At 63.2% G+C, this 55,404-nt stretch carries 56 protein-coding genes and 1 pseudogene (2 of these 57 only partly in view); 29 read left to right on the plus strand and 28 right to left on the minus strand.

Annotation, left to right across the window (positions count from 1 at the left end; all coding sequences use genetic code 11):
• Positions 1-712, plus strand: partial view of a hypothetical protein gene (locus tag V8P86_RS06105; RefSeq protein WP_336326365.1) — the 3' portion only. Its footprint begins 473 nt before the window's first position; only the last 712 of its 1,185 coding nucleotides appear in the window; its start codon lies beyond the left edge, outside the window; the stop codon is at positions 710-712.
• A gap of 42 nt (positions 713-754) precedes the next feature.
• On the opposite strand, the gene V8P86_RS06110 is transcribed toward V8P86_RS06105, so the two are convergent.
• Genes V8P86_RS06110 through dipA form a run of 3 tightly spaced genes read right to left on the minus strand, consistent with a single transcriptional unit; the run spans position 755 to position 2,616 of the window.
• The gene (locus V8P86_RS06110; protein ID WP_336326366.1) at positions 755-1,585 is read right to left on the minus strand and encodes an OapC/ArvC family zinc-ribbon domain-containing protein; all 831 of its coding nucleotides are present in this window, start codon (positions 1,583-1,585) and stop codon (positions 755-757) included.
• A gap of 4 nt (positions 1,586-1,589) precedes the next feature.
• Positions 1,590-1,976, minus strand: a complete 387-nt coding sequence (gene dipB, locus V8P86_RS06115; RefSeq protein ID WP_336326367.1) for a divisome-positioning protein B — start codon at positions 1,974-1,976, stop codon at positions 1,590-1,592.
• Positions 1,977-1,980: 4 nt separating this feature from the next.
• Complete coding sequence (gene dipA / locus V8P86_RS06120) at positions 1,981-2,616, minus strand: divisome-positioning GTPase DipA (RefSeq protein ID WP_336326368.1); 636 nt, start codon at positions 2,614-2,616, stop codon at positions 1,981-1,983.
• A gap of 859 nt (positions 2,617-3,475) precedes the next feature.
• Between dipA and V8P86_RS06125 the strand changes: the two genes are divergently transcribed.
• Positions 3,476-5,143 carry a Cdc6/Cdc18 family protein gene (locus tag V8P86_RS06125; protein ID WP_336326369.1) on the plus strand — a complete coding sequence of 556 codons (1,668 nt, stop codon included), beginning with the start codon at positions 3,476-3,478 and terminating at the stop codon, positions 5,141-5,143.
• Positions 5,144-5,204: 61 nt separating this feature from the next.
• Here the strand turns inward: V8P86_RS06125 and V8P86_RS06130 are convergent, their stop codons facing one another.
• Positions 5,205-6,014: a DUF7839 domain-containing protein gene (locus tag V8P86_RS06130; protein ID WP_336326370.1), complete on the minus strand. Its 810-nt coding sequence runs from the start codon at positions 6,012-6,014 to the stop codon at positions 5,205-5,207.
• Positions 6,015-6,161: 147 nt separating this feature from the next.
• On the opposite strand from V8P86_RS06130, the gene cbiT reads away from it, so the two are divergent.
• The 13 genes from cbiT to V8P86_RS06195 are packed head-to-tail and all read left to right on the plus strand — an operon-like array spanning position 6,162 to position 16,255.
• The gene (gene cbiT, locus V8P86_RS06135) at positions 6,162-6,725 is read left to right on the plus strand and encodes a precorrin-6Y C5,15-methyltransferase (decarboxylating) subunit CbiT (protein ID WP_336326371.1); all 564 of its coding nucleotides are present in this window, start codon (positions 6,162-6,164) and stop codon (positions 6,723-6,725) included.
• Complete coding sequence (locus tag V8P86_RS06140; RefSeq protein ID WP_336326372.1) at positions 6,722-7,624, plus strand: cobalt-factor II C(20)-methyltransferase; 903 nt, start codon at positions 6,722-6,724, stop codon at positions 7,622-7,624. The genes cbiT and V8P86_RS06140 overlap by 4 nt, the downstream gene beginning before the upstream one ends.
• A complete protein-coding gene (locus V8P86_RS06145; protein WP_336326373.1) occupies positions 7,621-8,481 on the plus strand; it encodes a cobalt-precorrin-4/precorrin-4 C(11)-methyltransferase in 861 nt (286 codons plus the stop codon). Before V8P86_RS06140 ends, V8P86_RS06145 begins: the two co-directional genes overlap by 4 nt.
• A 1-nt stretch (position 8,482) precedes the next feature.
• Entirely contained in the window at positions 8,483-9,499 is a 1,017-nt protein-coding gene (cbiG, locus tag V8P86_RS06150; protein WP_336326374.1) for a cobalt-precorrin 5A hydrolase, read from the plus strand.
• A 1-nt stretch (position 9,500) separates the two neighbouring features.
• Positions 9,501-10,424 carry a precorrin-3B C(17)-methyltransferase gene (locus tag V8P86_RS06155; RefSeq protein ID WP_336326375.1) on the plus strand — a complete coding sequence of 308 codons (924 nt, stop codon included), beginning with the start codon at positions 9,501-9,503 and terminating at the stop codon, positions 10,422-10,424.
• A complete protein-coding gene (gene cobJ, locus V8P86_RS06160) occupies positions 10,424-11,479 on the plus strand; it encodes a precorrin-3B C(17)-methyltransferase (RefSeq protein WP_336326376.1) in 1,056 nt (351 codons plus the stop codon). Before V8P86_RS06155 ends, cobJ begins: the two co-directional genes overlap by 1 nt.
• The gene (locus tag V8P86_RS06165) at positions 11,479-11,769 is read left to right on the plus strand and encodes a ferredoxin (RefSeq protein WP_336326377.1); all 291 of its coding nucleotides are present in this window, start codon (positions 11,479-11,481) and stop codon (positions 11,767-11,769) included. Before cobJ ends, V8P86_RS06165 begins: the two co-directional genes overlap by 1 nt.
• The gene (locus tag V8P86_RS06170; protein WP_336326378.1) at positions 11,762-12,463 is read left to right on the plus strand and encodes a cobalamin biosynthesis protein; all 702 of its coding nucleotides are present in this window, start codon (positions 11,762-11,764) and stop codon (positions 12,461-12,463) included. Before V8P86_RS06165 ends, V8P86_RS06170 begins: the two co-directional genes overlap by 8 nt.
• Positions 12,460-13,686 carry a CbiX/SirB N-terminal domain-containing protein gene (locus V8P86_RS06175; protein WP_336326379.1) on the plus strand — a complete coding sequence of 409 codons (1,227 nt, stop codon included), beginning with the start codon at positions 12,460-12,462 and terminating at the stop codon, positions 13,684-13,686. Before V8P86_RS06170 ends, V8P86_RS06175 begins: the two co-directional genes overlap by 4 nt.
• Position 13,687: 1 nt before the next feature.
• Positions 13,688-14,059, plus strand: coding sequence for a DUF3209 family protein (locus V8P86_RS06180; RefSeq protein WP_336326380.1), 372 nt, complete (start codon positions 13,688-13,690; stop codon positions 14,057-14,059).
• A complete protein-coding gene (locus V8P86_RS06185) occupies positions 14,052-15,284 on the plus strand; it encodes an outer membrane protein assembly factor BamB family protein (RefSeq protein WP_336326381.1) in 1,233 nt (410 codons plus the stop codon). Before V8P86_RS06180 ends, V8P86_RS06185 begins: the two co-directional genes overlap by 8 nt.
• A 49-nt stretch (positions 15,285-15,333) precedes the next feature.
• Positions 15,334-15,969 (plus strand): phosphoserine phosphatase SerB, encoded by a 636-nt coding sequence (gene serB / locus V8P86_RS06190; protein WP_336326382.1) that lies wholly within the window; start codon positions 15,334-15,336, stop codon positions 15,967-15,969.
• Positions 15,953-16,255, plus strand: a complete 303-nt coding sequence (locus V8P86_RS06195; protein WP_442909375.1) for a GIY-YIG nuclease family protein — start codon at positions 15,953-15,955, stop codon at positions 16,253-16,255. Before serB ends, V8P86_RS06195 begins: the two co-directional genes overlap by 17 nt.
• A 1-nt stretch (position 16,256) precedes the next feature.
• Here V8P86_RS06195 and V8P86_RS06200 read toward each other — a convergent pair whose 3' ends face one another.
• Together V8P86_RS06200 and V8P86_RS06205 are read right to left on the minus strand one after the other, a co-directional pair.
• A complete protein-coding gene (locus tag V8P86_RS06200; protein WP_336326384.1) occupies positions 16,257-18,020 on the minus strand; it encodes a DNA-directed DNA polymerase II small subunit in 1,764 nt (587 codons plus the stop codon).
• Between the two features lie 58 nt (positions 18,021-18,078).
• Positions 18,079-18,504 (minus strand): CBS domain-containing protein, encoded by a 426-nt coding sequence (locus tag V8P86_RS06205; protein ID WP_336326385.1) that lies wholly within the window; start codon positions 18,502-18,504, stop codon positions 18,079-18,081.
• A gap of 104 nt (positions 18,505-18,608) precedes the next feature.
• Between V8P86_RS06205 and V8P86_RS06210 the strand changes: the two genes are divergently transcribed.
• The gene (locus V8P86_RS06210) at positions 18,609-18,773 is read left to right on the plus strand and encodes a hypothetical protein (RefSeq protein ID WP_336326386.1); all 165 of its coding nucleotides are present in this window, start codon (positions 18,609-18,611) and stop codon (positions 18,771-18,773) included.
• On the opposite strand, the gene carB is transcribed toward V8P86_RS06210, so the two are convergent.
• On the minus strand, positions 18,735-22,499 hold the full coding sequence (gene carB / locus V8P86_RS06215; protein ID WP_442909370.1) for a carbamoyl-phosphate synthase large subunit: 3,765 nt from the start codon (positions 22,497-22,499) through the stop codon (positions 18,735-18,737). The genes V8P86_RS06210 and carB overlap by 39 nt on opposite strands.
• A gap of 183 nt (positions 22,500-22,682) precedes the next feature.
• Between carB and V8P86_RS06220 the strand changes: the two genes are divergently transcribed.
• The gene (locus V8P86_RS06220) at positions 22,683-23,066 is read left to right on the plus strand and encodes an FAS1-like dehydratase domain-containing protein (RefSeq protein WP_336326387.1); all 384 of its coding nucleotides are present in this window, start codon (positions 22,683-22,685) and stop codon (positions 23,064-23,066) included.
• 52 nt (positions 23,067-23,118) lie between these two features.
• Here the strand turns inward: V8P86_RS06220 and V8P86_RS06225 are convergent, their stop codons facing one another.
• From V8P86_RS06225 to V8P86_RS06275, 11 genes and pseudogenes are all read right to left on the minus strand, one after another.
• Positions 23,119-24,621 (minus strand): cobyric acid synthase, encoded by a 1,503-nt coding sequence (locus tag V8P86_RS06225; protein ID WP_336326388.1) that lies wholly within the window; start codon positions 24,619-24,621, stop codon positions 23,119-23,121.
• A gap of 19 nt (positions 24,622-24,640) precedes the next feature.
• Complete coding sequence (locus V8P86_RS06230; RefSeq protein ID WP_336326389.1) at positions 24,641-25,321, minus strand: cob(I)yrinic acid a,c-diamide adenosyltransferase; 681 nt, start codon at positions 25,319-25,321, stop codon at positions 24,641-24,643.
• Entirely contained in the window at positions 25,318-26,031 is a 714-nt protein-coding gene (locus V8P86_RS06235; RefSeq protein ID WP_336326390.1) for an adenosylcobinamide amidohydrolase, read from the minus strand. Before V8P86_RS06235 ends, V8P86_RS06230 begins: the two co-directional genes overlap by 4 nt.
• Positions 26,024-27,028, minus strand: a complete 1,005-nt coding sequence (gene cobD / locus V8P86_RS06240) for a threonine-phosphate decarboxylase CobD (protein ID WP_336326859.1) — start codon at positions 27,026-27,028, stop codon at positions 26,024-26,026. The genes V8P86_RS06235 and cobD overlap by 8 nt, the downstream gene beginning before the upstream one ends.
• Before the next feature lie 270 nt (positions 27,029-27,298).
• Positions 27,299-27,619, minus strand: a pseudogene (locus tag V8P86_RS18900) (NTP transferase domain-containing protein); the annotation flags it as partial.
• Positions 27,619-28,365, minus strand: a complete 747-nt coding sequence (gene cobS / locus V8P86_RS06250; RefSeq protein ID WP_336326391.1) for an adenosylcobinamide-GDP ribazoletransferase — start codon at positions 28,363-28,365, stop codon at positions 27,619-27,621. The pseudogene V8P86_RS18900 and the gene cobS, both read right to left, overlap by 1 nt.
• Positions 28,362-29,279 carry an adenosylcobinamide-phosphate synthase CbiB gene (gene cbiB, locus V8P86_RS06255; protein ID WP_336326392.1) on the minus strand — a complete coding sequence of 306 codons (918 nt, stop codon included), beginning with the start codon at positions 29,277-29,279 and terminating at the stop codon, positions 28,362-28,364. Before cbiB ends, cobS begins: the two co-directional genes overlap by 4 nt.
• Positions 29,270-29,944 carry an HAD family hydrolase gene (locus tag V8P86_RS06260; RefSeq protein ID WP_336326393.1) on the minus strand — a complete coding sequence of 225 codons (675 nt, stop codon included), beginning with the start codon at positions 29,942-29,944 and terminating at the stop codon, positions 29,270-29,272. The genes cbiB and V8P86_RS06260 overlap by 10 nt, the downstream gene beginning before the upstream one ends.
• A complete protein-coding gene (locus V8P86_RS06265) occupies positions 29,931-31,247 on the minus strand; it encodes a cobyrinic acid a,c-diamide synthase (protein ID WP_336326394.1) in 1,317 nt (438 codons plus the stop codon). The genes V8P86_RS06260 and V8P86_RS06265 overlap by 14 nt, the downstream gene beginning before the upstream one ends.
• A complete protein-coding gene (gene cobT / locus V8P86_RS06270; RefSeq protein WP_336326395.1) occupies positions 31,244-32,242 on the minus strand; it encodes a nicotinate mononucleotide-dependent phosphoribosyltransferase CobT in 999 nt (332 codons plus the stop codon). Before cobT ends, V8P86_RS06265 begins: the two co-directional genes overlap by 4 nt.
• A gap of 3 nt (positions 32,243-32,245) precedes the next feature.
• Positions 32,246-33,028, minus strand: coding sequence for a CbiX/SirB N-terminal domain-containing protein (locus V8P86_RS06275; RefSeq protein ID WP_336326396.1), 783 nt, complete (start codon positions 33,026-33,028; stop codon positions 32,246-32,248).
• 205 nt (positions 33,029-33,233) lie between these two features.
• Here V8P86_RS06275 and V8P86_RS06280 point away from each other — a divergent pair, with 205 nt between their 5' ends.
• Positions 33,234-33,482, plus strand: coding sequence for a DUF7861 family protein (locus V8P86_RS06280; RefSeq protein WP_442909376.1), 249 nt, complete (start codon positions 33,234-33,236; stop codon positions 33,480-33,482).
• Positions 33,483-33,488: 6 nt separating this feature from the next.
• Here the strand turns inward: V8P86_RS06280 and V8P86_RS06285 are convergent, their stop codons facing one another.
• From V8P86_RS06285 to V8P86_RS06295, 3 genes are read right to left on the minus strand one after another with little or no spacing between them, the layout of a single operon-like run.
• Positions 33,489-34,241 (minus strand): cobalt-precorrin-7 (C(5))-methyltransferase, encoded by a 753-nt coding sequence (locus V8P86_RS06285; protein WP_336326398.1) that lies wholly within the window; start codon positions 34,239-34,241, stop codon positions 33,489-33,491.
• The gene (locus V8P86_RS06290) at positions 34,234-34,974 is read right to left on the minus strand and encodes a precorrin-8X methylmutase (RefSeq protein ID WP_336326399.1); all 741 of its coding nucleotides are present in this window, start codon (positions 34,972-34,974) and stop codon (positions 34,234-34,236) included. Before V8P86_RS06290 ends, V8P86_RS06285 begins: the two co-directional genes overlap by 8 nt.
• A complete protein-coding gene (locus V8P86_RS06295; protein WP_336326400.1) occupies positions 34,964-38,902 on the minus strand; it encodes a cobaltochelatase subunit CobN in 3,939 nt (1,312 codons plus the stop codon). The genes V8P86_RS06290 and V8P86_RS06295 overlap by 11 nt, the downstream gene beginning before the upstream one ends.
• A 33-nt stretch (positions 38,903-38,935) precedes the next feature.
• Between V8P86_RS06295 and V8P86_RS06300 the strand changes: the two genes are divergently transcribed.
• The 4 genes from V8P86_RS06300 to V8P86_RS06315 are packed head-to-tail and all read left to right on the plus strand — an operon-like array spanning position 38,936 to position 42,392.
• The gene (locus V8P86_RS06300; RefSeq protein WP_336326401.1) at positions 38,936-41,101 is read left to right on the plus strand and encodes a VWA domain-containing protein; all 2,166 of its coding nucleotides are present in this window, start codon (positions 38,936-38,938) and stop codon (positions 41,099-41,101) included.
• Positions 41,102-41,159: 58 nt separating this feature from the next.
• Positions 41,160-41,345: a CbtB domain-containing protein gene (locus tag V8P86_RS06305; protein ID WP_336326402.1), complete on the plus strand. Its 186-nt coding sequence runs from the start codon at positions 41,160-41,162 to the stop codon at positions 41,343-41,345.
• On the plus strand, positions 41,345-42,061 hold the full coding sequence (locus V8P86_RS06310) for a CbtA family protein (protein ID WP_336326403.1): 717 nt from the start codon (positions 41,345-41,347) through the stop codon (positions 42,059-42,061). The genes V8P86_RS06305 and V8P86_RS06310 overlap by 1 nt, the downstream gene beginning before the upstream one ends.
• Positions 42,045-42,392, plus strand: a complete 348-nt coding sequence (locus V8P86_RS06315; RefSeq protein WP_336326404.1) for a (2Fe-2S) ferredoxin domain-containing protein — start codon at positions 42,045-42,047, stop codon at positions 42,390-42,392. The genes V8P86_RS06310 and V8P86_RS06315 overlap by 17 nt, the downstream gene beginning before the upstream one ends.
• 23 nt (positions 42,393-42,415) lie before the next feature.
• Here the strand turns inward: V8P86_RS06315 and V8P86_RS06320 are convergent, their stop codons facing one another.
• Together V8P86_RS06320 and V8P86_RS06325 are read right to left on the minus strand one after the other, a co-directional pair.
• Entirely contained in the window at positions 42,416-44,656 is a 2,241-nt protein-coding gene (locus V8P86_RS06320) for an ATP-dependent DNA helicase (RefSeq protein ID WP_336326405.1), read from the minus strand.
• A 47-nt stretch (positions 44,657-44,703) separates the two neighbouring features.
• Positions 44,704-45,189 carry a flavin reductase family protein gene (locus V8P86_RS06325; protein ID WP_336326406.1) on the minus strand — a complete coding sequence of 162 codons (486 nt, stop codon included), beginning with the start codon at positions 45,187-45,189 and terminating at the stop codon, positions 44,704-44,706.
• A gap of 107 nt (positions 45,190-45,296) precedes the next feature.
• On the opposite strand from V8P86_RS06325, the gene V8P86_RS06330 reads away from it, so the two are divergent.
• The 4 genes from V8P86_RS06330 (at position 45,297) to V8P86_RS06345 (ending at position 49,274) form a co-directional block, all read left to right on the plus strand.
• Positions 45,297-46,607, plus strand: a complete 1,311-nt coding sequence (locus V8P86_RS06330) for a methyl-accepting chemotaxis protein (protein ID WP_336326407.1) — start codon at positions 45,297-45,299, stop codon at positions 46,605-46,607.
• Positions 46,608-46,817: 210 nt separating this feature from the next.
• Entirely contained in the window at positions 46,818-47,690 is an 873-nt protein-coding gene (locus tag V8P86_RS06335) for a sulfurtransferase (protein ID WP_336326408.1), read from the plus strand.
• A complete protein-coding gene (locus V8P86_RS06340; protein WP_336326409.1) occupies positions 47,687-48,208 on the plus strand; it encodes a hypothetical protein in 522 nt (173 codons plus the stop codon). Before V8P86_RS06335 ends, V8P86_RS06340 begins: the two co-directional genes overlap by 4 nt.
• Before the next feature lie 58 nt (positions 48,209-48,266).
• On the plus strand, positions 48,267-49,274 hold the full coding sequence (locus tag V8P86_RS06345) for an AAA family ATPase (protein ID WP_336326410.1): 1,008 nt from the start codon (positions 48,267-48,269) through the stop codon (positions 49,272-49,274).
• A gap of 4 nt (positions 49,275-49,278) precedes the next feature.
• On the opposite strand, the gene V8P86_RS06350 is transcribed toward V8P86_RS06345, so the two are convergent.
• The 3 genes from V8P86_RS06350 to V8P86_RS06360 are packed head-to-tail and all read right to left on the minus strand — an operon-like array spanning position 49,279 to position 52,216.
• Positions 49,279-49,968: a MucR family transcriptional regulator gene (locus tag V8P86_RS06350; RefSeq protein WP_336326411.1), complete on the minus strand. Its 690-nt coding sequence runs from the start codon at positions 49,966-49,968 to the stop codon at positions 49,279-49,281.
• 55 nt (positions 49,969-50,023) lie between these two features.
• Positions 50,024-51,160, minus strand: a complete 1,137-nt coding sequence (locus V8P86_RS06355) for a site-2 protease family protein (RefSeq protein ID WP_336326412.1) — start codon at positions 51,158-51,160, stop codon at positions 50,024-50,026.
• A gap of 42 nt (positions 51,161-51,202) precedes the next feature.
• A complete protein-coding gene (locus V8P86_RS06360; protein ID WP_336326413.1) occupies positions 51,203-52,216 on the minus strand; it encodes a TIGR04024 family LLM class F420-dependent oxidoreductase in 1,014 nt (337 codons plus the stop codon).
• Between the two features lie 112 nt (positions 52,217-52,328).
• Here V8P86_RS06360 and V8P86_RS06365 point away from each other — a divergent pair, with 112 nt between their 5' ends.
• The 3 genes from V8P86_RS06365 to V8P86_RS06375 all read left to right on the plus strand — a co-directional run bounded on the left by V8P86_RS06365 (position 52,329) and on the right by V8P86_RS06375 (position 54,404).
• Positions 52,329-53,186: an MBL fold metallo-hydrolase gene (locus tag V8P86_RS06365; RefSeq protein ID WP_336326414.1), complete on the plus strand. Its 858-nt coding sequence runs from the start codon at positions 52,329-52,331 to the stop codon at positions 53,184-53,186.
• On the plus strand, positions 53,186-53,605 hold the full coding sequence (locus tag V8P86_RS06370) for an SRPBCC family protein (RefSeq protein WP_336326415.1): 420 nt from the start codon (positions 53,186-53,188) through the stop codon (positions 53,603-53,605). The genes V8P86_RS06365 and V8P86_RS06370 overlap by 1 nt, the downstream gene beginning before the upstream one ends.
• A 190-nt stretch (positions 53,606-53,795) precedes the next feature.
• Complete coding sequence (locus V8P86_RS06375; RefSeq protein WP_336326416.1) at positions 53,796-54,404, plus strand: hypothetical protein; 609 nt, start codon at positions 53,796-53,798, stop codon at positions 54,402-54,404.
• Between the two features lie 52 nt (positions 54,405-54,456).
• Here the strand turns inward: V8P86_RS06375 and V8P86_RS06380 are convergent, their stop codons facing one another.
• Positions 54,457-54,765 carry a putative quinol monooxygenase gene (locus V8P86_RS06380; RefSeq protein WP_336326417.1) on the minus strand — a complete coding sequence of 103 codons (309 nt, stop codon included), beginning with the start codon at positions 54,763-54,765 and terminating at the stop codon, positions 54,457-54,459.
• Positions 54,766-54,806: 41 nt separating this feature from the next.
• Positions 54,807-55,404, minus strand: partial view of an MFS transporter gene (locus V8P86_RS06385; protein WP_336326418.1) — the 3' portion only. 596 nt of this gene lie beyond the right edge of the window; only the last 598 of its 1,194 coding nucleotides appear in the window; its start codon lies off the right edge, out of view — the gene reads right to left on this strand; its stop codon occupies positions 54,807-54,809.

Genomic DNA, 55,404 nt, shown 5'->3' on the forward strand with positions numbered 1-55,404 from the left:
AATGGGGGAGGTGAGCGCGTTCGGTGGGATGCCGACCGAGTCGGGAACTTACGCCGGGCTCATCTTCGAGTCCGACACGGACCCACAGACGGTTCGGGACCGTTTGGCCGAACGCGGGCATCTACTCGACACTGTTGAGTATCGCGAACAGACGATGTGGGTGACCAGCAGCGATCGACTCTCGTGGGAGCTCCTGCTCTGTCATCTCGGCGGGAATCGATACGCACTCGGGTCGAGAACGGAACTCGAAGCAATCGTCGACCTGCGGGCTGGAGATGGACGCCGGATCGGCGGCGGCGCAATCGACGGCTTCGACGAGGCTGAGGAGGGGATGCTTCGCGGCGGGTTCGTCGTTCCACCCGAAACGTTCGCCAGTCTCGAACTCTCGTTCGCGACGGGGCTGGCCGATGCCATCGAATACGGCTCCGCCAGTCTGTCGGCTGACGGCGTCCTGACGGTGACACTCGTTGCACCGAACGATTCGATGGCCCAGGATCTCGATCAGACGCTCAATGCGCTTGGCCAACTCGACAGAGAAGATATCTCCGCACAGGTCGGCGGCGACTCGGCGGTCGTCGAGGTAATTCTGACGATTCTCGAGGATATCGACACCGAGGTCGACGGATCGTCGGTACGGGTAACTGTCGCCGACGGATTTCGGGTGCCGGCGGTCGTACTCGGCGTGTTGCTCGAACGTGGAGTTAGTGGCTGAGTTGGCCTTCGCGGAATAGCACCGAGTTCGTCGTCGAGGAGGTCAATCCTGCCAGTGTTCCGGAACCTGCACGGTGTACTTGCCGTCTTCCTGCAGGGCAATGATATACTCCTCGCGGTCGAATAGCTCCATCAGATTGAGTTCGTACTGACCGGGTTCCAGCACTTTGATCGACTCAAACTGCTGGTTGAGTTCGGCACGGAGCTCCGAGAGATCCGGCCGTTCGGTCTGCTCCGGTTCGTCTGGTTCTGGCTCGGTCTGAGGACCGGGTGTTGTCTGCTCCCAGCCGGATTGCTCGGGTTTCGGTGGGAGTTCTTCCGGTGAGATTACCTCACTCCGGGCGCTGGCCTGGGCGTCGTTTTCGGAGTCGGCCGTTTGCATCGAGGCCGACTCGGATTCGCGCAGGCTGTCCGCGCTGGTGGCTGTCTCCGGCCCACCTGTCGACGGCGACGCAGGTTCGGAACGACGCTCGGTCGTGCCAGGGCTCGATGTCGCAGTCCCCTCGGACCGTTCCGCTGTAGTCGACAGCTCCGACCCCTTCGGTTCCGCTGGAGTGGACAGCTCCGAACGCTGTGACTGTGCTCCCGAACTCGATTCCGGCGTCGGTGGGCGTTCCGTCGACGCCGGCGAATTCGACTCCGGAGCCGAACTCCCGACGAAATCCCGGACTGCAGTCGCGGCGCTACCGACTTTCCGAGCGACTGAAGAACCCGGCTCTTCGACCGACGGTGGCTCCTCCGGTGTTGGCTCCTGGTCGGCGTGTCCGTCCGGGAGAAACTGGAATTTCGTCCCGCCGCAGCTCGGACAGCCCGACAACATCTCTTTCGAACCGTCGTCGAACTGCCGGCCGCAGTCTGTACACTGGTGTGGCATTGGCCTATTTCCGTGAAACGAGCGTCTGGATGATCGTCTCGTCTTTGTGCAGCGTCTCGATCTGGTTTGCCGGGCCGATAACCGTGAGCTTGTTCGTCGATTCCCGACCCATGAGCCGGTCGAGGAAACTCGCGTCCGCCGTCTCCGACCGGGGGTAGGTCTCGATTTCGATCCCGTTGAACTCGTCGGGGCTGATCTCCGTCATCGTCACTTCGATCAGGCGAGACTCTTCGTCCGGGGTGAGTCCTTCTTCGAGGATGACGATGTTTCCGTCACGGACGCCATCGAGGATGAGCCGGATCTTCTCCATACTCGCCAATCCGTCCATCCGTGCCGCGCTGATAAGATCGATCTGAACGCCCTCGCCGTCTGGTTGTGGTGTCGTCGACATGATATCACCCGAAGTACTCCGCGATTTTGTCGTACACTTCGTCCATGTTGTCGCCTTCGAGTGCCGACAGCGGAATGGTTTCGTGTTGTGGGAAGGCGTTTCTGATTCGCTGGACGCTCGAATCTTCGAGATCGATCTTGTTGGCCAGGATTAGTACTGGAAGATCCTGGCTCTCGATGATCCCGATCAACATCGTGTTGACCTGCGTGAACGGATCGGTCGTCGAATCGAGGACGTAAATCACGCCGTCGACGTCCTCCCGAAGCCAGTGCATGGCCTCGGCGACTCCCTCTGTCGCTTCGCGGGAGCGACGAACGGCGTCGTCTTTCTCCATGTCGTGTTCGAGGAACTCGGTGTAATCGACCTTCGTCGCGACACCCGGCGTGTCGACGACATCGATGGTAACGGTCTTGCCGTCACGCTCGATTTCGACGTTTTCCTTCCTGCGTGCGCGTCGCGTCTCGTGTGGCACGTGGCTCTCCGGACCGATGGCGTCACCGTGCTCGGTCCAGTCCCGCGCGATGCGGTTTGCGAGGGTCGTCTTCCCAGCGTTCGGCGGACCGTAGATGCCGATCCGCTTGGGCTCCTCGTCGGAGAACAACGTTGCGATACTTGATCTGAGGCTTGTTAGCAGTCCCATCCTTTCCTCCTGACCCCACAAATGGGGCTTGACTCAACAAGCCGACGCTACTTACTTAAGAGTATGTCAGACATACATCAAACTAGTATCACGAATCGAACAGAACCACCGGACTGAAGCGGGATAGACGCTCGAATCAGATGAAGAGAGTGTCTAACGCTGCGACACATCGAGATCGGCTCCCGAAGCAGCGACACCTGCTCGCCCTTGTTCCAAGAAGTATCTCGGGAGGTGTTTCTGTCCGGAAACCCCTCCCCCCCACCCCTTCGTTTCAACTGGAACGACGTGAGCCACCATCCTGTGCGTGGGGGAGTTCGGGAGAGTGTTCGATTTCGTATCTATTCGAATCACCAGACTTCGGCCAAACTCTCGACTTCGTCTAGATAAATACACTAGGAATACTAGTAAAATAACGTCGACTAGCTAGCGTATTCTATTTCTTTCTAGTACGGGTTTGGTTAACGTACACTCAATATAAAACTTTCCTAGTCTAGAGCGAAACGATTCGATCACCCCCCGGTCCCTGTTCTAGCCGTTCCACCCGAAACGAAGGGGTGGGGGGGTCAGTGGGGAAAGCGTTACTCATAGTTCCAATTCATTTCGAGGCGGTTCTCGTTCGTCTCGTTCTCACTTGGTAACACTTTCTCACACTTCCTCAGAGAGAAGGCGTACGAACAATCGAAATCTTTAATATAGTCTCAACCGGGGTTTCTTGTGGTTCATTTGGACGCGACGGATATCCGAGACTCCCGATTTCGACACGTCTGAGGTCTGGTAACCGGGTCTTCCGTTTGCGTCCCGCGGTTTCCACTCGAAACGAAGGGGTAGGCTGGAACCGAGCGACGTACACAAACGACGCATGACAGACACGAACGAACACTCTCACGAGGAGACAGGCTCAGTTGATTCCGGGACAGAAGACGAAAGCGTCGGCTACGAGGAGGACGACGCCACGGCAGCTGAGGACCACCTTCGTGGTGAGAGTTCTCCGTCGGGGCTCTCTGACACCGATCAGAATGCGACGCAAGACACCGAAGTCGACCCGACCCTCTCAGATTCGGACGACCAGGCTTCGGACGACGACATCCCCGAAACGCGAATCGACGAGATGCTTCGCGACGAGACACCCGACGAAGAGGGTCCCTCTCGCGGTCTGTTCGACGACCTTCTCTCGGGGGAGCCGATTTTCGAGAAGAAGGAAGTCCTTCGCCCCTCGTACACTCCTCGGAAACTCCCGCATCGCGAGGATCAGATCAACAACATGGCGACGATTCTCGTCTCCGCGCTGCGCGGTGACACACCGTCGAACATTCTGATCTACGGGAAGACAGGGACCGGCAAGACTGCGAGCGCGAAATTCGTCAGCGAGGAACTCGAATCCACCTCGAAGAAGTACGAGGTCCCCTGTGAGGTCGAGTACATCAACTGTGAGGTGACCGACACACAGTACCGGGTGCTCGCGCAGTTGGCCAACAAGTTTATCGACAAGAACCGCACGCGGATCGACGAGAGCATCGACGAGTACGAATCGTTGATCGAACGCGCGCGCGAGAACCCAGCGGCACTCTCCGACGTCGAGTTCGACTCCATCGAGGCCGTCGAGGACGAAATCGAGACACTCGAATCCGAGAAAGACTCGTTCAGCGAGGTCCCGATGACTGGCTGGCCGACCGACCGCGTCTACAACTCCTTTTTCGACGCGGTCGATTACCGCGAGCGCGTGGTCGTGATCATGCTCGACGAAATCGACAAACTCGTCGAGAAGTCCGGTGACGACACACTGTACAATCTCTCCCGGATGAATTCCGAACTCGAACGCTCCCGCGTCTCGATCATGGGCATCTCCAACGATCTGAAGTTCACAGACTTCCTCGACCCCCGCGTCAACTCCAGTCTCGGTGAGGAAGAGATTGTCTTCCCACCCTACGACGCCAACCAACTCCGGGACATCCTCGAAGCCCGCGCCGAGATTGCGTTCAAAGACGGCGCGTTGACCGACGAGGTCATCCCGCTCTGTGCGGCCTTCGCTGCACAGGAACACGGCGACGCCCGCCGGGCGCTGGATCTGCTCCGAACCGCGGGCGAACTCGCCGAGCGAGACGACACCAACCACGTCGAGGAGGATCACGTCCGGGAGGCCCAGGAGAAAATCGAAATCGACCGCGTCGTCGAAGTCGTCCGCACGCTCCCGCAGCAGTCGAAACTCGTCCTCTTCGCGATCATCCTTCTCGAAAAGCAGGGTGTGCACAACATCAACACCGGCGAGGTCTACAATATCTACAAACGGCTCTGTGAGGAACTCGACACCGACGTACTCACTCAGCGCCGTGTCACCGACCTCATCAGCGAACTCGATATGCTCGGCATCGTCAACGCCGTCGTCGTCTCGAAAGGACGGTACGGTCGCACCAAGGAAATCAGCCTCTCGGTTCCACTCGAAGAGACGGAAGCAGTCTTACTCTCCGATTCCAGACTCGGGGATATCGAGGACGTACAACCGTTCGTCCAGGCTAGATTCGATAACTGAGACCGATCATTTCCCAAAATCTATCCCCTTTGTTTCGACTGGAGTAGCCAGTTCCTACGATTCAGTCGGCACCGTCGACGACTTCGTAGCTCACGTTTTGCTCTCTGAGTTTGTCGGTGTGCCGTGATAGCGCGTCTGTTGCGGCGAGCAGGAGCACGTCGAGTCCCTTCGCTGCGGCCTCCTGAACCGCCTCGGGACTCCCGAACCGAATATCTGGATCGAGTCCGGTTCGATCTGCGAGTGCGACGGCCTCGGCACCGGCGACGGCGATCAGATCGTATTCGTCGGCCAGTTCGGTGACTCGCTCACCGTCGACCGCTCTGCTCCCGCCGTTTTGGACCTGCGGGATCGAGACGACCGCGACCGTGCCGAGTTCGTAATCGACGACGCCCTCGAAGTTCGTGATCCCCACGTCGTCTCCCGGCTCTGCCGCTGTCACTGCGACGGCAGTTGCACCCCCGGTGTCGCCAGCCATCGCTCGCAACACCCCGTCCTGCATAGTCATCGTCACCGTTTCGCCTTCGCTGATCTCCGTGGAGGCAATTGCGGTCTCGGTCTCGACCTGTCCGATCACGTCCTCGGAGACGTGATCGACGAATTCCCGGAGGTCGTCGGTCTGTGAGATGAGCCAGTCGACGCCCTCTTTCGTCACCTCGTACCGCCCTCGACCGTGTTTGTTTACGTAGCTCTGCTCGACGAGATCTTGCAGATAGTCGCTGACTGCCTGTGCGGTGATCCCGATGGCGTCCGCAATCTCCTGTTGGTTCACTGCTGGCTGGCGCTCTGCGATCTCGACCAGAATCTGGTATCTGGTCGCGTTCCGTTTGCTTCGGAGCACCCCAAACTCCCCCGGATCCGTCTCGTTGGCCATTACCGGATCTCAGTGCCGAAAGCGCAAGTAAGTTTTCACTAGCAACCTCTCGATTGTGGAATTCCTGCGTTTCTGCCCACTTTAGACAATTTTATTTACTCTAAAACAACCAAAATTGTTTTACGTCCTACGCAAGTTGTGTATCCCATGGCACAGCCACTGCTTCCACACGACGCGAAAGCCGGCCCGACCAAAGCGGAGGTCAGGGCAGTGTTACTTCGCAAACTCGATTTGGGGCCGACCGACCACTTCGTGGAGGTCGGCTCTTGCACCGGGGCCGTCACCATCGAGGCGGCCCGACGGGCGGGTCGGGTCACAGCGCTCGAACGGAAGCCCGAGCGACTGGAGACGACCCGCAAGAACCTCGCGGCCAACGACGTCGAGGCCGAAATCGAACTCCGCCGGGCGGAGGCACCCGAGGGGCTACCGGACGACGCCGATGCGCTCTTTCTCGGGGGGAGCCGCAACTATCCGGAAATCCTGGATCACGCAGTCGAAACCGGGGTGTCTCGGGTGGTGATGAACGTCTCCAGACTCGAAGTCGCGGGCGAGGCGACTGCGGCATTTCGCGACAGGGATCTTCTGGACGAGGTCGTCCAGTTCCAGGTCAGCCACGGCTACGAACTCGCGGGCGCGACGAGTTTCAACTCGGACAACCCGGTGTACATGCTTGTCGGCGGGACTGGTAGCGATTCGGAGGGGGAGCAATGACGCTGTACGGTGTCGGACTCGGTCCCGGTGACTCCGGGCTAGTTACCGTTCGCGGTCGGGAAGTACTGGAGTCTGCCGATGTCGTCTACACTCCCGGCAGACTCTCCCGGTCGGTCGCGACCGAGTACGTCTCCGAACAGCGACTCGGTGATCTGGACTTCCCGATGACCCGCGACGAGGACGAACTGCGGCGGGCGTGGAAAGACGCCGCAAGCGAAATTGCTCCGCGCGCACGCGAAGACACTGCTGCCTTCGTCACGCTCGGCGACCCAAACGTCTACTCGACCTTCGGCCATCTCCGCCGAACACTCGCGGCGTTCCATCCCGAGGTCGACCTTGATCTCGTCCCCGGCGTGAGCGCCGTGACGGCGTTTACTACCGCGCTCGGCGTCGAAATCGCCGCCGGAGCGAGTCTCACGCTCCACGAAGCATCCCGCGGCGCGGCCCCGACCGGGCCGGATCGGATGATTCTCTTCAAGGTGACCGATGCCCCGGCGACCCACGAGCAACTGACCGAGGCGGGCTACGAGGTGACCTTCGGCCGGCGGCTGTACATGGACGACGGCGAGACGGTCGTCACCGACGACCCCGACGAACTGGCCGAGCGGGATTACTACACGCTCGCGTACGCGGAGAAGGAGGGGATCGATTCGACGCCAGCCACAGCGACGTTCGGGACGGCCGACGACTCCCGATCGACCGGAACAACAGTAGATTCGACACAGCCGAAACCCCGGACGGACGGCAACGGACTCTCGACGCAACCGGGTCGTGATCCGACCAACTGCGGCGACCAGCCCGAAAGCTACCTCCAGCGGTCCCAGCGCGAGATCATCGAGATGGAGCGAGCAATCGGAGAAGCTTGTGGCGACGAACTTCCGGAGGTGCCGCCGCGATGACCGACCCACAACGAGCAATCGACGAACGGGGCCGACAACCCGCCGCCGAACGTGACGACAGAATCACCGAACATAGCGCTGGCGACCGACAGGAAGGAATCCCCTTTATCGGCGCTGGGCCGGGCGACCCCGGCCTGCTGACGGTCACGGGCAAGGAACTCATCGAGGAGGCGGATCTGGTCGTCCACGCCGGATCCTTAGTCAACAGCGACCTGCTCGAACGGTACTGCGCAGACGCCGAGCAGGTGACGAGCATCGGCAAGGATCTCGAAGAACTGGTCCCGCTGATGCGAGACGCCTACGAAGAAGGCCGCACGGTCGTCCGACTGCACAGCGGCGATCCAGCCATCTACGGCGCTGCCGTCGAGCAGATGGACGCACTCGAACACGAGGGCGTGCCGACCTACATTGTTCCCGGTGTGACCTCTGCGTTCGCCGCCAGCGCCTCGCTGCGAACGCAACTCACGCTCAACGGCGTCGCGAACCACGTCGCCTTCACCCGGCCGCAGGGCACGACCCTCGATCCCGAGGACGACCACATCGGCGAGTTCGTCGAGATGGGCGATGTGACGACCTGTATCTACCTCGGAACCCACGCTATCCCGGAGACGATGGACCGCCTCCAGGAGGACGGCCACGACCCCGACACCCCAGTCACGGTGGTCTATCACGCGTCTTGGCCGGACGAAGACATCATCGAGGGGACCATCGAGACCATCGGCGACCGCGTCGAGGAGGCTGGCTACCGCGCGTCGGCGATGGTGATCATCGGGGACGCGGCGCGGAAGGCCGGCTACGACCGCTCGTATCTCTACGATGGCTGGGCGAACCGATCATCAGGCGAGGCGGACGATTAACATGAGTACTGACACAGACAGCGATACGACAGAACCGAACGAGACAGACAAATCGAGCGACGAAAACAGCGACTCCGGCGGACACTGCTCGACACCGGACTCGGACGGCGAGGTGGCTGAGGAAATCGCGATCATCAGTTTCGATCGGAAGATGGACACCGCCGAGGAGATCGCGGCGGAACTCGACCCGGAATACGACGAGATTGATATCATCGAGTACCACGGCGAGGTCTTCGCCGAGCACTGGGGCGAGTACGACTGCTTCGTCGGCCTGATGGCCTCTGGGATTGCGATGCGCAAGACCGCCCCCCTACTCGACGACAAGTGGGACGACCCCGCCATCGTCGTCATCGACGAGGCGCTGACGTGGGCGATCCCGATCACGGGCGGCCACCACGGCGCAAATCAGGTCGCACACGATCTTTCCCAACTCGGCGCGGTCCCGGCGATGACAACCGCCAGCGAGGCGGCGGGCAAGCAGGGCGTCGAGAGCAAAGCGAAAGCACTCGATACCCACGTCGTCAACGGCGATTCGACAGTCGCGACGAATCTCGCCGTCCTAAACGATGAACTCGGCCCGGTCACGCGTCTCGACGGCCCCAAAGCGGTACTGGTCGGCGACGACGTGACTGTTCTCAAACGAAACGGTGACGAGGGGGTCGTTCTCGGGACGGGCACCGTTTCGGGTGTGGACAAAGAGCAGGTCGTCGACGCCTGGAAACAGGCCCTCGCTGACCTGGATCTCACACTCGACGACGTGGATTTCGTCGCCACAGGCACACGAAAGGAAGGCGAGGAGGGACTCTACGAGGCCGCACAGGAGATCGGTGCGGGTGTCGTCCTCTTCGAGAAGGAAACGCTGGAGGAGTTCGAGGGCCCCTCGGATTCTCGCTCGAAGGAACTAATCGGTTGGCCGGGAATCGCCGAGGCCTCGGCCATCGCGGGCGGCCGCGAGCACGAACTCGCCCGCGAGAAGGAGCGCTTCGACGAGGCGGTCACCGTGGCGGTGGGGCGGTAAGATGACCGCCGATACTACTCCCGACGACTACGGAACGCTCTACGTCGTCGGGATCGGTCCGGGTCTGCCACACGACATGACCCAGGAGGCCAAGGATATCATCTCGACGGCTGACTGTGTCATCGCCTCGAACCTCTATCAGGAGTTCCTCCGGACCGACGGGACGCTCCCGCCGGAGAGCGCAGCCATCGACGCGGCGACTGACGGCGGCACCAGTGCCGAGGATCTGACCACTACCGCCGGCCCCGGCAGCGAGGACGGAACCATCCTCGAACGGCCCGACGGCAGCCACCAGACGCTGATCCGCTCGTCGATGGGCCGCCAGATCGAACTCGCGCGGGAGGCCTTCGAGCGCGTCCGCGCCGGCCAGACGGTCGCTCACGTCTCAGGCGGCGACCCGAACGTCTACGGCAAGAGCGACTTGCTCTTCCTGATGGCACAGGAAGAGGAGGCGACTGACGTTCCAATCGAAATCGTCCCCGGCGTCACCGCCGCCCTCGGCGGCGCGGCCAACGTCGGCGCGCCGCTGTCGAACGACTTCTGTACGATTTCGCTGTCGGACAAGTGGCGCGGGTGGGACGAAATCGCGGAGAAACTGCGAGCCGCGGCGATCAGCGGCTTCGTCATCGTCCTCTACAACTGCTGGCGAGACTACGAGCGCGCAATCGAGGTCATCCGCGAGGAGCGGGCCGACGACGTGCCCGTCGCCATCGTCAACGACGCCGGCCGCGGCGACGCCGGCCGGAATCTCGACGACGAGACGGAGACGTTCTGCCGACTCGACGAGGCAACGGACCACGACGACGAAGTCGGTGGGATGGGCACCTCGATCATCGTCGGCAACCACGAAACCGAACGCTGGAGCAACGACTACGAACAGTTTCTCGTCACCCCACGCGGCGGGCGTGACGTGGAGGACTTCTAATGAGTACTGACAATACCACCGAGACGACGGACGCGAGCACTGAGACAGAAACAAGTACCGGCACCGAAACGGAGGCGAGTACTGAACCGGAGACCAACACCGAATCCAAATGCGGCGCGAGCAGTACCACGGAGTCGAAATGCGGGGCCAGCAGCTCCGAGCCTGAGACGGACAGTACCCCGAAGTGTGGCGGAAGCTCCGATTCGGAATCGTCGAGTTCGGGTTGTGGTGGCAGTTCCTCTGAGAAGGAAGTCGCCTCGACAGTAGATGATTTCGACGCCGATCCCGGCCAACTACTGGCAATCGGACTTGGCCCCGGCCAGCCCGAAGGGATGACCCAGCGCGCTCGCTCGGCGTTGTTCGACGCCGAACACATCGTCGGCTATACCACCTACGTCGATCTCCTTCCCACGGAAATCACCGACGACGCCGAAGAGATCTACGACACGCCGATGTGCGGCGAAGTCTCCCGGACTGAGGAGGCAATCGACCGCGCGCTGGCGGGCAACGACGTGGCGATCATTGGCAGCGGCGACCCGAACGTCTACGCGCTCGCGGGCCTCGCACTCGAAATTCTCGAATCGAAGGGCGCGACCGCGAGCATGGTCGACTTTGAGGTCGTCCCCGGCGTTCCCGCTGCCCAGTCCTGTGGCGCTCGACTCGGCGCACCGCTGGTCAACGATACCGTCAGCATTTCGCTGTCTGATCACCTCACGGACATGCCGACCATCGAATCCCGCCTGCACGCCGCTGCCAAGGAAGGATTCACGATCACGGTCTACAACCCCTGGAGCCGCAAGCGCCGGGAGAATTTTCAGAAGTGCTGTGAGATTCTGCTCGAACACCGCGACCCCGACACGCCGGTCGGAATCGTCCACGGTGCAGGCCGCGAGGACGAGGAAGTCGAGATTGTCGACCTCGCCGAACTCGAAGAACTGGGCGAGAGCGACCTGATCGACATGACGACGACGCTCGTGGTCGGCAACGAGGAAACGTACGTCTGGGACGACCGGATGGTGACCCCGCGCGGCTACGAATCCAAGTACGATTACTGATGAGTACGAGCTACCAGATCCGACTCGACCGCGACGCCTGTGAGGGCATCTTCGCCTGTCTCGTCCGCGACGACCGCTTCGCCGAGGACGACGACGGACTCGCGACAATCGACGTGGGCGGCGTCCAGCGCGAGGGCGACGACCTGATCGCGACAGTCGAAGATGAGCAGATTGAGACCGCCCGGCAGGCCGAGGCTGCCTGTCCGGTCGATGCGATCAGTGTCACGCCGACGAACGAACTCGACCAGCCGTCGACAGCACAGACGACGACGGAGGTGGGCGATGACTGACACCGAACCGACGCCCGAACCCACTGCTGACCTCCTCGAAGCGAGCCCCGAAACGGCCTATTTCTGGGGCCGCGTCGCTGCCGACGGCGACCTGACCGACGAGGCAGTCACTGTCAGAGCCAGCGACGAGCAAGCCGCCGATGCGCTCGCAGCGCTGACCGGTGTCGACGATGTCGACCACAGTCAGACCGCGCGCACCTCGGCACACGACAGTTCGATCGTCCGCTACGACGAGGAGTACGAACTCACCGTCGTCGGCGCGCCAGCGGACCGCGCGAGCGCGGCGCTCGGCCTCCCCCAGTCCGGCACGCCCGGCGGGTATCGCTTCGGTGCGTTCAGCGAGCAGTACAGCCAACTCCTCCGCGGGATGCTCGAAGCCTGCGGGACGATCTGTTTCCGCGAATCGTCGGGATCGGTCGGCATCTCCTTTGTCCACGACGACGAGCAGTTCCTCGACACCGTTCGCTCGCTGCTTGACGAAATCGAGCCACACGTTCCGACCGAAGACCTCGAAGAATCGTCCTCTGGCGGCTACTGGTTCTCCGTCGCCGACGACGCCGATATTGACGAGTTCGCAGCGTGGCTCTACGCGGGCAGCGAGCAGTCGGGGCTGTATGCCGCCGACCGGAGACAGAAACTCCGCCGAAGCGTCGAACGGGCGACTGACAAGGAGACGGGTGAACTCTCGGCATGACGACGAACGCACCGGCCCCCGCAAAGTCGCTCGACAGCGAGGCGGTCTTGCTCGTCGGCCACGGCTCTCGCCGGGAGAAATCCAACGAGCAGGTCCGCGAACTCGCCGCCTCGCTCGAAGAGCGACTCTCGGTTCCAGTCGATGCCGGCTTTCTCGAACTCGCCTCCCCCTCGATATCGGAGGCAATCGATGGCCTCGCCGCGAGCCACGACCGAATCACGGTCGTCCAACTCTCGCTGTTCGCCGCGAGTCACGTCAAAAACGACGTGCCGCTGGCGGTCGAACAGGCCCGCGCCGAACGGCCGGAGACAACGATCCACAACGGCGCACACCTCGGTGTCCATCCCGCTATCGTGGATCTGCTCGATGACCGTGCCGCGGCCGTCGAAGACTCACTCGGCGTCGACCGGACCGAAGACGACGTGGCTGTCGTCCTCTGTGCCCGCGGATCGAGCGACCCCGACGCCAACAGTGACGCGGCCAAACTCGCACGCCTGCTCTACGAGGGCCGCGAGTTCGCCTCCGTCGAAACTGCCTTCATCGGCATTACGGATCCAGAACTCGAATCTCGGCTGCACACGGTCGCGAAGGATCGACCCGACGCGGTCGTCGTCCTGCCGTACATGCTCGGAGATGGCGTGCTCACCCAGCGCGTCCGCGACCACACCGACGAGTTCGATGACGACTATCCGTACGTCGCGGCCGCAGCGGGCGATCCGCTGGGGACTGACTCCCGACTGCTCGACGTGCTCGGTGATCGCTGGCAGGAGGCCCGTACCGAGAGCGTCCAAATGTCCTGTGACACCTGCAAGTACAAGGTCGAACTCGACGGCTACGAGGAAGATGTCGGCGGTGCGCGAGCGATGCTTCGGGCGCTGACCCATCAGGAGGAACACGCCGACCGCGAAAACGTCGACGACGACCCCCACGTCCACGACGCGCCGGCCAAACACGTCGCTGTCTGCACGAACCAGACCTGCGCCGCCGACGGCGCGCCGGCGGTTCTCGAACGACTCCGCCAAGAGGTCCGGGATTCTGAGGCCTGCGACGCCCGGATCACCCGAACCTCTTGTCTGGGTCGCTGCGGCGAGGGGCCGATGGTCGCCGTCTATCCCGACGGCGTCTGGTACGGCGGCGTCGAAACTGATGATGCCGAAGCAATCGTTTCGTCCCATCTCGACCGGGATCGCATCGTTTCTTCACTTGTCGATCAAACACTGTAACATGGCTTGTCACGAAATCGAAGCACTACGACTCGGACTGATGAACGTTCTCGGAACCGAAGACCGCAGCGCCCGCGAACACGCGAAAAGTGAACTCGAAGGCGAGATGACCGGACCCATCGAGGCCCTCGCCGAGGCGGAGACGCTCTCGGAGATCGAACGCCACCTCGATGCGGCGCTGGTCGATCTCGAAGAAGAGATTGCTGAGACCGACAGCGAGGATCCGGAGTACGACTATCTACGTGGTCGACTGGTGGCCGTCCGGGACGCCGAACAGGCGGTCCATCGGCTGACCAGCCAGGGTGAGTCCGTCCTCAGTGGACTCGCGGAGGCTCACGACGTGCTCCACGAAACGTTCCCCGTCGATGAGTAGCCTCGCGAACACCGTCGACCTTGGATCGGTCGAACCAGCGCGCTCACGCCATGCCGGCCGCCGTTCGACGGTTGCCGTCGGTCCTGACACGGTTGTCGTCGGAACTGCCGACGGAACCGTTCGAGCGTTCGAGCGGGACTCACTCACCCAGCGCTGGCGTGTAGCGTCAGCATCCGACCACGGCGACGATCCGTCTGTCGTCTCTGCGGCGATCTGCGACGGGACGGTAATCGTCGGCGAGCGCAGTGCACTAGGTCGGATCCGCGGCTACGACCTCGTGACCGGCGAGTGTCGGTTTCGGTCCGAAACGGCCGACGATATCGGCTCTCCAACCAAGGAGACACGGTTTTTCCTCCCGTTCGTGGTCGATATCGAGACGGCTGGCGGTCGCGTTTACGTCGCCGCCCGCCGGTACGAACGCGACGCTGGCGAGCGCTCCTTCGAGAGCGTGATCTACGCGGTCGATCCCGGCGGGACGGTCCGCTGGCGGTACCGCACCGACGCCTCGCCGATCAGCCTCGATGCGTCCGAGGATCGAATTGCCGTGGCATACAACCGCTGTCCCGGCGAGTATCAGCACGGACTGGCGATCCTCGACGCGGACTCGGGTGACGAACGCTGGCACTGGGACCCTGGAACCGAGGGTCAGCGCCGCGTTGGTGATGTCTCACTGCTCTCTGATGGCGTCGCGGTAGCTTCCCACGGCGATTACCGTGGCTATCGACTCGACCCCAGCGGGGCGGTCCGCTGGCAGGCCGATCTGGCAACACCACAGCAGATCGGCGACGAGACGCTGTACGCCTATCCGAACCACGTCCACGCGACCGAGCATGGAGTTCTCTTCGTCACCGGAAACACCTACGCAGAGGAGAGCCGCGAAACCGACGCGCTCCACCCTGACGAGCACACTGTCTCCGGCTACGCTCCGAGGGGTACACAGCGCTGGGAGGCCGACATCGGTGGCTTTGCGACCGGCGTCGACACCGACGGTGACACGGTCGCGGTCCCATCCGCCCAGCACTTCCGAAGCCGTGATCCCGATGGCCACGGCCTCTCGACGTTCGACGTTGCCAGCGGTTCGCTCCTAACCACGAAAACCGATGGCGTCGTTACGGCAACTGCCCTCGACGGTACCGAACTCGTTGCGGTCGAGGAACCGGTCAGCTATCACGACGACGACCGGACGCACGGTCGGTATCGCCTCCACCGCGAAGACGCGGTGTGAGCGACGGGAAACCGCGGCTTTTGAATCCCCCCGCGTCAAAAGTGGGGCAATGACACTCGTTGCGTTCGATTTTGACGGAACGCTGTCGGACTCGGAAATGACGGTCCTGCTCGGCGATCAGTGCGGTGCTGCCGACCAGATGGACGAGATTACCGAACGGGCGATGAACAACGAAATCGAGTACGCCGAAAGTCTTCGGAGTCGCTGTGCGCTGCTTGACGGACTCCCCGAGGCCGACGCCCAGGAGGCCTTCGACCAGGTCGTCCTGCGGCCCGAGACAGACGCGGTCGTCGATGCGCTCGATTCGGCGGGGGTCTACACCGCGATTCTCACTGGTGGATTCGAGCGTGGTGTCGAATCTGCACTCGAAACGGCGGGGGTCGACGTCGAGACGCTGATCGCCAACCGCCTGCCCATCGAAGACGGCGAACTGACCGGCGACGTCGAGGGGCCACTGATCGAGGGAACCAAAGACGACGCGCTGGATATTCTGACGACAGTCGTCGACGAACCGATGGAGGAGACCATCGCGGTTGGCGACGGCGCGAACGATCTGCCGATGCTCGAAGCCGCTGGCTTCGCAATCGGCTTCTCTCCAAAGCCCGCGGTCGAACCGGCCTGTGACGTGGTCGTCGAGTCCATGCCCGAACTGCTCGACGTGCTCGAAGATCGCGGCGTCTGCTAACGTGGGACAGTACGTCTACATCGTCGAGTGCGACGACGGATCGCTGTACACCGGGTATACGACCGACGTAGGCCGGCGAATCGACGAACACAACGCCGGCGAGGGTGCGAAATACACCGCCGGCCGCCGACCGGTGACGCTTCGATACGTCGAGTACCATCCCTCCCGGAGCGCCGCACAGAGTCGTGAACACGAGATCAAATCGCTCTCTCGCGCCGACAAAGAGCAGTTGACTCCGGATCGAAAAGACCGCGTCAGCATCGCTGTCTCTCCCCTCTTCGACTGACTCAGACGAACTGTCGAATCGTCAGATCTAGCGTCTGCAGGTCGATGATCGGTGCGTAGCCCACGTCGGGGTCGAGGTTCACCTTCTTCTGGAAATCCGTCTGGGCCTGCCAGCAACTGGAGTTGACCATCAACACGTCGTGATACTTTCCGTAGCCGAGTTTGTGGACGTGGCCCGTGTGGAAGATATCGGGTACCTCCTCCATCACGAGGTGGTCTTCCGGTTCCGGTGCAACGCGGGTCTGGCCGCCGTACTGCGGCGCGACGTGGCGCTTCCGTAGCAGTTGTTCCATGGCGTCGTGCGGGCGCTCGTAGGTCGCCGACTCGTCGGGGAGTTCGGCGATCACCTCGTCCAGCGAGACGCCGTGGTACATCAGCACGGAGACGCCCTCGACGGTGACGATGGATGGATTCGCCGAGATGGTGGCGTCGTGAGCAGACATGATATCCCGCAACTCCTCGTCGAAGGCCGGCTGTGGTTCGGCAAGCCTGACGGCGTCGTGGTTGCCGGGAATCATCACAATCTCCATATCCCCGGGCACGTCTTTCAGATGCTCGCTGAAGGCCTCGTACTGCTCGTAGATGTCGACAATTTCCAACTCCTCGTTCTGGCCGGGATAGACACCGACCCCCTCGACCATATCGCCGGCGATCAGCAGGTACTCGACGCTCTCGGCTTCGGGGGTGTGCAGCCAGTCCGCGAAACGCTGCCAGGCGTCACCCAGAAACTCCTCGCTCCCGCAGTGTACATCGGAGATTAGTGCCGCCTTCACCGGTCGATCCGCGGTCGACGGCGAGTGTGTTCGTGGAATATCCGGGAAGTGCAGCGAGTCGACGAAGAGGATTCCGCCGTCGTCCGCGAGCGTCCCCTCCACTGCGATCACTTCGTCGTGGAGGAGGTTTCGCACCTCGCTCGCGAACTCCCGGTCTTTCATGATCAGGCAGGGGAAGGTTCCGGTCGTGTCTTCGAGTTCGACAAGCCAGTGGCCGCTGGCTGTCGAGCGAATATCCGAGACGAGGCCGATCAGCGCGGCGTCGCTGCCCGGCGACATCTGTTCGATGGTGTCGGTCGGCCGGTGGTTCACTCGGCCGCGGAGTTGCTTTGCGAGTTTCTCGTATCGGTCCTGAAAGACGGAGACGAAGTCGCTGTACTCGCCGGTTCCGATGCTGGGGATGTCTCCGCTAATCTCGATTTCGCGCTGATCGGTCGAGCGTTGGGAGTTTGCTGACTCACTCTCCGCTCCGGCCCGGCCCGACTCGGACTGGCTAACGGGCCCGTCCGCCTGCTGGTCTGTCTTCTCACGGACCGTCCCGGTCGTAGCACCCGCTGTGCGTGTACTCGCCGACTCGGCCGCGCTGTCTGCAGCGGTGCCGTCCGTCTCTGCTGGTGTCTTCTCGTCTACACTCGACTTCTCGGCGGACCCCTCTGTTTCGACTGGAACGCCACCACTCTCGTTTCGTGATTTTTCCTCGTCAGTTCCAGTTGAAACGTGGGGGTCTTTATCATCCGTCTCTTCGCCGGAAACACTCGTCTCAGGCGATTCCTGTGGCGTCGTGTATCCGTCTCCCCTCGGGTCGTTTTCGATTGCTTCCCGGACCTGTTCGGCCGAGAGCACGAGGGTGCTCTCGGGGGCATTTTCGACTGCGCGCTCGATCGCCCGCGCGGGGTCGGATTGGTTGGCGATTAGCGTGACCGCTTCCCGTTCGGCGTTGTATCCCCGGTCGGCAAGTGCGCGGACGATCCGCGCGGGCGTCTCCAGTGGCACACTCGTACATACAGGCAGGTCAGCAAAAGCGTAGCGGACTCGTTGCTGAGTTCGCCGATCAGGCGTCCGGCCGGTGCCTGGTTCGTCGGATCGTGTTGCGCAGACGCGGCAGGTAGTCCGTCAGATCGCTCGTTGTCAGCATTCCCTGTAACTCGTCGTCGTCGATGACCGGCAATCGCTGGACCGAGTGCTCTTTCATCAGCGTCGCTGCCCTGTGGATCTCTTCGTCGCTCGGCACGGAGACCACCGACTGAGTCAGAAAGGTGTCCACCTGCACCGTCCCGATATCTGCACCGGCAGCTACCTGTCGCATGATATCCGATTCGGTGACGATTCCGAGAACCGTCTCAGTCTCGGGGTCGACGACGACCGCCGAACCGATGTTGTTGTCCGCAAACAGTTTCGCAACTGTGCAGGCTGTCGTGTCTGGCGTGATTGTCCGCACCGACGGAGTCATCACGGCACCGACCGACTGTTCAATCATATTATATTTCTCTTCTCAGTGTGCTTATCTCTACCGTATCTCACCAGTCTGTCAGTTCCAGTAGAACGTGTATAACTACATTGGCACACCTACTCCACCGCAATATGCCTACCGAACAACAATCTGGCACCGAACTCGAAACACATCTTCGTCGCGCGCTGAAGACAGCCGAGAACAGCGAGACGAAATACGAACTCCGCGAGGCGCTACAGAAGTGTTACGGCGACCGTTCAGCTAAGGTCGATTCCACTGCGGCGTTCGACGACTGACTCGGCCCAACTGATTGCCTCGTCTAGCACTTCGGTCGGGTCGTCGTCGTACTCGAAGTCACGGATGTGTTCGACGTCGTCGTCTTCGTGACCGCCGATGACGTGGGTCTGCTGGCCCTTCCGATCGGCCGGGACGAGGCGGGCCAGGATGTTGTTGTGCGCTTTTGCAGTTTCGTACTCCGAGAGCCGACGGGTCGGTTCCTCGTCGATGAGAATCGAGAACTTCGAGAGCATCATGTACGTCGCGATGTCGTCCTCGCCGGTGTAGCCCTCGACCCCGGGCAGGTCCCCGGCAAGGCGTGCGTTGTAGCCGTGAATGTCGAGTTCTTCTCGGATCGTCTCGGAGGCTTCACTCTCACCGGCACTGGATTCGAGCACGAGCACCGAGTTGTCGATGGTCTCTAACACCGTATCGAGCGCCCCGGCGAACTCCGCGAGATCCTCGCCCTCCGCACCGAGTTCCTCGAGATAGCCCGAGTCAGCAATCGAGCGAAGCGTCTGGATCTGTGTGCGGAGATTCTCCTGACTCTTCGGCTGTCCCCAGTACTCCTGCATCTTCGGTCGCTTGTCGACCGACTCCACGTCCAGCGGTTCGTCGCTATGTCGGATCGCCTCCAGGGCCGCCTGTGCGCTCTCGATCGTCGAGAAGTAGGTGATCGTCTCCTCGACACAGACCTCCAGAATCTCGCGCTCCCGGGAGAGTACCAGATCGATTTCGCCGGCGTGGAGTGCTTCTTTGATCGCCTCTGTGTCCTCGAAGTCGTCCAGCGTCTTCACGTCGAAGAAGTCCTCGAAGCCAGCGACCGGCATGTCGACGATGGCAGTCCCTTCGAGCGGAATCGCCTTGCCGACACACATCTGTGCTTTCTGGTAGGCCTTGCCGAAAGTGTCGGCGGTGCCCATCACTTCGCCGGTCGATTTCATCTCCGGACCGAGGCGGGGATCACTGCCCGGCAGACGGTCGAACGGCAGGACGACCTCTTTGACGCTGACTTGCTCGGGAATCTGTTCCTCGTAGTCGAGTTCGTCGAGGCTCGCGCCAGCCATCACCTTCGCGGCGATTTTGGCGATCGGAACGCCCGTCGCCTTCGAGACGAACGGAACAGTTCGGGAGGAACGGGGGTTCGCTTCCAGGACGTAGACTTCGCCGTCGCGAACAGCGAGTTGGACGTTGAGCAGTCCGACCGTGTCGAGTTCGCGGGCGATGTCTTCGACGACCTCGCGCACCCGGCGGTTCACGTCACGCCCGAGCGAGCGCGGTGGGATCATACAGGCCGAGTCTCCGGAGTGGACACCCGCGGTCTCGACGTGTTCCATCACGCCGCCGATGAGGACGTTTTCGCCGTCTGAGACCGCGTCCACGTCCAGTTCGACAGCATCGGCGAGGAAGTCGTCGACGAGGATCGGTTTCTCGGGGGAGACGCGGACTGCCTCCTCGATGTAGGTTTCAAGATCCTCGTCGTTGTAGACGACATCCATCGCACGCCCACCGAGCACGTAGGAGGGGCGGACGAGGACGGGGTAGCCGATTTCGTGGGCGAGATCCAGTGCTTCTTCCTTGCTGGTCGCCGTCGCACCCTCGGCCTGTGCGATGCCGAGTTCGTCCATCAGTTTGTTGAAGCGGTCGCGGTCCTCGGCGAGGTCCATCGCCTCGACGGAAGTCCCGAGCACCTCACAATCCAGCTCTCGGCGCTCGATCTCCTTCTCCAGCGGTTCGCCGATATCGACGGAGGTCTGGCCACCGAACTGGACCATCACACCGTCGGCGTTGGTCGACTCGATCACGTCCGCAACTTCCTCCGCTGTGATTGGCTCGAAGAACAGTCCGTCGGAGGTGTCGTAGTCAGTCGACACCGTCTCCGGGTTGTTGTTGACGACGTGGGCGTCGATACCCATCTCGCGCAGCGCGCGGACGGCGTGGACCGAACAGTAGTCGAATTCGACACCTTGGCCGATTCGGATCGGGCCGCCCCCGACCACCACGACGCTCTCGACATCGCGGTCGATCTGGAGTTCGTCACGGTTCAGTCCCGAGATCGGATCCCGGGCGGAGTAGTAGTACGGCGTCGTCGCGACGAACTCGCCGGCGCAGGTGTCGACGAGCTTGAAGTCCCGTTCTGAGGTCTCGGCATCGACGCTGTCGATAGTCACCGATCCCCCGTCAGGCGTCGCCTCGCCCTCTTCGACCTCCTCGTCGGTCAGTCGCTCGGGAAGCCAGGAGGCGTGGGTGTCGTTGAACTCACCGCCCGCGAGTGCGGTGATCTCCTGATCGGTGAAGCCGACATCGGCGGGGGTCTGGAAACTCCCCTCGGTGGCGTCTCGGGCGGCTTCAGCGATGTGTTTGAACCGTTCGAGATACCACGTTCGGATCTCGGTCAGGTCGTTGATTTCCTCGACGCTGTAGCCGCGGTCGAAGGCCTCGAACATCGCGTACGGGCGATCCGGCGTCGGCTTCTCCAAGTATTCGCGTTCGAGTTCCTCGTCGTCGACCGCGCCGAGGTCGTCGGCGGGGTCGTACTCCGAACTCCGCAGGGCTTTCAGCAGCGATTCCTCGAACGTCCGGCCGATTGCCATCGCCTCCCCGGTCGATTTCATCGCCGGACCGAGCTCGAACTCTACGTCGCGGAACTTGTCTTTGGGCCAGCGCGGCACCTTCGTCACGATGTAGTCGATTGCGGGCTCGAATGCGGCGGTCGTCTCGCCGGTGATTTCGTTTTCGATCTCGTGGAGACGCTTGCCAAGTGCGACCTTCGCGGTGACGCGGGCGATCGGGTAACCGGTCGCTTTCGAGGCGAGTGCGGAGGAGCGAGAGACACGGGGGTTGACCTCGACGACGCGGTACTCGCCCTCGGGAGTACCGTCGTCGTGCCAGGCGAACTGGATGTTACAACCGCCCTGAATGCCCAGTTCGCGAATCACCTTCAGCGCCGTATCGCGCATGTCCTGGTGACCTTCGTCGGGGATGACCTGACTGGGGGTGACGACCATCGACTCGCCGGTGTGGATCCCCATCGGATCCAGATTCTCCATGTTACAAATAATGATACAGGAGTCGTCGGCGTCACGCATGACCTCGTATTCGAGTTCGATCCAGCCGTCGATGGATTCGGTGATCATCACGCGGTTGTCCCGGGAGAGGTTGAGTCCTTTCCGCACCGCGTCCTTTAGTTCGTCCATGTCACCGATGACGCCCGATCCAGCGCCACCGAGGGTGTAGGTCGTTCGCATGATGACGGGGAGGCCGCCGACCTGTTCGACTGCCTCCTCGACTTCGTCGATGGACTCGATGGTGACCGACTCGGGAACCGGTTCGTCGATGGATTCCATCCGCTGGCGGAACTGGTCTCGGTCCTCAGTTGCGTAAATCGTATCGAGTGGGGTGCCCATCACGTCGACATCGTGTTCGTCGAGGACGCCTTCCTCGGCGAGTTCAGCGGTGACGTTCAGGCCGGTCTGGCCACCCAGCCCTGCAATCACGCCGTCGGGGTTCTCCTTTCGAATGATCTCGGCGATGGCTTCGGTGTTGATCGGTTCGATATACACCTCGTCTGCCATGTCCGGATCGGTCATGATCGTTGCCGGGTTCGAGTTTACCAGGACGACACGCGCGCCCTCCTCCTGGAGGGCACGACAGGCCTGTGCGCCCGAGTAATCGAACTCGGCTGCCTGTCCGATCTGGATCGGTCCGCTGCCGATGAGCAAAATAGTTCGATCTTCGGCTGTCATTACACGGACGGAGTTCGCACATCGTAATAAGCCCGGCGATGCGGTACGAAACTCGCAGGTGAATTTCGAATATCGTATTGTGGATCAGTCACACGTCAGTCGTTCGCAGACCTCGGGTCAGTTCCCGCGGTGACCGCTCGCGACGGGCGTAGCGTTCTTCACTTCGCTGGTCCGATACCGGGTATGGACGCACCGATTACGGGTGACACGTACTCCTTTGAGCGCACGTTCACGCACGAAGATGTCGAACAGTTCGCAGAGGTCTCACAGGATACGCAGGCCCGCCACACCGAACCCGACGATGACGGCCGCCTCATGGTCCATGGCCTGCTGACGGCGACACTACCTACCAAAATCGGTGGCGACCTCGACGTGCTCGCCGCGTCGATGAATTTCGAGTTCAGACGCCCGGTCTATACCGGTGACCGGATCAACTGTGTCTGTACGGTCGAATCTATCGAGGAACGGTCGGACCGTTACGATCTGACCATCGACACAGTCTGCCGAAACGCGGACGAAACGGTGGTTCTCACCGCGACTATCGACGGGCACATCCTGAAGGAGTAACGCTCTGTGTATGCGCTGTAGTTCAGTGTAAACAACTCCCGCGTGAGCCTCGCTATTCTTCGATCAGTGGTTTCAGTCCAGTGGGTCCGAGGTCGACGTGATCGGCGATCAGATCCCCAGCCCGGTCGTACGGTGACCGCTCGCTGCCCGCTGTACCGCTTTCCGGGCGATTCGATCCCGCGGCCGAAAAGACGCTGTCGAGAAACGCCGACCGGGCGTTATCGTTCTCGAACAGGCCGTGGACGTACGTTCCCAGAACTCGTTCAGTCCCGACACTCTCTCCGCCGAGGGGGCGCTCGACCGGTTCCGTCGGCGTCGACCGGCCCATGTGGATCTCGTAGCCGGAGACTGATCCCGATCTGCCCGACAGCGGGCCGACGCCGGAGAGGGTTCGCGTCGTCTGTTCGAGCCGTTTGTCGGCCGAAAACCGGGTTTCGATCGGCAGGAGTCCGACTCCTTCGACTGTTCCAGAGACCGCTGTACTCTCGATTTCCGCGTTCGTGATACGCTCGCCGAGGATCTGGAAGCCGCCACAGAGGCCAACGACCGGCCCGTCGAACGCTCGAAGTTGTTCGTCGAATCCGGACTCCTGGAGCGCCAGCAGATCGTCGACGGTATTTTTCGAGCCCGGGATCACGACGCCGTCGATGCCCGCAAGCGAGCCATCGGGCGGCAGATAGACGACTCGAACGCCCGGTTCGCGAGCGAGCGGATCGAGATCTGTGAAATTCGAAATTCGCGGCAAGCGAGGGACGCCCACCGCGACTGTCTGTTCCTCTGGGACTCCGTCCTCGCCGAACACGCCGCGCTCGTCACGGTCAGGGATAGAGATGCTGTCTTCGGCGGGGAGACCGGGGTCGTCGTACGGGATGACGCCGAGAATTCGGACTCCTGTCCGTGCTTCGATTTCCGCAATTCCGGCATCGAGCAGGCTCCGGTCGCCGCGGAATTTCGTGATGACCGCGCCAGCGACCTGCTCGCGGAGTCGGTCGGGCAGCAGTTCGAGCGTGCCGTAGAGGCTGGCGAAGGCACCGCCGCGCTCGATATCGACGACGACGACGATTTCGGCGTCGGCGAACTCGGCGGTCTCGACGTTCGCCAGATCGCGGTCGTGAAGGTTGATCTCGGCGATACTGCCGGCTCCTTCGGCGACGATCACCTCGTGGTCGGCCGCGAGTCGGCGGTACGAGTCGACGGCGGCCTCGCGAGCGCGTTCCCAGTGTTCGTCGTAGTAGCTATCGACGCCGACGTGTTCGGTCGCTTCGCCCTGGATCACCAACTGACTCTCGCCGTCGCCTCGGGGTTTGAGGAGGACGGGATTCAGGTCGGTTGTCGGCGTAACCCTCGCCGCGGTGGCCTGGACGTACTGGGCCACGCCGATTTCGCCCCACTCGCCGGACCGGGAGACGACGACGCGGGCGTTGTTACTCATGTTCTGGGCCTTGTAGGGTGCGACCGAGACGCCGTTGCGGGCGAGCACCCGACACAACCCCGCGGCGACGGTGCTCTTTCCGACGTGGCTGGCCGTTCCCGCGATCAGCACTGTCCTCGTCATCCTCTCTGTTACCTCCCGCTCAGTACTCCGTCCCTTTCCGGGCGCTGTGGCCCGCGTCGAAGGGATGTTTCTCCTTGGCAACGTTCGTGACGAGATCAGCCGTCTCGACGACGTATTCCGGCCGGTCGTGGCCGCCGGTCAGGACGAGTTCCAGTCCGTCGGGTTTCGATTCGACCAACTCGACAACCGCTTCGGGGTCGACGAGGCCGCGATTCGCGGCGTAGAGAATCTCGTCCAGGATGAGCATGTGTACTCCGTCTTCCGCGGGGCCGTCGAGCGCGAAAGGCGAATCGAGGTCAGCGTCCCGACAGCCGTCCAGTAACTTCCGGGTTCGTTCGAGCGCGCCGCGGGCCTGTGCGGCGTGGTCGTCGTCGTCAGAGCCGTCTCGGAAGCCGTGCCAGCCGTAGTGGCCGGCGTTCTCGTAACTGAACCCCGGCATTGCGGTGATGGCGTTGTACTCCCCGCGGATCGACTCGACGCTTCCCGCGCCGCCTTTCATGAACTGCAGCATGTGGACGCGGTAGCCGTGGCCGGCCGCCCGGAAGCCCATCCCCATCGCCGCCGTCGTCTTCCCTTTGCCGTCGCCCCACCAGACCTGTGTGAGTCCGAACTCCTCCGGCGCCCCGGGTTCGATTGGCTCTGGCGTCGGTCTGTTCGCGCTGCCCTGTTCTGCGTCTGTCTCGCTTGTTTCGTCTGTCATGGTTCTCGTGGATCGAATACGTCCGCACGCTGGTCGGTTACGACGCCGTATCGCGCCGCGTCGACGGATTCCGGCGGCTCACTATCGGCGTACCGCGCGTCGAAACTCGCCCGAATCGACTCCCGCACGCAAGCCCGCGCCGCCGCGCCGACTTCGGTCGCGCTGCCGCTGAATTCGGACTGCTCGCCGTCTGTGGCGCTCCCAACCACGATAGCGTCCGTCGTCGTCCCAGTGATCCCGGCGATATCGAGCAACGTTGCTGTCTTCGCCTCCGCGACTACACTCACCAGATTCGCCTGTGCCCCGTCGGTCAACGAACGCCTGGTTCCGACGACGATATTGACCGTCCCGACCTCTGGTGGCTCGGCTTCGGACTTATTGCCTTCGTGAGTATCTTCTGGATCTGCCGGGAGCGTCGCCGGATTCGAGAGTCCGACAGTTGCATAGGCGACGACGGGGCCGAGCACAGCGCCTCGGGCGTGTTTCACGTCGACGCCCGTGAGCAGTGTTGGCCCCGGTGTCTCGAATCCCGCCTCGTCTCGCCGTTCGCGGCTGTACTGATCGATATCTTCTCGCTCCCAGCCCTCGGGGACCGTGATGTTGTACGCCGCTGGCGCGCACTCGAAGCCGCCGCTGTAGCCAGTCGAGAGCCACCGGGTGTTCGGGCTGTGCAGTTGCAATACCCCGTCGCTGAGTGTTGGCTCAAACATCGCCGAGCACCTCCAGCAGTCGGTCGTTCTCTTCGGGTAATCGGACGGCAACCCGAACGTGGTTGTCGAGTCCGCGGAATGTCCGTGCGTCTCTGAGGATAACTCCGTGCTCGCTGGCCGTGTTCAACACGTCGTCGACCGATCGGTCCCCCACGTCGAGCAAGAGGAAGGGTGCCGCTGACGGAGCGACATCGAACTCGCCTGAGAGTGCTTCACGCAACCGTTCACGCTCGCGGTCGACTCGCGCCCTCGTCTCGGCGACGAAGGCCGACTGGGTGAGACAGTGCGTGCCGACGGCCAGTGCCGGCGCGGAGAGGTTCCACGTCCGCCGCGTCGCCCGGAGCGCCTCGCTGAACCGCCCGGTCCCGATAGCAAATCCGGTGCGGATTCCCGGCATACCGAAGAGTTTCGTCAACGCTCGCGCGACGACGACGCCGTCGGTCCCGGCCAGCGACGGCTGCTCGGTGAACCCGAGGAAGGCCTCGTCGACGAGTAGTGTCGTCCCTGCCGCTCGACAGTCGGCGGCGAACCCCGCCAACTCGTCGCGGTCGTACAACCTCCCTGTCGGGTTGTTCGGGTTGCAGACAATCACGAGGGCGTGTTCGGCCGGATCGGCGTCCAGCATCTTATCTTCGTCGAGGAAGACTGGCTCCCCGCCCTGCAAGCGGACTTCGCGGGCGTACTCCCCGAAACTCGGTGCGGGGACGAGGACGGAGTCACCAGGGCTGACAGCAAGTTCGATAGTCCGGCGGATGGCGGCGAGTCCGCCCGGCGTCGGCACGACTGAGTCGGGATCACAGCCGATGTACTTCGCGGCCGCCTCACAGTAGCGCTCGGGTGGCTCCGCCGGATAGCTCTGTATCTCCGGAAACGCCTCCCGGTAGACCCGCTCTGTCCCTGGCGGGACCCTCGGATTCGTGTTCGCGCTGAAATCGAGCACGTCTGAGCGGTCGCTGCTGCCGTGGGGCTCCCGACCGACGCGCTGTGCGGCTTCGATCCCACCTGTCGAGCGAGCGGTTTCGGGCGAGCGCTCGCCCAGCAGCGACTCAGCCACCGCAGCATCCTCGGGATAGTTGACGTTCACTGCCAGCCGAGCATCGTATGACAGATACCGATTCTCTCCCCCGTCACCGACGATATTCACTCCCGTCGAAGCGATTGTCTGGCCATCTTCTGTCATCGTCGTCTCGCTACTCACTCCGATCGTTCCTTTGAGGGTATCTGGAACACACACCGAAAGTGAGCCGCTGTCGTAGTGCGCCAGTACCCTGTCGAGTATCTCACCGTCGAGCAGCGGGAGGTCGGCAGCGACTGTCAGCACTGGGCTATCGATCTGATCGAGGGCGTGTCGGAGATCCTCCACGTATCCCTCGCCCGGTGTCTCGACAATCCGCAGGCCGTCGCCCCCTGGTTTCGAGTCGAGATGGCGATGAGTCTTCGGTGTCTGTGGCGAGACAGCCGCATAGACGGTCTCGATTCGACTGCCCGCGAGCGCCGAGAGCACGCGGTCGACCATCGGTTTTCCTGCGATCTCGTACAGCGGCTTTTCGGTGTCGGCGTCGAGGCGGGTGCCGCGGCCGCCACACATCACGAGAGCGTCCACGCCACCACCCCCGCGTGTAGTGCCGCCACCCGGGCGAGTTCGTTCGTTGCGCCGATTACGTCGCCGCTCACACCGCCCAGGTTCCTCCTCGCCCACCAGAAGACGACGACGGAGGTTCCGGCGGCCGCGAGGAGTGCCACTGCGCCCGGGAGCAGTCGTGGCCACGTCAGCGCCGCCGCCGGAATCGCCAGTATCGCCACGACGGCAGCATCTCCCGCGGTTGCGTTTCCGGTCAGCGAGGAGCCAAGTCCCTCGTGTGCCGCCGTCCCGAGACAGACCAGCACCGCCATCGCTCCCTTCGCGGCGACTTCTGCGACGACGACGAGCAGCAGCGCTCTCCTCGGCAGGCTGGCAACACCGACCGCGGCCGTCCCGAGCGCGAAGACGACGAGCGCGACGGCGAGCACGCCGCCAGTTCCGACCTCGGTGTCGGTCATCACCGCGCGCCGGCGCTCCTGACCGCCGTGGACGACTGCCGCGTCACCCAGATCAGCCACGCCGTCGAGGTGGGTGATCCCCGTTAGGCCGTAGAGGAGCGCGACGAAGACGGTGGCGACGGTCACGGCCGGGCCCGGCAGCACGAAGACGGGGGCGAGGAGCGCGCCGATGAGCAGACCGACGAGGGGAAAGGCCGCCGGCGTCCGTCGGAACGCGTTCCAGTCGCGCTCGCTCCCGCCGACCGGGATCCGTGAGAGGAAGCCGACCGCTCCCCGGACGGCGGCGACACTCATGGACTCACCCCCGACAATCCCGCAACGACGCCAGCGAGCAAGAAGGCCAACAGCCCAGCGCCCGCGACGATCCAGGTTCCGCGACGGGCCTCACTCGCTGTGGGCAGTGCCGCGTCGGGATTGAGAACGTACGTCTCGGCTTTCGCCAGCCTGACATCCAGCACCGCTGCGAGCGTGGCCATGGGCCAGCCAGAGTTCGGCGACGGCGGCGCAGCGGCCCACTCGCGTGCCCGAAGCAGCACGCCCGGGTCGCCTGCCGCGACGGCGAGACAGACGGCGCTGATCCGGGCCGGTAGCCACATCACGATATCGTCGAGGCGAGCGCTCGCCCACCCGACGGGCTTGCTCTGATATCCGAGCATCGAATCGAGTGTGTTCACCGCCTTCACCCAGACGGCAGCGCCCACCCCGACCGCGAGCGAGACGTGTACGCCGAGTGCGAACGCCGTCAGCGGTGCCACCACGCCGTCGGCGAGGTTCTCCGCCGCACTCTCGACTGCGGCGCTCCGGAGTTCTCCCGCCGAGAGGGAGTCCGTCTCTCGACCGACCAGCGCGCTGACCGACTCGCGCGCGCCTGCAGAATCAGTTCCGGTCCCGTCGATCACCTCCCTCGCGACCGAGACGAGCATCCGCAGGCTCACCGTCGAAAAGAGTACGAAGCCCGCGAGAATCGCACCGACCATTGGCCCGACTTCCAGCGCTGCCGCAGTCACAGCCGCCCCAAGCAGGCCGGCCCCGAGTGGTAGGGTGAGGGCGACGAGCGTGCCGACGAGTTTCGGGCACCTCCATTTCCGGTCGAACGGGATGACGAGACGGCCGAACAGCGCGACCGGATGGACTCGCTCCGGGGGTTCTTCGAGCAGGAGATCACCCGTCAGCGAGAGGCTGACCGCCCCCATCGCTGTCAATCCCATCGCTCCCCCCACGCGGCGAGCGTGCCGTCGCCGACGATGCAACTCGTTCCGCCGACCGCCGTGATTCCGCCGTCAGTCCGCGGATCGTCGCCGATGTGCAGCAGATCCTCGATTTCGATCCCGAGTTCTTCGGCCACGGCGGCGAAGGCACGTCGATCCGGTTTTCGCCAGCCACAGTCGACACTCGTCACGACGGCCTCGAATGCTGTCGTGTCGATTCCCGCACTCTGGAGAGCGTGCTCGGCGAGTCCCGATACCGCGCAGTTCGAGAGGACGGCGACCGGCCGCCGGCTTGCCAGGGTCTCGATCGTCTGTTCGGCCCCGGGCCGGGGCTCTGCTGGACCCTCGAAGGCGTCGCTGACGGCCGCCTCGACGGTCGGCCGAATCTCCTCACGAACGACTGATTCGTCTCGGCTCGCGAGCGCCGCCGTGACGTGGTCGGGCAGCGGAAGCTCACCCCCCTCTTTCACGTCGAGATGCGGCTCTCGGTACGCGTCCGACCAGTCGTCGGGTATGGTGAGTCCTCGGCTGTCGAGTTCCTGTGCGATTGCTGCGGCGGGGTCGTCCGGCCGCTCGACGCTTACGAGCGTTCCGAACAGATCGAAGGAAACGCCAGCACACCCACGCACCAATTCGGCCGGCGCTCCGTGCTCACCCCGACTCATCACAGAGCACCTCGATGAAGGAGTCGAACGCACCGCTCTCGGGGTGGAGATGACAGTACGTTCCGAGGGTTTTGTGCTCGGTCAGGCCGTCCTGCTCTTCGGTGATTCCGTCGCCTCGCACCATCTCGAAGGCGAACTCTGCGTCAGAATCGACCGTCAGCGAGGAGTAGTGAAACTCGTGACCGCGGCGGTGCTCGCCGCGGCAGGCGGTCAGGGTATCTCGCTGTGCAGCGAGTTCGACGTGGTCGAGCGCCTGATAGCGGTCGTGCATCTGCACCTCGGCGGGCAGGACACCGCTCATTTCGTACTCCGCCCCATCTGTTGTCCGTAATTGCTCACACAGCGCCATCAACCCTCCACATTCGCCGAGGATCGGGACTCCCGCTGTCGCCCTGTCGGCGAGGTCGTCGAGCGCGCCGCTGGATTCCAGCGATTCAGCGTACAGTTCTGGATAGCCGCCGGGGAGATAGACGCCATCACAGATCGGCAACTCGGCGTCGGTCGTCGGCGCGAACGTCACCACGTCGGCGCGACTCCGCAGTCGCTCGATAGTCGCCGGGTAGGCGAAACAGAATGCCTCGTCCTGTGCGACTGCGACGCGAGCGTCGCGCTGTGCTGGCTGCTCGTCCGTCGTCGCGGGTTCTGCGGCCGGCGTGGCAACCTCCTGAATCGCTTCGACGTGGATGTGTTCGCTCGCGGTCTGTAACTGATCTGCGGTGAGTCCGGCCTCCTCGCCCATTTCCAGTCCAAGATGGCGGTCGGGAATTTCCAGGTCTCCGCCCGGTGGAATCCGACCCAAGTACGCCAGTTCGTTCGGCAGTGCCTCGCGGATGCCGTCCTCGTGGCGGCCGCCGTGACAGCGCTGGGCGATGACTCCCGCGACTTCGATATCCCGTCCGGCCTCAGCGGCGTACCGCTGGAATCCCAGTGCCGTGGCCGCGACGCTCTCCATCCCGGCGCTGGCGTCGACGACGAGGACGACCGGCAGATCCAGCGCCTCGGCGACCATCGCGGTGCTCGATCCGTCGCCGTCGTACAGCCCCATCACGCCCTCGACGAGACAGATGTCGCCCTCGCCGCGGTGGTAGTTCCGGCGGAGACCGTCGGTGCCTTCCAGCCAGCAATCCAGCGTTCGAGACGGCCGGTCGAACACCTGCTCGTGGTGGCTCGGGTCGATGAAATCCGGGCCGGCTTTGGCTGGCTGGACCGCGATTCCGGCGTCTTCGAGTGCCGTCCCGACTGCGAGCGTCGCGATGGTCTTTCCCACGCCCGAGTTCGTCCCGCCGAGAACGAGTCCGTTCATGTACGCTCCTCCGTCGGGAATACGTTCTCGTACACCTCGAGTATTCGGGGACGTAGCTGCTCCATCGGCAGGCCGGTGTCTCGACAGCACCCCAGAACCCCTCCCATCCCGACGCCTTCCTTCGCTTCTCCTGCGACGTAGCCGTTCAGTGCCTGATGGTCACGCTCCTCGAATCTGGGGTCGGTAACCGAGAGAGTGAGGCCGAGTTCGTCGGCGAGCGCGTGGATTGCGGCGCTGTCGTCGTCTGCGACGAAGGAGGTCGTCGCCAGCGATAGCTCCGCGTCGACGCCGGCGTGACGGACCAGTGCGCCCGCAGTAGCCAGTTGGGTGCCGCCGGCGAGTGTCACGTCGGTCCCGGATTCGGTGGCACCGATAGTCAGTCCCATGACGGCTGCGAGGACGGGATCACCCATCGTCTCGACTGCGCGGATCGGCTCTCCGGCCGCAGCCCCCTCGGCGAGACCGCTCGCTTCCCGTCCCTCGCTGACGACCCGCTCTTTCAGGCTGACTGGATTCTCGGGTAACGAGGAGGAGACGCTCGCGCGCTCGCCGAGCGCACTCAGGACGCCCAGTGCAGTCGTCGTTCCGCCGGGAATCGTTTCGCCGATCAGCACGCGTTCGTCCGGGAGCGCGCGACCGACTCGCTTCCCGGCGGCGACGATCTCCGCCGCCGAGTGGACTGCTGTCGGCTCCCGGATATCGGCTCCGACTCCCCCACCGAGATCGACCGTCGGAACTGCTGTTTCGCTCGCGAGGCCGGCATCGACGGCGAGCACGTCGAGTCCGAGCAGTTCCCGGGCCGCCCGCGTCATCACTGCAGGGGTCGGACAGCCCGTCGGACTCACAGGTACCGGTCGACCCGCCGACCGACCGTACTCGACGAGTTCGAGATCGACCGCTGGCGTGTGTGCCATCAACTCGGGATCGGCACCGGCGGCGCTGATCCCGTCGATGCGAGCCGTCTCGGTGTTCCCCCCGACGAGTAGCAGCCGCATCGATCAGGACCGCGAACTGCCGTCGCCGTCGGTTGCGACCGGCTGTCGAGTTCGGGCCAGTTCCGCCTCGAAGGGCTCGGGCGCGGACTCGTCGAGTGCTCGCTGCTTTTCGATCTCGGCGTGGATGGCGTCGGTAATCCGGGGATGGCTGCCGAGTGGTCCGGCGTACTCGATCCCGCCGCGGCCGAGTTCGAGTTGTTCGGGAATCCGTTCGGCGGTGGCTTCACTCTCCCCCAAAAAGAGCGGTACTGCGACCACGGCCGGATTACTGACGTTGTATCTGACACACTCGACGGCGGGATTCTGGAGCAGATAACAGCTTACCACCTCCCCGTACTCGGTGCGGTCGCGCAGCCGAGCGGCGTGTTGTTCGGCTGTCTCCCGGTGGTCAGGCTGTGAGTTGCTCCCGAACCCGACCAGCACGAGTGAACTTTCCGGCCGCGGGGTGACCAGCGAGCTGGCCTTCTGTTCGATCACGTCAGTCACGGCATCGCTCGCGCCCGGTGGCTCACAGTAAACCACCTCCCCGGAGATATGCGACAGCGCTGCCGGCACGCCGCGAGTCGTGTCGTGGTTGTGTGCGATCCGCATCGGTACCGCATACACTCTGTCGGCTGATAACCCCCGTAGCTGTTCCCGGAGTTCCTGGACTGGTTCGGTCTCGTAGGTCGCCGTCTCGACGGTGTCGACCCCAGACCGATCGGCGAGCCGTCCCGCGTGTGTCTCGAATAATTCTCCGGCGTCCGACCGCTCCCGGCCGATGAGGACGATTGATTCCGTTGTCATGGGTCGCCTGTTTTCCTCCGGTAGTTCAATCTCATCTTAATTATACCAAATTCGCTTGCTCTAGCCGTCGCCGTGAACTCAAAAATAACTTGTGGTCCTCCCGGCGCAACCGGTAAACTGCTGTCGTGCCTGGTGTGTGTATGGCGAGTTCGACCGGCGGCGGCGATGGCTCTCGACCACTATCTACGACCCGCGGGGCACCCCAATGAACCACGACCGGATCCACGCTCGCGAACCACAGCAGGATTCCGAGCGGTGGGCAAGCGGGCGAATCGACGCACTTCGGGAGAAAGACGGCCACTGCGTCGTCACCGTCACGCCGGACGATTCCGACGGACAGGTCGAACTCACGGTCACGTTCGCCGTCCGGGATCTGTTCGTCAGCCGCCTCCCGATCGACGACGGTGAATCGCCGCTCGGCGAACGGATCTGGTATCGCAAGCGCGGTGGATGACCGATCTCAGTCCGCTCGAACGACGAACACGGAGAGATCCGAGAACGGTGAGTCGTGTTCGGCCTCAGTTGTTCGCTCCGCCAGTTCCGAAAGCGTCGTCCGTGTGATCGACTCTTCTTCGTGTGTCAAGTGTTCGAGAACGAGTGCTTCCAGCGACCCGTCGGCCCCGGTATCGAGTAGATCCGCGGCGATATCTTCGGGCATCCAGTCGTACGGTCTCGGCAAGACGAGCAGGTGTCGATCACCCGCGACCGCCCGGATTCGGTCCAGATCCGTCGAGATGTCACCGCTTTTGTGCAGCGTGACGAATCGGCTGTCTTCCATCGGTGTCCGCGCTCTGCTCGCGGCGATCTGCAGCGATGAAATGCCTGGGATCACCTCGACCGGCCGGTCAACCGCAGCCTCGACCTTGCCGACGAACTGATAGCCGGAGTGGTTCGGATCACCCATCAGGACTGCCGTTCCCTGTTCGCCGTCTGCCACTCGCTCGCCGAAGGTCGACAGCGCCTCGGCTTCGTCGCGATAGCCGCAGGTCAGCGCCTCGGCCTCGACGATGTCGCTCACGAAGTCGACGACCGTCTCGAACCCGACGACGACATCTGCCTCGCTAATTGCTCGCCTGCCGCGCGGGGTCAGGTACTCGGGATTTCCCGGTCCGATCCCGACCGCGGGAACTGCTCGATCAGTGTCGACCGACTCCGGTGTCGCGGCCGCCCGATCGGCCGGATCGGGGCCGCTGTCGAGATCGTACTCACTCATCAAGATCGATCGCCCCGTCGCGTACGTCGCTGGCAACGTGGACGAGTTCGTTGGTCAGGCCGGCGGCGAGTCCGCTCCCGCCGCGGCGGCCGACGTTCGTGATCGCCGGGACGCCGTGGCGCTCTGCAACCTCGCGGAGTCGCTTCCGACTCTCGGCGGCCTTGACGAATCCGACCGGTGTCGCCACGACCACCGCCGGTCGCGTTCCGTCTTCGATGCAATCTGCGAGCGCCAGCGCCGCTGTTGGTGCGTTGCCCACGACGGCAATAGAGCCGTCGTAGACGCCCTCGCGGTCGAGTTCGAGCACAGATGCGGCAGTTCTGGTCATGCCCGTCTCGGCGGCCAGTTCGGCGCCGTTGCCGATGGCTTTCTGAACCGGACAGTCGTGGCCGCGGCCGGTGATTCCCGATTTGACCATCGTGATGTCGGTCACGATCGGCCGCTCGTCGAGGACCGCCCGCGCGCCGGCGCGGATCGGTTCGTCGTCGTCCTCGCCGGTGAAGCGGACGAGATGCTGGAACTCGGGGTCGCCGGTCGCGTGGACGCTCTTCTGTCGGATCCGGTCGGCCAGCGTCTCGTCGGGGACGAGTTCGCGCACGCGATCCATGCTCGTCTCGGCGATTTCCATCGCGTTTTCGGTCGTCGCGCCGAGGTCGGCGTACTCCTCTGTCGGTTCGCTGGCGTCGACACCGCCGTCCGTCTGCGCCGCTTCGCCGTTCTCTTCAGTCGCCATCGCTGGGCACCTCCGTTCGATCCGCGGTGGTGTCACGCGCCTCGATATCGCCGTCGGCCCGGAGGTTGATGTCGCGGAGTCGATCCGCAGTTTCTGAGTCGGCGTCCCACAACCCGCGGTCGATCGCTTCGAGGAGGGTGTCGGTGATGCTCTCCAGCGCCCACGGATTCACCTCGCCCAGCCAGTCCTGTCGATCCTCGTTGAATGCGTACTTCTCGGCGACATCTTCCCAGAGATGGTCGCTGATGACGCCGGTCGTCGCGTCCCAGCCAAGTGCTACATCGACCGTCGTGGAGAGGTCGCCCGCGCCCTTGTAGCCGTGTTCTTCCATCGAATCCAGCCACTCGGGGTTGAGCACGCGCGCCCGCATCGCCTTTCGGACTTTCTCCTCGTTGGTGTAGATATCCACGTTGTCGGGATCGCTCGAATCACCGACGTAGGAGGCTGGTTCCTCGCCGCTCAGCTCCGTCACTGCGGTGATGAACCCGCCGTGGAAGGCGTACCAGTCGGAGCTATCGAACTCATCTTGCTCGGCGGTATCTTCGATTTTCACTGTGGCCTCGACGCTTCCGAGTCGGCGCTCAAAGGCGTCGTGGGCCTCCGATACGTTGCCGCGACTGCCGAGCGCGTAGCCGCCCCACTGGACGTAGACATCTGAGAGGTCGCCGCTGTCCTCCCAGTTGCCCTCGTCGACGGCCTTGTTCGTCCCCGCGCCGTAGCCGCCGGGTCGGGTCGTGAAGACGCGCTGTTTGGCCGCCTTCGTCGGCTTCTCGACACCCTCCGCTTCGAGTTCCTCAGCTTCTTCCTCGACGTGCTTCTTGACGTAGTTCATTTCGTGCGGCTCGTCGAGGTCGACGACTGTGTCGACGGCGTCGTGGATGACGCCAGCGGCCTGCGGGAAGGCGTCCCGGAACAGTCCCGACACTCGGGTCGTCACGTCGATTCGGGGGCGGTCGAGTTCGTCCAGCGGGATCGGATGCACGTCGTCGATCCGGCCGGCATCGGTCCACTCCGGTTCGACGCCCATCAGCGCGAGCACCTGTGCGATAGTCTCCCCGCGGGTCCGAACCGTCGGCGTCCCCCACGCGACGACACCGATCTCCTCGGGGTACTCACCGTGATCATCCCAGTGACGGGCAACCGTTCCAGCGGCCACTTCGCTGCCGATCTCCCAGGCGCTCTTTGCGGGCACTTTCCGAGGATCGAGCGTGTAGAAGTTCCGCCCCGTCGGGAGCAGGTCGACGCCGCCGCGGGTCGGCGCGCCGCTGCCGCCCGGCGGGACGTACTCACCATCGAGCGCGTCCGCTGTCTGGGGGATCTCTTCGCTCGCCTCCTCGACCCGCGGTGCGACCTCCTCGCAGATGAACGACAGCGCGTCTCGGAGGTCGTCGTGCGTGCCGCCCGCGACGCGTGCGTCGCCGAGTGGGTCGATATCGACGATTAAGAGATTCATGTTCACCTCCTGCTCGGGGCCGGCGTCGACCTCCGAGGTCGGAATGTCGAACTCGTGTTCCGCGAGCGTTTCGACGAGTTCGAGGCTCGTCTCGTAGACTTCGTCGGCGGCTTCCGAGTAGGTCATCCCGAGTTCTTCGTCGTAGACACCGGGTTCGTCGAGCATGCGCTGGTAGTCGACGCCGAGCACGCCCGCGACGCTCTCCCGGAGGCTCGGTCCGCCCGGATTTTCGAGGCGAGTGAGTGCGACGAGATACTCGACGAGTCGGTCGTCGGCCGGCGGTTCGCCCATCGTGTGCAGGCCGAGTCTGATCTGGGTCGTCTTCACGTCGGTCAGGTACTCGTGAACCCGCTCGACGAGGTCGTCGATTTCGAGGTTGTCGCCGTCGATCGCGCCCTCGGCGAGACTCGTTCCCGCTTCGTCTCGCGGGTCGCTTCGCTCCCCGCTCGACCGTTCCGAGGCGCGTTGCGCCTCGCGCTCCGGCCCGCGTACGTCCGCTTTCTCGTCGATTTCGCCAGAAATTCCGAGTTCGACCGCCAGGTCGATATCGTCGATCTTCGCCCGCAGCAGATCTTCGAGGTGCTCGCCGTCGTCGGTCCGGGCGTCCTCCATCCCGGCCTCGCGGTACTGGTCGGCCAGCGATTCCAGTTCTGCGAGGTCGTCGTAGGTCCCGGCGTTGCCCATCACCGGCGTCAAGTAGTCGACGATGGCGGCGTAGGAGCGTCGCTTCGCCTGCGTTCCCTCGCCGGGATTGTTGATGATGTAGGGATAGACGTTCGGCAGCGCGCCGACGAGTTGGTCGGGAGCGCTCTCGCCGTTCAGACCCACGGTCTTGCCGGGGAGCCACTCCAGACTGCCGTGGGTGCCGAGATGGACCACCGCGTCGGCCTCGAAGGAGTTGCGTAGCCACTTGTAGAAGGCGACGTAGTCGTGCGGTGGCTGGAGGTCGGAGTCGTGGTACACCTTCGAGGGGTCCATGCCGAACCCACGCGGGGGCTGGACCGTCACGAGCACGTTGCCGAACTCGACGCCCGGAATCGCAAAGGGTCGGCCGGGAGCCTCGCCCCACTCCTCGACGATGTTTTCCTGAAAGCGCTCGTCGGTCGACTCGAACCACTCCCGGTACTGATCTGGTCCAACCGTATCGACGCTCAACTCTCGCACGTCCTCGGGCGCGACCCAGCGGTCGTCCAGCGTCAGTTGTGCGGTGAGGCGGTCGATCAAGTCCTGCCCATCCTCTACGTAGCTACCGCCGAGATCGTAGCTGCGCGCATCCAATTCGTCGAGCAGGTTGACCGTCGACTCCGGCGAGTCGAGGCCGAAGGCCGTCCCGATGCCGTCGTCGCTCGGCGGGTAGTTGTGCAGGACGACTGCGACCTGTTTGTCCTCGTTGGGCGTGTGGCGGAGATTCGCCCAGTTGACTGCGAGTTCGGCGGCGTGTTCGACGCGGTCCTCGATGGGGAAGTGCTGTTTCGGCGCGGTTCCGATGCCGGCCTCGTCCTCGGTTCGCTCTTTCCCGCTGATCGGGTGGGTGATGACGTTGCCGTCGAACTCCGGCAGTGCAACGGAGAGCGCCAACTCGAAGCCCATCACGCCCGTGTCGCTGGACTCGTAGCGCGACCGCGAGCGCATCGTCGTGACGGTCTGGATAACCGGGACGCCGAGACGATCCAGAAAGACATCCGTCGCACCGTCGCCCTCGTCGTCGGCCGAGCGACCGCGTTCGTCCATCGACAGTGAGAACATAAACGAGGAGAGCACACCGTCGACGACTGGTTCGCCGTCGTCGAGCAGCCACTCCTCGGTGACGCGCTCGGCGTCCCACTGCTCGTCCGTGTCCGTCGCGGGATTGCAGAAGATCGGTAAGGCGTTCGCGCCCTGCGCTTCGAGCGCGCGGACTTGCGCGTCGACGTATCTGGTGTTTTCGTGGGTCCAGTGTGATTCGTAGAACCAGACTGCAACGGTCGGCTTGACGGGATCGAAGGTCGCCCGCAGTTCCTCGTAGGAGATTCCCGGATGATCGGGGTGATAGACGCCTTCGGTCGGCAGCGTCACCGGGTCGTCGTACTCGAACGCGCCGTCGCTGTACTCGTCGACGAGAAAGCGCAGACAGTTGGCGACGTTGCTCGTCCCGCCCTTCTCCAGATACTCGTAGACCTGCTCGCGGTCTTCGGCCGTCGTCGACGTATCTTCGATTGCGTAGCCGTCACCGGTCGATTTGACGACCAACGGCACCCTCTCCTCGTCGAGTCGCTCGACGGCGTGGTCGTACCCCGGCATGCTCTCCTCGGCCCCGTGCAGCCAGAACACTGCCGCCGTCGCATCCGCAATCTCGTCGAGGAAGGCCTCGACGTCTTCCTGCCCGTCGAAATCACTCTCCGAGCGGACGAGCAGATCGATATCAACCTCGGCGGCGGCCCGCTGGACGGCCCCGAGTTCATTTTCGGTCGCTGTGTAGAGTCCAACCTTTGGCATAATGTTTTAAACCTCTGTTTGTTTAATACAAGTATGTTTGAATACGGGCAGGCTGAAAAAACTTCGCACGAGCGGGGTTCGGGGCCCTCGTTTGCGGATATTACCGGTCAGCGGGAACTCAAGCAGGCTTTACTGGCCGTCGGCGCGAACGACGACCTCGACGGGTTGTTGATCCAAGGCGAGAAGGGGACGGCGAAATCGACGGCAGTGCGGGCGCTGGGAGAGATGCTCGGCGAGCAGCGCGCCGTCGCGGACTGTCAGTACGGCTGTCCGCCGGACGATCCGACGCGGCAGTGTGCTGATTGTCGGGACCGGACTGATCCGCCGGTCGACCGTCGACCGGTGCCGCTGGTGACGCTGCCCCTGGGTGCGACCCGCGAACGCGTCGTCGGGACGCTCTCGGTCGCGGACGCGCTGTCCGGTGAGTACGAGTTCGATCCCGGACTGCTCGCCCGCGCCAACCGGGGAATCCTCTATGTCGACGAGGTGAACCTGCTCGACGACCACCTCGTGGATGTCCTGCTCGACGCCGCTGCGAGCGGTCGAAATTGCGTCGAGCGCGACGGGATCAGCGTCTCCCATCCCGCTGAATTTACTCTGATCGGGACGATGAACCCGGAGGAGGGTGACCTCCGGCCGCAACTGCGCGACCGGTTCGCGCTTCAGGCGACCGTCACTGCCTGCGAAGAGATCGAGGACCGCGTCGAGATCATCGACCACGCGCTCGGGACAGCAGATACCGAGGGGAAACCGGACGATAGCCCGGCACAGCGACTCGAAGCTGCCCGCGACTCGCTCGAAGACGTTGCTCTGCCCCGTGAGTTCAAGACCGAAATCGCGGAGCTGTGTCGAGACGCTGGCATCGACGGCCATCGCGGCGATATTGCCACTGCTCGCGCCGCACGCACTCTCGCCGCGCTCGACGCCCGCTCGAAAGTCACCGAGAGCGATGTCCGGCAAGCGGCCGAATTTGCCCTCCCGCATCGACTCCAGTCCCGGCCGTTCGAGGACCCCCCTGATCTCGATGATCTCCTCGACGAACAGTTCGACTCCGAGGGTGAGGATACCGAGGAGAACACTGAAGAGGTGGAAAATTCGGAGGGTGCTGAAGACAGGGATGGCGATGAGCAGCACGACGGGGGAGACGAACAGTCTGGGTCAGACGACCCAGATAGCGAAGTTGGTCCGGAACCCGACGCCGAGGATGCGGACGGCGGCCCCGACGCTGGGTCTGAATCAGACTCTCGAAATAAGGACGACGAGGCGGACTCGGGAGAATCTAGTCCCCCTTCTCCCGCGCCGACTGACGGCGATGGCGGCGAGGCTGAAACCAACGATGAGAGAGACGAGCCGCCGGCTGCCGAGGAAGAAGAGACAGAGGGCCGCCCCCTGATGCCGGGGCAGTCCTGCGAGGCGGTCGGTGAGGCGACAGCCCCGGATGTCGAGATGCCCGACGCCCTCGAAGCGACCGCCGGCAGTTCGACAGGGGGTGGCTCCACCCGAACGGCACCGACGACCGACGGCACGGGCAGTCGTGTGCGCTCGACACCGGCCGACGGGAGCGACGGGATCGATCCGGCGGCCTCGGTCCGCGCCGCCGCTGCTCGCGGTGACGACAGCGTTCAGTCGCGTGATCTCCGCCAGTCAGTACGGGTGAGCGAGACTGCCGCACTGGTGCTGTTCGTCGTCGATGCGAGTGCGTCGATGCGGCCCGCGATGCGCGCCGCGAAGGGAACGGTGCTCAATCTGCTCGACGATGCCTACCAGCACCGCGACGAGGTTGGCTTCGTCGCCTTCGCTGGCGACGATGCAGAGGTTCTGCTCCCGCCGACCGACAGCGTGACACTCGCCGCGCGACACCTCAAAGAACTCCCGACCGGTGACCGGACGCCGCTTCCCGAGGGACTGCGCACTGCCGGAAGCCTCCTTGAACGCGCCGATCCAGCCACCAGCGTCGTCGTCCTCGTCACCGACGGCAAGGCGAACGTCGCCGACGGGAGTCCGGTCGCAGAAACTCGCCGCGCAGCACGCCGACTCGCGACACTCGATCCGCACGTACTCGTCGTCGACGCCGGAACTGAAGACGAGACTGGCCTCGTCGGGTCGATTGTCGAAGAGACCGACGGCGAACGCGTCCCACTCGCCGCGCTGTCTGCAGAGCGAATCGACGCCACTGTCGACGGTGCGTTCCAAAGCTGAGTTTCTCGAACCCACAAGTTTTACAATCTAGCTTGTACTCTATCAACTGTGGTTTCAGATGTCGACAACTGAGACAGTCCACGACCGGATCGAACAGGCGGGCACCGAGTTGACCCCGACACAGACCGCAGTCGGACTCGCGATGGCGGCGTCGCTGGGATTCGTGCTCATGTTCATGCAAGATCCGATGGTCCACGACGCGATGCATAGCTTCAGACACGGCGCTGGGATCACCTGTCACTGATGTGGCCAACACTGAAACGCGGTGTCGCCGCTGGGGCGGTCGTTGGGCTGATCTATGGCCTCTTTACGGCACTCGTAGTCCACCCGCTGACGGCCTCGCTCGTGGAGATGGCTCACCACGGCGCACACGGACACGAAGCGGGCGCGCATAGCCACGCCGTCCCCGAGACGACGACGGCGGTCGTCAGCACCGGTAGCGGTGTTCTCTGGGGAATCTTTCTTGGCGGCGTGTTCGGCCTCCTCTATTATTTTCTCGAACCAGCGATCCCTGGCACTGCCGCGATCAGACCGTACGTCCTCGCCGGCGCTGGCTTTCTGACCGTCTCTGTCAGTCCGTGGCTCGTCCTGCCGCCGGTGGCCCCCGGGATGGAGCATCAACTCGCCGCGTCGACCAGAATCTGGCTCTATGCGGGGATGATGCTCGCCGGTGCGGCGCTGTCAGTCCTCGCGGTTGCGCTGTATCGACGGATCGGCTCTGACTGGAGACGCGGTGCGGCCGCCGGACTCGCTCCGGTCGCCGCTGCCGTTGTCTTCGTCCCACTGCTCGCCCCTGCGACCGCGACTGCCGGCGGCCTGCCGACGGATCTCGTCGTCGCCTACCGCAGTCTCGTGATCTTCGGGCAGGCGGGGCTGTGGGTCGGACTCGCAACCGCCTATCGCTGGCTCGGTGCGTTCTCGACTGACCGCGTCACGCTCGCCCATGAAACACAGATCTGAACAGCAGCGTGAGCGACTCAACGCCCACGTCTTCGTCTGTACGAACGACCGCGAGGAACACGATTGTTGTGCCGGCGCAGGCGGCGAGGAAGTGACGACCGCAGTCAAACAGTGGCTCCGGGATCGCGACGCCTTCTGGACCGCAGTGTCGGTGAGCACGACCGACTGTCTGGGGCTGTGTAGCGCCGACGGCGCGGCGCTGACGATCCAACCCAGAAACGAGTGGTACTCCGATGTCACTCCCGAAGACGTTCCCGACCTGCTCGCTGCGGAGTTCGGACCCGCGGCTGAACAGGTTGCAGATCAGGTCACTTCTCCGGCTGACGACTGACCCATCGACCGACGGTGATTCTCCTACGGCTTCGGTGGATTACCGCCGTAGGCATCCATGTCGCCGTAGAAATTCAACAGCCCGAATTTCAACTTCTCCGGATCCATATCGATCATCTCTGCGCGCTCTTCCGCCGGGAAACTCCCCCGGACGGCGTAGGAGGGCATCTCCATCTCGGCGCGTTCGGTGTAGCGAGCGTCGAGCAGAATCCGCGCGCCGAAATCCTCCGGTGAGCGAATGACGCGACCCAGTGCCTGCCGGGTTTTCCGAATCGTCGGAATCTCGACGGCGTACCGCCAGCCAGCGCTGTCTTCGCCGCGACCGGTTCCGCTGTCTTCGTCGCCGAAACTTTCCTCGTAGGCATCTTGAACGGCCTGCATCCGTTCATCCAGATGTGGGTACGGCACGCCGACGACGATGACACTCCGGGCGTCGTCGCCGTCGTAGCTCACGCCTTCACCCAGTGTGCCCCACATCGACGTGTAGAGGACGCCATTGTCGTCGTCAGCGAATCGCTCGCGCAGGTCGTGGGCCGACGTGCCGGGTTCGTCGAGATAGGTCGTCCCCTCGGCGACTCGCTCGCTGTATCGCTCGGCCTCGCCGTAACTCGGGAAGAAGACGAGCGTGTTGCCGGGGGTCATCCGCGCGGTGTCTTCGATGATTTCGGTGATCGTCCCCTGTACCTCGGGTTCGTCGCGCTTGCTCGCAAAGAGCGCCGGGCCGTCGACCGTGTAGGTTCGTCGTCGCTCTTCTGGGAACTGCGCACCGTAGGCCATCGTCTCGACTTCGTCGAGACCGAGTACGTCCTCGGTCACGTCGAACGGTCGCAGGGTGGCGCTCATCAGCACGCTCGCGTGCAGATCCTCGAACAACGCTCGGGTCACTTGATTCGGGATGCAGGTGTACAGCTCCGCCCGCCCGTAAATATCGCCGTCCTCGGCCGGTTCGGTCCCCGTATCCAGTGTCTCTGCTGTGGACTGATCGTCCCGTTCCTGCTCGCGGCGGACGCTGACAACGGGATAGGTCCCCATCGCGCCGCTCTCGTCGAGCCACTGGGCGATGAACTCGGCGGCCTGCTGGGTCTGACACTCCTTGCGGACGCTTCGCTCGCCGTTTTTGTACTCCTGCTCGTAGCGCTTGTCGAGTTCGTTCCCGAGTTCCAGCGCGGCGTCGATTTCGCTCTGGTAGCCCGGCCCGACGTAGGTCTGCAGGAAGGCCAGCGTCACGTCGTCGCGCCTGTCCTCGTTGTCGATGGCCAGATCGTACCAGTTCTCGCCGACTTTCGACCGCTCGCCAAAGTCGAAGCCTTCCTCGTAGCCCTCTCTGAGCGCGCCGAGGAAGGTTTCGAGGATGTTCTCGGCGTTCTCGGTGCGGGCGTCCTCGACGCCAGATAACTCGTCGAGCGCGCTCTCGATGGTGTTCTCGGTCAGCGTGCGGCGGGCGTGATCCCGCGCTGCCGATTCGACGTTGTGGGCCTCGTCGAAGATAGCGATCACGTCCTCCGGATCCCGGCCAAGCCACCGGAAGAACTGCTCGCGGATCATCGGACTCAGCAGATGATGGTAGTTGCAGACGACCAGATCGACCCCCTCGACGCCTTCCTTGAGCAGTTCGTAGCCGCAGAGGCCGCGGTCGTGGGCGTACTCGTAGATCTCGTCGGGAGTGCGCACGTCTTCGTACAGCCACGCGAAAAAGTCGGTCGTGTCGGCGGTCAGATTCCGGTAGTAGTGATCGCAGGTCGCTCGCTCCGAGAGGTCTTCGAGTTCTTCCTCGACGGATTCGAGTTCGTCCATCACGGAACTGCGCGCCGCCGCCGCGTCACCGTTGCCGGCCTGACTCTGATCGAGGAGTTCGCCCTGTTTGCGTTCGAGTTCGGCCTGCTCCTGTTCGGTGTCGACCAGATCCCGGGTCGTATCGCGCAGGGCCTGACACTCCTGATAACCCACGTCGATATGGCACATCGACCCCTTGCCGCGAAAGACCACTGCACGAATATCCTCCGTCTCGGCGATGGCGCTGGCATCTCTGCGGAACTGGCGCATCTGCTGGTGGACGTTCGTCGTAATGACGACCGTCTTGTCGTGTTCGCGGGCGTACTCCAGGGCAGGGACCAGTGAGGCGAGGGTCTTGCCCGTCCCGGTCGCGCCTTCGAACAGAATATCGGACTCGTCGTCGAGGGCGTCGTAGATCTGGGTCATCGCCTCCCGCTGGTGGTCGTAGGGCTCGCTGTAGGGGAAATATCGGAGATACGACGCCTGTGACACGGGCGGGAATAGACCCTTCTGGAATAAAACGCTGGCCCCTCGGTGTGTTATTCGGTCCCGAGCCGACCCCACTCGCCCTCGAAGAATGTCAGGGCCTCCTTGTCTTCGAGTTGCTCGGCGGCTTCGACGCTGCCGATGTAGATGGTGTGATCGCCGGCCTCGACGGCTTCGTGGATCGAGCAGTCGACGTAGCCCAGCGACTCGGTAAAGATCGGTGCGCCGGTTTCGGCAGTCATCGTCGGGAACTCGGTGAACGGATCGATCTCTTCCTCGGCCATGTCGGCGAAGTGCTCGCCGAGGATCTGCTGGTCGGCAGCGAGGATGTTGACACAGTAGCCGTCGGCGTCACCGCTCTGGAGTTGTTCGTGTGCCTCGGTGTTGTGATCGAGACAGACCAGCACCAGCGGTGGGTCCAGCGAGACGCTGCTGAAGGCGTTGACCGTGATCCCGTGTGGCTGCTCGCCGTTCAGTGTTACCGCAGTGACGCCGGTTGCAAATTCGCCCATCACGCTCCGCAGGTCGATCTCTGACATGGCTTCTGATTGGGTCCACCGACAGATGAAGATTCGTCTTTCGGGTCGGTATCAGTGCTGATAGCATCGGGATAAAGCCTTTCGTACTGGGGGCTAACCGACTGAGTATGTCAGAGGGTGCGCTAACGATGGACGACCCGGGGATATACGGGCAGTTCGAGGCCGCCGAACGGCGCTGGATTCAGGCGCTGTACGAACTCCCGCTGCCGGTCGTCGTCGCCGACGAGGAGAGCGAGATCGTACTGTTCAACCCCGCGATGCAAGAGCTAATGGCACTGGACCCGAACCGGATTCCTGAACTCGAACCGTGGGAAATCTTCCGGACCTACGAGACCCACGGAACGAAGACCACGATGGCCGAGCGAACGCGGGAGGCCGGCGAACCGATCCGTGGCATCGAGACCGAACTCCTCGATCACGACAATACCGAGCACGACGTCGTCATTTCGAGCACGCCGATGTACGACGCGAGCGGCGAGATTACCGGCACGGTCACGGCGATGCGGGACGTGACCGAACTCCGGGAGAAAGAACGGGAACTGACTGCGACTCACGAGCAGGTCGCGGATCAACTCGCGGATATCGTCGAACGACTGAACGACATCTCACAGGAGGTCGCCTCGAACGCCGAACAGATCGAAGACGATGCTGTCGAGCAGGATTCCAAACTGCAGGACGCTCTCTCGGAGATCGAATCAGTCAGCGCCAGTATGGAGGAAATTGCGGCGACGACCGACCAGATCACCGAGACGGTCGACGATGCCCGTGAACTGGCGACCGAAGGCCAGGAGGCCGGCGAACAGGCGGGTGAGGCCGCCGATGGCATGCTCGACGCCAGCGAGCAGCTCACCGAGACCATCACCGAACTCGCCGACCGGATGGACGACATCGACGAGATCACCGAGGTGATCGCCGAAATCGCCGATCAGACGAACATGCTCGCGCTGAACGCCAACATCGAGGCCGCCCGCGCCGATCAGGGCGGAGAAGGATTCGCGGTCGTTGCCGACGAGGTCAAATCCTTAGCTAACGAGACACAGGAGTACACCGACGAGATCAGCACCGAGGTCCAGGAGATCCAGGACAGCAGCCGGACGGCAGTCTCGGAGGTCGAACAGGCCTACGACCAGGCAGCCACTGCCGCCGAACAGGTCGAATCGGCGCTCGATTCGCTCTCGGACATCGTCGACGCCGTCGAGGATGCGGCCGCGAGCACCGACGAAATCGCATCGGCGAACGACCAGCAGGCCACTCGGGTCGAATCTGTCGCCGCGACGATCAACGACGCGGCGGAGCAGGCCGAAACCGTCCGGGAAGGCGCACAGGATACCGCCGAACTGGCCGAGACACAGACCGACATCGTCGACGACGTACAGCGAACCGTCGACGACCTCGCCGAGGACCTCGACGAGGAGTGAGATGGAATACGAGTCACGGGGACAGGTGTACCGCAACTGACTGTGCTCTTCCTCACAGACCCGCCAACTATTCTGTCCAGTGACACCCCTCTGTGTTCTTTCAGTCTCTGAACCTGCTATAAAGGGCCGAAGACCGTCTTAACGGACTCGTTTCTAATACCCTGGGAATCAGTTCTGATAACCATATGTCCACAGACGGTACCGTGATGTATGTCGTTATATTCAGATCATGATTCTGTCCGGAGTGCCGAGTGGCTCTCGGACAATCTCGACCTGTTCAGGACCGACGATCCCGAGTATCGACTCGTCGAGGTCGACATGGACCCGAAGGTATACGACGAGTGGCATATTCCCGGCGCGGTACAGATCGACTGGGAAGAAGATATCATCGATGGCCTCGGTGGCAACGTCGTCGGGGTAGCGGAGTTCGAGGAGTTGCTCGGCGACCTCGGAATCACCGACGAAACGACAGTCGTCGTCTACGGCGACAAGGCGAACTGGTTCGCCGGACACGCATACTGGGTACTGAACTACTACTGCCACGACGACGTTCAGTTGCTCGACGGTGGCCGCCGGTACTGGTCGATGCAGGGGTACGAGACGACGACTGCGGTCCCCGAGTACACCACCCGGGAGTACTCCATCTCGGGCACCGACGAGAGCGTCAGAGCCTACGAGGAGGAGGTTGCGGACGCGATAGAGACCGACACGGCGCTCATCGATGTCCGCAACCCACAGGAGTACCGCGGCGAGAAGCCCCCCGCGGAGATTCCGAACACGACCGACCGCGAGGGACACATTCCGAGCGCCGAGAACATTCCGTGGGGACAGGCAGTCGACATGGACGGGACGTTCAAACACCCGGAGGAACTCCGCGAGATTTACGGCAACTACGTCGGCGACGAGGCAATCGCGTACTGCCGCATCGGCGAGCGGTCGTCGATCACGTGGTTCGTCCTCTCGGAACTGCTCGATGTCGACGCCCGTAACTACGACGGGTCGTGGACCGAGTGGGGCGCGGACGAGGACAAACCGATCGAGACAGTTGAACCAGCCGCTCCGACTGGAGGCGATCACTCATGACAACAATGCAAACGACGGACAGCGACGTGCGCGGAGTACAGGTAAACGTCTGCATCGACGGCGTCATGTCGGTCTTCCAGAGCCGAATGCGCGATATTCTGGACGACCACGGCATCGAGAAGCCGGATCCCCACCCCGACGAGTGGTACCCGCTCGAGGACTTCCTCGAAGTGCTCGAAGTCGTCGAACTCGATGTCGGCGAGAACGCACTGACGAAAATCGGGGAAGCGACCCCGCAGTTCGTCGAATGGCCGACCAGTCCAACGACGCCAGCAGATGCACTCGAACACGTGGTCGAAATCTTCGAGCAGAACCACCGGAACGTCTCCGGGGAGTACCACTTCGAGCAGACCGGCGACAGCACGGGCCGGATCACCTCGACGACGCCGTATCCGGCGGCGTGGGAGGCTGGCTTCCTCAAAGGGGTGACCGAGATTCACGGCTCGGAGTACGCCCGGGTGAAGACAGTCGACGACTCGGCGGAGGGCGAGACTGTCTTCGAGATTCGGTGGGAGTGAGCGGTTGGAGCAGTATCGAAGGGAAGATTTGTACCCCCGGCCCGCCAACCGAGGGATAATGGAGGGGCCACTCTGGACTGAACGGCACGCGCCGGAGCTTTCTGATCTGCCGCAGGCGGAGGTCCGCGACCACTTCGAGCGGGCACTCGAAGAGCCGATGAACCTCGTCGTCCACGGCCCGGAGGGAAGTGGCAAGACCGCCGCGGTCCGGGCACTGACCCGCGCCGCCCACGAGAATCCCGACGCCGACCGCATCGAGATCAACGTCGCCGACTTCTTCAACTCGACGAAAAAAGAGATCGCCGACGACCCCCGATTCAGCCGGTTTATCGACGCCAAGCGCCGGCGTAACTCCTCGAAGGCCGATCTGATCAACCACGTCCTCAAGGAATCGGCCAGCTATTCGCCCGCCACCGGCGAGTACAAGACCGTCGTGCTGGACAACGCGGAAGCGATGCGCGAGGACTTCCAGCAGGCGCTCCGTCGGGTGATGGAGCAGTACTACGAGGCCAGCCAGTTCGTGATCACCACTCGCCAGCCCTCTGCGCTCATCTCGCCGATTCGCTCGCGGTGTTTCCCGATTCCAGTCCGCTCCCCTACCCAAGAGGAGATCATCGGCGTGCTCGAAGAGATTGCCGAGGCTGAGGACGCGGCGTACGACGACGAAGGGCTGGAGTACATCGCCGGTGCGGCCAGCGGCGACCTGCGGGAGGCCATTTTGAACGCGCAGACGACCTACGAGCAGGAAGGCGAGATCACGATGAACACCGCCTACGAGACGCTGTCGGCGGTCGGCATCGACGAGCGGGTCCAGGAGATGATCGCCGACGCCGAGGCCGGCGAGTTCACCGACGCCCGCTCGACACTCGACGAGTTGCTCGTCGACGAGGGCTACAGCGGCAGCGAAGTACTCGAAGATATTCTCGACGTGGCGCGGTCGCGGTACTCCGGGGCAGAACTCGCAGAACTCCACCGACTCGCGGGCGAAATCGACATGGATCTGCACGACGGCACGAACGACCGCCTGCACGTTTCGCATCTGCTCGCGAATCTCGCGGACGCCTGACGTTTCACATCGGCACGTCCGCGCCGAACTGCTCCCTGTACTCCTCGACGGTCATCTCGTGGGTCTGGAGATGTGAGTAGGTGATCGCATCGTAGGTGTTCCCGCAGACCCGACATCGAACGTCGCTGTCCGCTGTCTCAGTCAGTGCGTTTGCGGGGTCGACGTTCTCCCCAAGTCGCTGCTGGAGGTCGCTGTACTGGTCGAGTTGTCTCGAAAGCCGTTCGATCTGATCGCTGATATCCGTCGCGATGTCGTCGCTTTGAGTCGCCTGTGCTTCGAGCTGTTCGGCCGTCGTGGTGAGCTGGTCTTCGAGACGGCGGTTGATATTCAGAAAGACGGTGAGCTGTTCGGCACCTCGGGTAAGCGCCTCCGTCTCGGTCTCCTCGTAGGTTTCCTCGATGGTTTCGTAGAGCTGATCGTGTTCTGTCTGCAGTTCGTCGAATAGCACGTCGACAGTCTCGCTGAGGTCGTCGAGTGCGTCGTCTTCGGTGAGAGCGGCGAGGCGCAGCGACTGCTGGATTGACCCGCGGCTCAGTTCGAGCAGTTGTCGCCCGGCTTGCTCGCCCGCGGCCAGTCCCTCATCGGAGAGGTCCTCTCGAATCGTCCGCGGCACTTGCAGGAGATCCGCACCGCGTTTGAGCGTCTCCCGCTGTAACTCGAAGAGCGGCCCGATGGGCGTCTGATACTCACTCATTGCGCTCGTTATTCAGACATCTCTGAGTACGTAGGAAATGCTGTCGGTTCCGCGGTTAGAACGGCTCGACATCCCGGCGCATGTTGAGCGCGCTGGTGAAATCGCCCCGGGAGATCAACCCGATGGGTCGGCCATCCCACTCGACGAGTGCCACGCCCGCCTCGTTGCCAGCCAGTTCGTACAACCCGTCGACGGCGTCCATTCGACCGTCCAGCCGTGGCAGATCTGTCGTCGCGACCGACCCGACGGGGGTCGTCGAGAACTGGTCGGTCGGGACGCTCCGGAGTTTCTCGGTCGTCACGACGCCGACGATATCGCCGTCGTCGTCGACGACCGGGAGTTCGCTCCGTCGGCTGGCGAACAGGCGATCCAGCGCCGCCTCGACGGTGCTGTCGGCGGGCAGCGGTTCCTGTTCGTTGATCAGATCCGCGACCGTCAGATCGGAGAGCAGTCCCGCGATGACGACCGACCGGGACTCGTTGCTCGCCGCGACGTAGATGAACAGCGCGAGGATCAACAGGAGTGGGCTGAACGTGTAGATGCCGAGCCCCAGGAATAGCAGCGCGAACACCGTCCCGACGCTCGCAGCGGTCCGAGTCGCGCTGACGTAGGAGCGATTGCGCGCGAGCAGTGCTCGCAACACGCGTCCGCCGTCCATCGGGAAGGCCGGGAGCATGTTGAACACGGCGAGAAAGACGTTCATGACGGCGAGAAAGCCAAGACAGTAGATGAGCAGCGTCGCCGAAGTCGGGACGACAACCAGCGCGGCCAGCCCACCGGCCGCCAGCAGGAGACTCGACGCCGGCCCGGCGATGGCGATCCAGAACTCCCGGTTCCACTCCTCGGGCATGCTGGACAGGCTGGCGAGGCCACCGAGCAGCCACAGCGTGATCGACTCGACCTCGATGTCGTACCGCATCGCGGCCCACGCGTGGCCGAGTTCGTGGAAGGTTACGCTGCCAAAGAGTGCAAACGCCGAAATCGCCCCGATCAGCCACCTGTCTTCCGGTCCCGACAGCGCCGCTGGATCGACCGTCGCCGGCGTCAGGGCCGTGATGAGCGAGGAGTACGCTCCGATCTGTTCGCCGCTCCCGATCAGAAAGGCCAAAATTGGGAGAAAGACCAGAAGCGAGATATTGATCCTGATGGGGATTCCCCAGATGTGCAAGATCGTATAGTTGTACGACGACATACCGGCTAGTCGAGTGGATCGAAAGTAGGCCTTGGGATCATCTCACTCGATCATCGGTTCGACTGCGTCCATCGTGAACTCCTTGTCTTCCTGGCTCATTCCGCTGACGAAACCGAGTCGGATCGCGTCGACACCCGCTATCTCGACGAAGGTTTCGAGCCGCGACCGAACCTCCTCGGGTGTCCCGACGGCGGCGACCGAATCGAGGAGGTCGTCTGGCAGGGCGTCGGCCATCGCCGCCGTGTCTCGGTCTTCCCACAGGTCGCGGATCTCCGCGACGGTGTCCTCGTAGCCCTGCTCGGCGACGGAGTTGCCGTAGAAGGGACCGTACGCGCCGATCAAGAACGAAAGCATCTGTTTGGCGATGGACCGTGCGCGCTCGGGGTCGTCGCTGGCGAAGGTCCGAATCAGCGGACTCACCCGAACTTCGTCGGTCGAGCGCTCGCCGAGGTCTGCACCGCGTGCCAGGTCTTCGAGTCGATCCTCCAGCCCCTCGACGGTGAACAACTGTGGCACCCAGCCGTCGGCGAACCGTCCCGCCAGTTCCGTGCCCTTCGGCCCGAGCGCGGCGACGTCGATTGCCGGCGGTTCGTCCGGGACGCTGCGGTCGTAACTCAGTCCGCCGAGGTCGTAGATCTCGCCGTCGTAGACGACCGAACCGCCCTCGTAGACTTCGTGGACGATATCGATGGTCTCCCGGAGTCGGCGCAGCGGGCGGTCGAACTCGCCGCTGTGCCAGCGCTCGGCCAGCGCGGGCGAACTCGTCCCAAGTCCGAGTCGGAACCGGCCGTCAGTGATCTCGTCCATCGTCAGTGCGGTCTGGCCGTAGACGGTCGGTGCTCGCGCGTACGGCGAGAGCACGTCGTCGGTGATCCCGATCTCCTCGGTTCGCTCGGCGATGACTGTGAGCACCGGAATAATGTTCCAGCCGGTCGTCTCGCCCATCGTCACGTTCGCGAAGCCGTGTGCTTCGGCTCGCTGGGCTTGCTCGGCGATCGCGTCGATCTCGCTGTGGTCGTCGGTCATCAGTACCAGGTCGAACGGAGCGTCTGTCATCTGTTGTCGCTGACACAGCCGCTGTACAAAAAACGTGGGCGCGCTAGCCCGGTCGACAGACCAAATCCGAGGGCTCCCGAAGGTCTAACACCCGACCGCCCGAAGCGCCGCTATGCGCGTGCTCGTGCTCGGGTCGGGCGGCAACACGCCGATCCCGACCCCGACCTGCTCCTGTCCCGTCTGTGAACAGGCCCGCTCGGACGGCCCGCCGTACAGCCGCGGCGGTAACTCGCTGTATCTCCCCGACCTGGCGGCGATGGTCGACGCCCCCGAGTTCGCCTTCCGGGCGCTCAACCGCGAAGGCGTCGAGGACCTCGACTATATCTTCCTCACGCACTGGCACCCCGACCATGTCAACGGCCTTCGACTGGTCCAGTCGCGGGACCTGAGCGCTCACGACGGCCTGCTTGATGCGATTGCTGGCGGCGGCCCCACACTGGTCACAACCGAGACTGTCTACGAGCGAACCCGCGACGTTTTCGGTCAACTCGATCACTTCCGCCAGCAGGGCTTTCTCGACGTGCAGTTCCTCGACGACAAGCCCCTCACTATCGACGACACGACGATCCGCTCGATTCCCTACGCCCTCGAAGACGACGAACTCGACGCGACGGCCTTCGAGATCACTCGCGACGACCAGACACTGCTGATCGCAGCCGACGATTCCCGGTATCTCGACGAAGACGCACTGCCCGCCGAGATCGATCTCGCGGTCTTCGAGTGTGGCTACTTCGAGCACGGTCCCGACGGCGAGCGAATTCTGACCGACGCCGACCTGAACTTCCTCGCCGACGAACTCACCCACCAAGAAGTCGTGGATCGAATCGACCGCCTCGATCCGGACCGCGCGCTGCTCACGGAGATCGAACACTTCACCGCCCGCAGCCACGACCACTTCGAGACGCTCGCAGCGAGCGATGCCTACGAAGGTATCGAATTCGCACACGACGGGCTGGAGATCGAGATCTGATGGTCCAGATTTCTCACACACCGGACGGCCGTCGGCTGGAAGTCGCCCGACAGATCGACACCGAGCCAGCGGCGGCATGGAGGCTGCTGACCACGCCGGAGCGCTGGCCGGAGTGGGGGCCCAGCGTCAGGACTGTCGACTGTGCCGACGAGCGGATCAGCGAGGGCACGACTGGTCGGGTCCGGATTCCCGGCGGCCTGTGGATTCCTTTCGAGATTACGACCTGCCGGGAGCCGACAGCGTCTCGTCCCGGGCGGTGGGGATGGCGTGTGGCGAAGATACCGGCGACGGGACATCGGGTGGAATCCGTCGGGGAGGACTGTCGAGTCGTCTTCGAGATTCCGCTGGCTGCGGCGGGCTATGCGCCGGTCTGCTCGCGGGCGCTGGATCGGATCGAGGAACTGCTCGTAGAGAACTGACGACTCGTCTCCACGCGTCGACATGATCTTTCTCGGGAGTCAGAAAAACTAATTCTGCCTGTCTCGCGTCGTGCCGACTGATCGAGAGTACCCTCTGTAGAGATGGGTCGTCTGAAATAGTGAGACTGGATTACGTCGTTACGTTCACAAAATATATTTATTTTCCCCAGATATTGCTGGTATATTTAGGATGTGCGCTCCTGATCCAAACGACGAGTCATCCACCCCCGACCGGAGTTACCTCACGAAAGATAGCGGCTCTCGCTGGATCGAAACGACCGATACTCGCTGGCTGTTGGCTGGGGTGCTGATTGTAGGTGTTGTTATTGGTGCACTGTTTGCTGGTGGATCGCCGTCTTTCGATGGACCGCCACCCGACCCGGAGATCGAGTCGGTCGAGATTGTCGAGGCAGGGTGTCACGATGACGTGCGTCCGCGATCAGGGGGGAGTACTGACGGGTGGTGGGTCGGGACAATAAATAACACCTCGACGCACACCGAGGTGTCTGCACAGATCCGTCGAGTGTCGCCGCCGGGCGCGACGGTCGCCGATTATCGAGTACATGCAGAGACGCACAACACAACAATCGAGTCCGGCGAGTGTCCCGGCCGGATCGTCTACCGTGTCGAGTACGACGCCCCTCACCTCGATGCTGCGGAGGTGATGCGGATGGAAGAGTATCTGAACGGCGAACTCAAGAGTTGTGGGAGTTCCTCTAGCGGTCCAGATGCGGGATGTGCCACGCTGCATGAAAGTCGACCGACTCATTACTCGAACGGGACGGTCAGAGACGAATAACTCTGAATCGGCAGAAGAATTCAGCTCCTGCTATCTTTTACTCCACAGTACGTCACTCGGGGTGTTTCGCGGCCAGCACGTCGACTTCTCCGATCTGTGGCTCCTCGGCGAGCAGTTCGTCGGCATTGGCCATCAGTTGCTCGGCGATTTCGCCGTCGAGGTGGGCCTGTCGACCGTCCTCGTCTGGGAAGGTGTCGAAGATACCGAAGGTCGTGTCGTCGAATCGGAGGGCGAACCACGTCGTCGTCTTTTCCTCTGCTTCGGCCATCGGCAGGGCAGATTCGAGAAACTCTTCGACTTCGTCGGCCTTCTCTGGCTTGGCTTCGAGCGTCGCCTGGAGCGCGTACTCTGAGTCGGACATTCCATATTTGTATACGTCCGACCGGCCTGTAAAGTCAGAACCTACCGAGGGTGGGACGTGGCTGCCGACTCAGTTCTGTGCCGGCGGTACTGCCGAACGAGCAGACCGACACTCACGAGCAGCGTCGCGCCGAGCAGCCAGAAGGCGGTGACGAAGTCGGTCATCTCCGCGACCAGTCCGACGAAGCCGGGACCGAGTGCGTTCGCCGTCAGAAAGACCGCCCGCGAGGCCCCGACGGCACTTCCCATGCTCCCGTCGGGGGCGGCCTCCATCACGACCGTATCCGCGATGGGAAAGCCGGACTTGTAGCCCAGCGCGGTCAGAATCGTCCCGACCGCAATCACTGGCAGCGAGGGAGCGATCAGCACCAAGACGGTACCCACGAGGGCAACGAGCAGGCCACAGATTCCGACGACCAGTCGGGAGAACCGATCCGAGAGATCACCCGCGATCGGTTTGGCGAAGATGCCGGCCGCAAAGAGGAGCGCGAAACTCGCGCCCGCGACCGTCTCGGAGAAGCCACCGGCGACCAGCAGCGTCGGGAAGAAGTTCGTCAGCCCGCCGACGAAGAAATAGAAGATAGAGAAGGCGATCAGCGTCTCCCGTTGATCGCGGGTCGCGACGAGTTGGCCGGCCGTC

It is taken from the genome of Halovenus anhuiensis (genome assembly GCF_037080055.1).
Taxonomy (GTDB): domain Archaea; phylum Halobacteriota; class Halobacteria; order Halobacteriales; family Haloarculaceae; genus Halovenus.

What these genes read in the sequence shown, in the direction of transcription:
- V8P86_RS06295 (WP_336326400.1), bottom strand. Translation starts at nt 38,902, where the DNA reads ATGCCAAAGGTTGGACTCTACACAGCGACCGAAAATGAACTCGGGGCC.
- V8P86_RS06355 (WP_336326412.1), bottom strand. Translation starts at nt 51,160, where the DNA reads ATGTCGTCGTACAACTATACGATCTTGCACATCTGGGGAATCCCCATC.
- V8P86_RS06155 (WP_336326375.1), top strand. Translation starts at nt 9,501, where the DNA reads ATGACCGCCGATACTACTCCCGACGACTACGGAACGCTCTACGTCGTC.
- dipA (WP_336326368.1), bottom strand. Translation starts at nt 2,616, where the DNA reads ATGGGACTGCTAACAAGCCTCAGATCAAGTATCGCAACGTTGTTCTCC.
- V8P86_RS06220 (WP_336326387.1), top strand. Translation starts at nt 22,683, where the DNA reads ATGGACGCACCGATTACGGGTGACACGTACTCCTTTGAGCGCACGTTC.
- cbiB (WP_336326392.1), bottom strand. Translation starts at nt 29,279, where the DNA reads ATGGGATTGACAGCGATGGGGGCGGTCAGCCTCTCGCTGACGGGTGAT.
- dipB (WP_336326367.1), bottom strand. Translation starts at nt 1,976, where the DNA reads ATGTCGACGACACCACAACCAGACGGCGAGGGCGTTCAGATCGATCTT.
- V8P86_RS06275 (WP_336326396.1), bottom strand. Translation starts at nt 33,028, where the DNA reads ATGACAACGGAATCAATCGTCCTCATCGGCCGGGAGCGGTCGGACGCC.
- V8P86_RS06165 (WP_336326377.1), top strand. Translation starts at nt 11,479, where the DNA reads ATGAGTACGAGCTACCAGATCCGACTCGACCGCGACGCCTGTGAGGGC.
- V8P86_RS06350 (WP_336326411.1), bottom strand. Translation starts at nt 49,968, where the DNA reads ATGAGTGAGTATCAGACGCCCATCGGGCCGCTCTTCGAGTTACAGCGG.
- V8P86_RS06180 (WP_336326380.1), top strand. Translation starts at nt 13,688, where the DNA reads ATGGCTTGTCACGAAATCGAAGCACTACGACTCGGACTGATGAACGTT.
- cbiG (WP_336326374.1), top strand. Translation starts at nt 8,483, where the DNA reads ATGAGTACTGACACAGACAGCGATACGACAGAACCGAACGAGACAGAC.
- cobS (WP_336326391.1), bottom strand. Translation starts at nt 28,365, where the DNA reads ATGAGTGTCGCCGCCGTCCGGGGAGCGGTCGGCTTCCTCTCACGGATC.
- V8P86_RS06380 (WP_336326417.1), bottom strand. Translation starts at nt 54,765, where the DNA reads ATGTCCGACTCAGAGTACGCGCTCCAGGCGACGCTCGAAGCCAAGCCA.
- V8P86_RS06235 (WP_336326390.1), bottom strand. Translation starts at nt 26,031, where the DNA reads ATGTTTGAGCCAACACTCAGCGACGGGGTATTGCAACTGCACAGCCCG.
- V8P86_RS06375 (WP_336326416.1), top strand. Translation starts at nt 53,796, where the DNA reads ATGTGCGCTCCTGATCCAAACGACGAGTCATCCACCCCCGACCGGAGT.
- cbiT (WP_336326371.1), top strand. Translation starts at nt 6,162, where the DNA reads ATGGCACAGCCACTGCTTCCACACGACGCGAAAGCCGGCCCGACCAAA.
- V8P86_RS06310 (WP_336326403.1), top strand. Translation starts at nt 41,345, where the DNA reads ATGTGGCCAACACTGAAACGCGGTGTCGCCGCTGGGGCGGTCGTTGGG.
- cobT (WP_336326395.1), bottom strand. Translation starts at nt 32,242, where the DNA reads ATGCGGCTGCTACTCGTCGGGGGGAACACCGAGACGGCTCGCATCGAC.
- V8P86_RS06360 (WP_336326413.1), bottom strand. Translation starts at nt 52,216, where the DNA reads ATGACAGACGCTCCGTTCGACCTGGTACTGATGACCGACGACCACAGC.
- cobJ (WP_336326376.1), top strand. Translation starts at nt 10,424, where the DNA reads ATGAGTACTGACAATACCACCGAGACGACGGACGCGAGCACTGAGACA.
- V8P86_RS06305 (WP_336326402.1), top strand. Translation starts at nt 41,160, where the DNA reads ATGTCGACAACTGAGACAGTCCACGACCGGATCGAACAGGCGGGCACC.
- V8P86_RS06370 (WP_336326415.1), top strand. Translation starts at nt 53,186, where the DNA reads ATGGTCCAGATTTCTCACACACCGGACGGCCGTCGGCTGGAAGTCGCC.
- V8P86_RS06300 (WP_336326401.1), top strand. Translation starts at nt 38,936, where the DNA reads ATGTTTGAATACGGGCAGGCTGAAAAAACTTCGCACGAGCGGGGTTCG.
- V8P86_RS06110 (WP_336326366.1), bottom strand. Translation starts at nt 1,585, where the DNA reads ATGCCACACCAGTGTACAGACTGCGGCCGGCAGTTCGACGACGGTTCG.
- V8P86_RS06210 (WP_336326386.1), top strand. Translation starts at nt 18,609, where the DNA reads ATGCCTACCGAACAACAATCTGGCACCGAACTCGAAACACATCTTCGT.
- V8P86_RS06225 (WP_336326388.1), bottom strand. Translation starts at nt 24,621, where the DNA reads ATGACGAGGACAGTGCTGATCGCGGGAACGGCCAGCCACGTCGGAAAG.
- V8P86_RS06185 (WP_336326381.1), top strand. Translation starts at nt 14,052, where the DNA reads ATGAGTAGCCTCGCGAACACCGTCGACCTTGGATCGGTCGAACCAGCG.
- V8P86_RS06230 (WP_336326389.1), bottom strand. Translation starts at nt 25,321, where the DNA reads ATGACAGACGAAACAAGCGAGACAGACGCAGAACAGGGCAGCGCGAAC.
- serB (WP_336326382.1), top strand. Translation starts at nt 15,334, where the DNA reads ATGACACTCGTTGCGTTCGATTTTGACGGAACGCTGTCGGACTCGGAA.
- V8P86_RS06145 (WP_336326373.1), top strand. Translation starts at nt 7,621, where the DNA reads ATGACCGACCCACAACGAGCAATCGACGAACGGGGCCGACAACCCGCC.
- V8P86_RS06325 (WP_336326406.1), bottom strand. Translation starts at nt 45,189, where the DNA reads ATGTCAGAGATCGACCTGCGGAGCGTGATGGGCGAATTTGCAACCGGC.
- V8P86_RS06170 (WP_336326378.1), top strand. Translation starts at nt 11,762, where the DNA reads ATGACTGACACCGAACCGACGCCCGAACCCACTGCTGACCTCCTCGAA.
- V8P86_RS06140 (WP_336326372.1), top strand. Translation starts at nt 6,722, where the DNA reads ATGACGCTGTACGGTGTCGGACTCGGTCCCGGTGACTCCGGGCTAGTT.
- V8P86_RS06175 (WP_336326379.1), top strand. Translation starts at nt 12,460, where the DNA reads ATGACGACGAACGCACCGGCCCCCGCAAAGTCGCTCGACAGCGAGGCG.
- V8P86_RS06265 (WP_336326394.1), bottom strand. Translation starts at nt 31,247, where the DNA reads ATGAACGGACTCGTTCTCGGCGGGACGAACTCGGGCGTGGGAAAGACC.
- V8P86_RS06285 (WP_336326398.1), bottom strand. Translation starts at nt 34,241, where the DNA reads ATGAGTGAGTACGATCTCGACAGCGGCCCCGATCCGGCCGATCGGGCG.
- V8P86_RS06315 (WP_336326404.1), top strand. Translation starts at nt 42,045, where the DNA reads ATGAAACACAGATCTGAACAGCAGCGTGAGCGACTCAACGCCCACGTC.
- V8P86_RS06330 (WP_336326407.1), top strand. Translation starts at nt 45,297, where the DNA reads ATGTCAGAGGGTGCGCTAACGATGGACGACCCGGGGATATACGGGCAG.
- carB (WP_442909370.1), bottom strand. Translation starts at nt 22,499, where the DNA reads ATGACAGCCGAAGATCGAACTATTTTGCTCATCGGCAGCGGACCGATC.
- V8P86_RS06260 (WP_336326393.1), bottom strand. Translation starts at nt 29,944, where the DNA reads ATGAGTCGGGGTGAGCACGGAGCGCCGGCCGAATTGGTGCGTGGGTGT.
- V8P86_RS06335 (WP_336326408.1), top strand. Translation starts at nt 46,818, where the DNA reads ATGTCGTTATATTCAGATCATGATTCTGTCCGGAGTGCCGAGTGGCTC.
- V8P86_RS06340 (WP_336326409.1), top strand. Translation starts at nt 47,687, where the DNA reads ATGACAACAATGCAAACGACGGACAGCGACGTGCGCGGAGTACAGGTA.
- V8P86_RS06280 (WP_442909376.1), top strand. Translation starts at nt 33,234, where the DNA reads ATGAACCACGACCGGATCCACGCTCGCGAACCACAGCAGGATTCCGAG.
- V8P86_RS06345 (WP_336326410.1), top strand. Translation starts at nt 48,267, where the DNA reads ATGGAGGGGCCACTCTGGACTGAACGGCACGCGCCGGAGCTTTCTGAT.
- V8P86_RS06365 (WP_336326414.1), top strand. Translation starts at nt 52,329, where the DNA reads ATGCGCGTGCTCGTGCTCGGGTCGGGCGGCAACACGCCGATCCCGACC.
- V8P86_RS06290 (WP_336326399.1), bottom strand. Translation starts at nt 34,974, where the DNA reads ATGGCGACTGAAGAGAACGGCGAAGCGGCGCAGACGGACGGCGGTGTC.
- V8P86_RS06125 (WP_336326369.1), top strand. Translation starts at nt 3,476, where the DNA reads ATGACAGACACGAACGAACACTCTCACGAGGAGACAGGCTCAGTTGAT.
- V8P86_RS06130 (WP_336326370.1), bottom strand. Translation starts at nt 6,014, where the DNA reads ATGGCCAACGAGACGGATCCGGGGGAGTTTGGGGTGCTCCGAAGCAAA.
- V8P86_RS06205 (WP_336326385.1), bottom strand. Translation starts at nt 18,504, where the DNA reads ATGATTGAACAGTCGGTCGGTGCCGTGATGACTCCGTCGGTGCGGACA.